At 45.3% G+C, this 56,477-nt stretch carries 56 protein-coding genes (2 of these 56 running past the window's edge); 26 read left to right on the forward strand and 30 right to left on the reverse strand.

The genetic code is table 11. The features are described from left to right. Positions 1 to 527, forward strand: the 3' portion of a protein-coding gene (locus L3V30_RS15180; protein ID WP_104971139.1) for a type II secretion system protein N. 235 nt of this gene lie to the left of the window's left edge; only the last 527 of its 762 coding nucleotides appear in the window; its start codon lies off the left edge, out of view; its stop codon occupies positions 525 to 527. Between the two features lie 301 nt (positions 528 to 828). Here the strand turns inward: L3V30_RS15180 and cysQ are convergent, their stop codons facing one another. The 4 genes from cysQ to L3V30_RS15200 all read right to left on the reverse strand — a co-directional run bounded on the left by cysQ (position 829) and on the right by L3V30_RS15200 (position 3,854). Next, positions 829 to 1,656, reverse strand: coding sequence for a 3'(2'),5'-bisphosphate nucleotidase CysQ (gene cysQ, locus L3V30_RS15185; RefSeq protein WP_237309222.1), 828 nt, complete (start codon positions 1,654 to 1,656; stop codon positions 829 to 831). Positions 1,657 to 1,700: 44 nt separating this feature from the next. Then, positions 1,701 to 2,270, reverse strand: a complete 570-nt coding sequence (gene nudE, locus L3V30_RS15190) for an ADP compounds hydrolase NudE (protein WP_005394971.1) — start codon at positions 2,268 to 2,270, stop codon at positions 1,701 to 1,703. Positions 2,271 to 2,446: 176 nt separating this feature from the next. After that, positions 2,447 to 3,031, reverse strand: coding sequence for a Fe-S biogenesis protein NfuA (gene nfuA / locus L3V30_RS15195; protein ID WP_005394968.1), 585 nt, complete (start codon positions 3,029 to 3,031; stop codon positions 2,447 to 2,449). 97 nt (positions 3,032 to 3,128) lie between these two features. Then, positions 3,129 to 3,854 carry a phosphoribosyltransferase family protein gene (locus tag L3V30_RS15200; protein WP_085343385.1) on the reverse strand — a complete coding sequence of 242 codons (726 nt, stop codon included), beginning with the start codon at positions 3,852 to 3,854 and terminating at the stop codon, positions 3,129 to 3,131. 84 nt (positions 3,855 to 3,938) lie between these two features. On the opposite strand from L3V30_RS15200, the gene bioH reads away from it, so the two are divergent. Together bioH and L3V30_RS15210 are read left to right on the forward strand one after the other, a co-directional pair. After that, positions 3,939 to 4,706, forward strand: coding sequence for a pimeloyl-ACP methyl ester esterase BioH (gene bioH, locus L3V30_RS15205; RefSeq protein WP_237309223.1), 768 nt, complete (start codon positions 3,939 to 3,941; stop codon positions 4,704 to 4,706). A gap of 124 nt (positions 4,707 to 4,830) precedes the next feature. Then, on the forward strand, positions 4,831 to 5,295 hold the full coding sequence (locus tag L3V30_RS15210; RefSeq protein ID WP_005379316.1) for a hypothetical protein: 465 nt from the start codon (positions 4,831 to 4,833) through the stop codon (positions 5,293 to 5,295). Between the two features lie 88 nt (positions 5,296 to 5,383). Here the strand turns inward: L3V30_RS15210 and L3V30_RS15215 are convergent, their stop codons facing one another. Continuing rightward, entirely contained in the window at positions 5,384 to 7,705 is a 2,322-nt protein-coding gene (locus L3V30_RS15215; RefSeq protein WP_005394964.1) for a Tex family protein, read from the reverse strand. Positions 7,706 to 7,934: 229 nt separating this feature from the next. Between L3V30_RS15215 and L3V30_RS15220 the strand changes: the two genes are divergently transcribed. The 5 genes from L3V30_RS15220 (at position 7,935) to envZ (ending at position 13,169) form a co-directional block, all read left to right on the forward strand. After that, the gene (locus tag L3V30_RS15220) at positions 7,935 to 9,815 is read left to right on the forward strand and encodes a RimK/LysX family protein (RefSeq protein ID WP_237309224.1); all 1,881 of its coding nucleotides are present in this window, start codon (positions 7,935 to 7,937) and stop codon (positions 9,813 to 9,815) included. 117 nt (positions 9,816 to 9,932) lie between these two features. Continuing rightward, positions 9,933 to 10,424: a transcription elongation factor GreB gene (gene greB / locus L3V30_RS15225; protein ID WP_005394962.1), complete on the forward strand. Its 492-nt coding sequence runs from the start codon at positions 9,933 to 9,935 to the stop codon at positions 10,422 to 10,424. A gap of 105 nt (positions 10,425 to 10,529) precedes the next feature. Further along, positions 10,530 to 10,925, forward strand: coding sequence for a DUF1090 domain-containing protein (locus tag L3V30_RS15230; RefSeq protein ID WP_237309225.1), 396 nt, complete (start codon positions 10,530 to 10,532; stop codon positions 10,923 to 10,925). A gap of 129 nt (positions 10,926 to 11,054) precedes the next feature. Further along, the gene (gene ompR, locus L3V30_RS15235) at positions 11,055 to 11,774 is read left to right on the forward strand and encodes a two-component system response regulator OmpR (RefSeq protein ID WP_005394960.1); all 720 of its coding nucleotides are present in this window, start codon (positions 11,055 to 11,057) and stop codon (positions 11,772 to 11,774) included. Positions 11,775 to 11,876: 102 nt separating this feature from the next. Beyond that, a complete protein-coding gene (gene envZ, locus L3V30_RS15240) occupies positions 11,877 to 13,169 on the forward strand; it encodes a two-component system sensor histidine kinase EnvZ (RefSeq protein WP_047009400.1) in 1,293 nt (430 codons plus the stop codon). A 73-nt stretch (positions 13,170 to 13,242) separates the two neighbouring features. On the opposite strand, the gene L3V30_RS15245 is transcribed toward envZ, so the two are convergent. The 13 genes from L3V30_RS15245 to L3V30_RS15305 all read right to left on the reverse strand — a co-directional run bounded on the left by L3V30_RS15245 (position 13,243) and on the right by L3V30_RS15305 (position 29,096). Then, the gene (locus tag L3V30_RS15245; protein ID WP_047009401.1) at positions 13,243 to 14,631 is read right to left on the reverse strand and encodes a uracil-xanthine permease family protein; all 1,389 of its coding nucleotides are present in this window, start codon (positions 14,629 to 14,631) and stop codon (positions 13,243 to 13,245) included. Between the two features lie 234 nt (positions 14,632 to 14,865). Continuing rightward, positions 14,866 to 16,947, reverse strand: coding sequence for an ATP-dependent DNA helicase RecG (gene recG / locus L3V30_RS15250; protein ID WP_237309226.1), 2,082 nt, complete (start codon positions 16,945 to 16,947; stop codon positions 14,866 to 14,868). Between the two features lie 253 nt (positions 16,948 to 17,200). Further along, a complete protein-coding gene (trmH, locus tag L3V30_RS15255; protein ID WP_237309227.1) occupies positions 17,201 to 17,884 on the reverse strand; it encodes a tRNA (guanosine(18)-2'-O)-methyltransferase TrmH in 684 nt (227 codons plus the stop codon). A gap of 52 nt (positions 17,885 to 17,936) precedes the next feature. Next, the gene (gene spoT / locus L3V30_RS15260; protein ID WP_005394948.1) at positions 17,937 to 20,057 is read right to left on the reverse strand and encodes a bifunctional GTP diphosphokinase/guanosine-3',5'-bis pyrophosphate 3'-pyrophosphohydrolase; all 2,121 of its coding nucleotides are present in this window, start codon (positions 20,055 to 20,057) and stop codon (positions 17,937 to 17,939) included. 39 nt (positions 20,058 to 20,096) lie between these two features. After that, complete coding sequence (gene rpoZ / locus L3V30_RS15265; protein ID WP_005379346.1) at positions 20,097 to 20,369, reverse strand: DNA-directed RNA polymerase subunit omega; 273 nt, start codon at positions 20,367 to 20,369, stop codon at positions 20,097 to 20,099. Positions 20,370 to 20,550: 181 nt separating this feature from the next. Beyond that, positions 20,551 to 21,174: a guanylate kinase gene (gmk, locus tag L3V30_RS15270; protein WP_005394946.1), complete on the reverse strand. Its 624-nt coding sequence runs from the start codon at positions 21,172 to 21,174 to the stop codon at positions 20,551 to 20,553. A 286-nt stretch (positions 21,175 to 21,460) separates the two neighbouring features. Further along, the gene (locus tag L3V30_RS15275) at positions 21,461 to 22,684 is read right to left on the reverse strand and encodes a hypothetical protein (RefSeq protein WP_047009404.1); all 1,224 of its coding nucleotides are present in this window, start codon (positions 22,682 to 22,684) and stop codon (positions 21,461 to 21,463) included. Positions 22,685 to 22,693: 9 nt separating this feature from the next. Continuing rightward, positions 22,694 to 23,326, reverse strand: a complete 633-nt coding sequence (locus L3V30_RS15280) for an energy transducer TonB (protein ID WP_006741809.1) — start codon at positions 23,324 to 23,326, stop codon at positions 22,694 to 22,696. A gap of 4 nt (positions 23,327 to 23,330) precedes the next feature. After that, positions 23,331 to 23,738 carry a biopolymer transporter ExbD gene (locus L3V30_RS15285; protein WP_005379359.1) on the reverse strand — a complete coding sequence of 136 codons (408 nt, stop codon included), beginning with the start codon at positions 23,736 to 23,738 and terminating at the stop codon, positions 23,331 to 23,333. Positions 23,739 to 23,763: 25 nt separating this feature from the next. Continuing rightward, positions 23,764 to 24,291 (reverse strand): MotA/TolQ/ExbB proton channel family protein, encoded by a 528-nt coding sequence (locus L3V30_RS15290; protein WP_005379363.1) that lies wholly within the window; start codon positions 24,289 to 24,291, stop codon positions 23,764 to 23,766. 9 nt (positions 24,292 to 24,300) lie between these two features. Next, positions 24,301 to 25,662, reverse strand: a complete 1,362-nt coding sequence (locus L3V30_RS15295) for a MotA/TolQ/ExbB proton channel family protein (RefSeq protein ID WP_005394940.1) — start codon at positions 25,660 to 25,662, stop codon at positions 24,301 to 24,303. A 3-nt stretch (positions 25,663 to 25,665) separates the two neighbouring features. After that, complete coding sequence (locus L3V30_RS15300) at positions 25,666 to 26,430, reverse strand: DUF3450 domain-containing protein (RefSeq protein WP_104971145.1); 765 nt, start codon at positions 26,428 to 26,430, stop codon at positions 25,666 to 25,668. A 65-nt stretch (positions 26,431 to 26,495) separates the two neighbouring features. Further along, on the reverse strand, positions 26,496 to 29,096 hold the full coding sequence (locus L3V30_RS15305) for a TonB-dependent receptor (RefSeq protein ID WP_048624621.1): 2,601 nt from the start codon (positions 29,094 to 29,096) through the stop codon (positions 26,496 to 26,498). Between the two features lie 820 nt (positions 29,097 to 29,916). Between L3V30_RS15305 and L3V30_RS15310 the strand changes: the two genes are divergently transcribed. The 6 genes from L3V30_RS15310 to L3V30_RS15335 all read left to right on the forward strand — a co-directional run bounded on the left by L3V30_RS15310 (position 29,917) and on the right by L3V30_RS15335 (position 36,186). Continuing rightward, positions 29,917 to 30,942, forward strand: coding sequence for an ABC transporter permease subunit (locus L3V30_RS15310; protein ID WP_005394935.1), 1,026 nt, complete (start codon positions 29,917 to 29,919; stop codon positions 30,940 to 30,942). Position 30,943: 1 nt separating this feature from the next. Next, positions 30,944 to 31,987 carry an ABC transporter permease subunit gene (locus tag L3V30_RS15315; protein ID WP_006741815.1) on the forward strand — a complete coding sequence of 348 codons (1,044 nt, stop codon included), beginning with the start codon at positions 30,944 to 30,946 and terminating at the stop codon, positions 31,985 to 31,987. A 38-nt stretch (positions 31,988 to 32,025) separates the two neighbouring features. Beyond that, complete coding sequence (locus L3V30_RS15320; RefSeq protein ID WP_164666580.1) at positions 32,026 to 33,852, forward strand: extracellular solute-binding protein; 1,827 nt, start codon at positions 32,026 to 32,028, stop codon at positions 33,850 to 33,852. 9 nt (positions 33,853 to 33,861) lie between these two features. Further along, positions 33,862 to 34,719, forward strand: coding sequence for an ABC transporter ATP-binding protein (locus L3V30_RS15325; protein WP_237309228.1), 858 nt, complete (start codon positions 33,862 to 33,864; stop codon positions 34,717 to 34,719). Positions 34,720 to 34,754: 35 nt separating this feature from the next. Further along, positions 34,755 to 35,594: an ABC transporter ATP-binding protein gene (locus L3V30_RS15330; RefSeq protein ID WP_005394930.1), complete on the forward strand. Its 840-nt coding sequence runs from the start codon at positions 34,755 to 34,757 to the stop codon at positions 35,592 to 35,594. Between the two features lie 166 nt (positions 35,595 to 35,760). Next, positions 35,761 to 36,186, forward strand: coding sequence for a phosphate-starvation-inducible PsiE family protein (locus tag L3V30_RS15335; RefSeq protein ID WP_012841209.1), 426 nt, complete (start codon positions 35,761 to 35,763; stop codon positions 36,184 to 36,186). Positions 36,187 to 36,241: 55 nt separating this feature from the next. Here the strand turns inward: L3V30_RS15335 and L3V30_RS15340 are convergent, their stop codons facing one another. Beyond that, on the reverse strand, positions 36,242 to 37,108 hold the full coding sequence (locus tag L3V30_RS15340) for a YicC/YloC family endoribonuclease (protein ID WP_005395766.1): 867 nt from the start codon (positions 37,106 to 37,108) through the stop codon (positions 36,242 to 36,244). A 184-nt stretch (positions 37,109 to 37,292) separates the two neighbouring features. On the opposite strand from L3V30_RS15340, the gene rph reads away from it, so the two are divergent. Beyond that, positions 37,293 to 38,009, forward strand: a complete 717-nt coding sequence (gene rph / locus L3V30_RS15345; protein WP_005395768.1) for a ribonuclease PH — start codon at positions 37,293 to 37,295, stop codon at positions 38,007 to 38,009. 99 nt (positions 38,010 to 38,108) lie between these two features. Further along, a complete protein-coding gene (pyrE, locus tag L3V30_RS15350; RefSeq protein ID WP_005395770.1) occupies positions 38,109 to 38,750 on the forward strand; it encodes an orotate phosphoribosyltransferase in 642 nt (213 codons plus the stop codon). Between the two features lie 85 nt (positions 38,751 to 38,835). On the opposite strand, the gene L3V30_RS15355 is transcribed toward pyrE, so the two are convergent. The 3 genes from L3V30_RS15355 to coaBC all read right to left on the reverse strand — a co-directional run bounded on the left by L3V30_RS15355 (position 38,836) and on the right by coaBC (position 41,754). Next, positions 38,836 to 39,786, reverse strand: a complete 951-nt coding sequence (locus L3V30_RS15355) for a Kdo(2)-lipid IV(A) acyltransferase (RefSeq protein ID WP_047009418.1) — start codon at positions 39,784 to 39,786, stop codon at positions 38,836 to 38,838. A gap of 6 nt (positions 39,787 to 39,792) precedes the next feature. Continuing rightward, positions 39,793 to 40,383: a nucleoid occlusion factor SlmA gene (gene slmA / locus L3V30_RS15360; RefSeq protein ID WP_005395778.1), complete on the reverse strand. Its 591-nt coding sequence runs from the start codon at positions 40,381 to 40,383 to the stop codon at positions 39,793 to 39,795. A gap of 171 nt (positions 40,384 to 40,554) precedes the next feature. Next, on the reverse strand, positions 40,555 to 41,754 hold the full coding sequence (gene coaBC / locus L3V30_RS15365; protein ID WP_164666575.1) for a bifunctional phosphopantothenoylcysteine decarboxylase/phosphopantothenate--cysteine ligase CoaBC: 1,200 nt from the start codon (positions 41,752 to 41,754) through the stop codon (positions 40,555 to 40,557). Between the two features lie 192 nt (positions 41,755 to 41,946). Between coaBC and L3V30_RS15370 the strand changes: the two genes are divergently transcribed. From L3V30_RS15370 to L3V30_RS15405, 8 genes are all read left to right on the forward strand, one after another. Further along, positions 41,947 to 43,620 carry a methyl-accepting chemotaxis protein gene (locus tag L3V30_RS15370; protein WP_237309229.1) on the forward strand — a complete coding sequence of 558 codons (1,674 nt, stop codon included), beginning with the start codon at positions 41,947 to 41,949 and terminating at the stop codon, positions 43,618 to 43,620. Between the two features lie 114 nt (positions 43,621 to 43,734). Then, a complete protein-coding gene (gene radC / locus L3V30_RS15375; protein ID WP_047009421.1) occupies positions 43,735 to 44,409 on the forward strand; it encodes a DNA repair protein RadC in 675 nt (224 codons plus the stop codon). Positions 44,410 to 44,711: 302 nt separating this feature from the next. Continuing rightward, complete coding sequence (rpmB, locus tag L3V30_RS15380) at positions 44,712 to 44,948, forward strand: 50S ribosomal protein L28 (RefSeq protein ID WP_005384783.1); 237 nt, start codon at positions 44,712 to 44,714, stop codon at positions 44,946 to 44,948. Positions 44,949 to 44,961: 13 nt separating this feature from the next. Continuing rightward, positions 44,962 to 45,132 carry a 50S ribosomal protein L33 gene (rpmG, locus tag L3V30_RS15385; protein WP_004410866.1) on the forward strand — a complete coding sequence of 57 codons (171 nt, stop codon included), beginning with the start codon at positions 44,962 to 44,964 and terminating at the stop codon, positions 45,130 to 45,132. 275 nt (positions 45,133 to 45,407) lie between these two features. Beyond that, positions 45,408 to 45,884, forward strand: a complete 477-nt coding sequence (locus L3V30_RS15390) for a hypothetical protein (RefSeq protein WP_031780495.1) — start codon at positions 45,408 to 45,410, stop codon at positions 45,882 to 45,884. 102 nt (positions 45,885 to 45,986) lie between these two features. After that, positions 45,987 to 46,796 (forward strand): bifunctional DNA-formamidopyrimidine glycosylase/DNA-(apurinic or apyrimidinic site) lyase, encoded by an 810-nt coding sequence (mutM, locus tag L3V30_RS15395; protein WP_005395786.1) that lies wholly within the window; start codon positions 45,987 to 45,989, stop codon positions 46,794 to 46,796. 86 nt (positions 46,797 to 46,882) lie between these two features. Beyond that, positions 46,883 to 47,365 carry a pantetheine-phosphate adenylyltransferase gene (gene coaD, locus L3V30_RS15400; protein ID WP_005395788.1) on the forward strand — a complete coding sequence of 161 codons (483 nt, stop codon included), beginning with the start codon at positions 46,883 to 46,885 and terminating at the stop codon, positions 47,363 to 47,365. Next, entirely contained in the window at positions 47,352 to 48,287 is a 936-nt protein-coding gene (locus L3V30_RS15405) for a glycosyl transferase family 90 (RefSeq protein ID WP_005395789.1), read from the forward strand. Before coaD ends, L3V30_RS15405 begins: the two co-directional genes overlap by 14 nt. A 30-nt stretch (positions 48,288 to 48,317) precedes the next feature. On the opposite strand, the gene L3V30_RS15410 is transcribed toward L3V30_RS15405, so the two are convergent. The 3 genes from L3V30_RS15410 to L3V30_RS15420 are packed head-to-tail and all read right to left on the reverse strand — an operon-like array spanning position 48,318 to position 50,961. Continuing rightward, positions 48,318 to 49,106 (reverse strand): glycosyltransferase family 2 protein, encoded by a 789-nt coding sequence (locus tag L3V30_RS15410; protein ID WP_005395791.1) that lies wholly within the window; start codon positions 49,104 to 49,106, stop codon positions 48,318 to 48,320. Then, a complete protein-coding gene (locus L3V30_RS15415; RefSeq protein ID WP_005395793.1) occupies positions 49,103 to 49,870 on the reverse strand; it encodes a glycosyltransferase family 2 protein in 768 nt (255 codons plus the stop codon). Before L3V30_RS15415 ends, L3V30_RS15410 begins: the two co-directional genes overlap by 4 nt. A 35-nt stretch (positions 49,871 to 49,905) precedes the next feature. Further along, a complete protein-coding gene (locus L3V30_RS15420) occupies positions 49,906 to 50,961 on the reverse strand; it encodes a glycosyltransferase family 9 protein (protein ID WP_017820712.1) in 1,056 nt (351 codons plus the stop codon). 107 nt (positions 50,962 to 51,068) lie between these two features. Between L3V30_RS15420 and L3V30_RS15425 the strand changes: the two genes are divergently transcribed. Together L3V30_RS15425 and L3V30_RS15430 are read left to right on the forward strand one after the other, a co-directional pair. Continuing rightward, entirely contained in the window at positions 51,069 to 51,476 is a 408-nt protein-coding gene (locus L3V30_RS15425) for a diacylglycerol kinase (RefSeq protein ID WP_005395798.1), read from the forward strand. An 11-nt stretch (positions 51,477 to 51,487) separates the two neighbouring features. After that, positions 51,488 to 52,207, forward strand: a complete 720-nt coding sequence (locus L3V30_RS15430) for a 3-deoxy-D-manno-octulosonic acid kinase (protein ID WP_005395800.1) — start codon at positions 51,488 to 51,490, stop codon at positions 52,205 to 52,207. 45 nt (positions 52,208 to 52,252) lie between these two features. On the opposite strand, the gene L3V30_RS15435 is transcribed toward L3V30_RS15430, so the two are convergent. The 5 genes in view from L3V30_RS15435 to waaF are tightly spaced (at most 27 nt apart) and all read right to left on the reverse strand, a layout consistent with a single transcriptional unit that may run on beyond the window. Then, positions 52,253 to 53,209: a polysaccharide pyruvyl transferase family protein gene (locus L3V30_RS15435; protein WP_005395801.1), complete on the reverse strand. Its 957-nt coding sequence runs from the start codon at positions 53,207 to 53,209 to the stop codon at positions 52,253 to 52,255. Positions 53,210 to 53,236: 27 nt separating this feature from the next. Then, on the reverse strand, positions 53,237 to 54,118 hold the full coding sequence (locus L3V30_RS15440) for a glycosyltransferase (RefSeq protein WP_005395803.1): 882 nt from the start codon (positions 54,116 to 54,118) through the stop codon (positions 53,237 to 53,239). Continuing rightward, entirely contained in the window at positions 54,115 to 54,840 is a 726-nt protein-coding gene (locus tag L3V30_RS15445) for a glycosyltransferase family 25 protein (protein WP_005395805.1), read from the reverse strand. Before L3V30_RS15445 ends, L3V30_RS15440 begins: the two co-directional genes overlap by 4 nt. Further along, positions 54,837 to 56,108: a lipid IV(A) 3-deoxy-D-manno-octulosonic acid transferase gene (waaA, locus tag L3V30_RS15450; protein ID WP_005395807.1), complete on the reverse strand. Its 1,272-nt coding sequence runs from the start codon at positions 56,106 to 56,108 to the stop codon at positions 54,837 to 54,839. Before waaA ends, L3V30_RS15445 begins: the two co-directional genes overlap by 4 nt. Then, positions 56,102 to 56,477: the 3' end of a lipopolysaccharide heptosyltransferase II gene (gene waaF, locus L3V30_RS15455; protein ID WP_005395808.1), read on the reverse strand. It continues 683 nt past the right edge of the window; 376 of the gene's 1,059 nt are visible here — the last part of the coding sequence; its start codon lies off the right edge, out of view; its stop codon occupies positions 56,102 to 56,104. The genes waaA and waaF overlap by 7 nt, the downstream gene beginning before the upstream one ends.

The raw sequence follows: 56,477 nt of genomic DNA on the forward strand, positions 1-56,477 counted from the left end.
CTGAGTTTGCCGTACGCTTTGGTCGTGGTAGTGAAATGGACGTTCGTGGTCGCGGTTTTGTTGGCTATAGCTTGAGTGATGGCCCTTATGCCAAAAACTTAGTTGCCTCGATCCCGGCAGTAAAAGTTGTTGAGCAAGCACGTCTCCCTGTTCCCGTCGGCGTTGATGGGCAACTTGAGTTAAATATTCGTCATGCGACTTATGCCGCGCCTTGGTGTAAGAATGGTGAAGGCACTTTAGTATGGAATGCCAGTGGTATTCAAAGCCCTGTTGGTAGTCTAGAACTCGGTCCTGTGATTGCCGATCTAAACTGTCAGGACAGTGTGTTGACGGCTGCAGGTGAGCAAAGCAGTAAACAAGTCTCAGCGGCGTTCTCGGCAGAGCTGATGCCTAATCAGCGATACTCAACCAAAGCCTGGTTTAAGCCAGGAGCTGAGTTCCCATCCAGCATGAGTGAGCAACTGAAATGGTTGGGCAAGCCGAACCCTCAAGGTCAATACGAGTTTAATTACCAAGGTCGCTTCTAACCTATCATGACAAAAACCAAAATTCTCAAAGAGCTGCGATTGTGCAGCTCTTTTTGCTTTTGGAACATAGTAGGCGAAACCCTCTATTCGCTGTACAAAGATCGTGGTGATAATAGGATGTAATTATAAGATTTTGATTTTAAAGGGATGTTTTTCTTGTGTTCAGCGCTTTAAGCGATTGGAACATAGTAGGCCAAATGCTCCTAACGCTGTACAAACAGGTCAAAAAGAAAAGGCCACGAACATATTCGTGGCCTTTCTATTGCTAGAATTTTGTGTTCTAAATTTTACCGATAGGGGCTTAATCTTTGCGTTGTAAAATCTCATTCCAAGGTAAATCCGCATCACCAAGCACAATAAAGTTTGGGTTTTCTAGTGTTTCCCGCTCGTTATATGACAGCGGCTCCAATTGCGTGCTGAGAATACGTCCGCCCGCTTCTTCAACAATGCATTGTGTCGCAGCGGTGTCCCACTCGCCAGTTGGGCCTAGTCTGAGATAGCAATCTACAGCGCCTTCTGCAACAAGACACGCTTTTAATGCCGCAGAGCCGAGCGGAATTAAATCGTAATTCCAAGCGCTGCTCATGCGGCTAGTGATGCGATTGATGTCTTGACGGCGGCTAATAGCAATCGCGATGCTTTGCCCTGGCTGCTCGTGTTTGTGCGTATGGATTTTTACGCTGTCCGACATGTCGGGAATTTTCCAGGCACCTTTGCCACTATAAGCGTAATAAGTCACGCCAGAGACAGGGCCATAAACGACCCCCATGGTTGGTTTATTGTTGTCGACCAGTGCAATAATAGTCGCAAAGTCGCCGCTGCGAGCGATGAATTCTTGAGTACCATCGAGAGGGTCGACTAACCAATACCGTTGCCACTGAGCCCGTTGCTCGAGGCTGATGTCTGCGTCTTCTTCTGACAATACGGGAATGTCGGGTGTGAGTTCACTCAAGCGTTCTGTGATGAGCTTGTGAGCCGCGATATCTGCGCTCGTTACCGGAGTCTCGTCACTTTTTGTGTAGGCCTCGTACTGTTTTTTTTCATATATTTCGAGGATCATTTGCCCGGCACTACGGGCAATTTCGATGACTTGAGGAAGCAGGTGAGATAGATCTTTTGTCATTGGCATAAGTGATAGTCCTTACTCACAGTATTATTCGGTTCTCATGACCGTTATTGGTTATGTTTGTGAGTGGTGTTTGGTAAGTGTTTCAGTGCCAACATTAGCGCGGTGATGCTTCGTGCTTCACAGAAATCCATGTGAGTTAATAACTCTTCGGCTTGCGCAAGTGGCCAACGCACAATTTCCAGTGGCTCAGGCTCATCGCCTTCTTGCTTCTCTGGATAAAGCGCCTGTCCTAAAAATAGAGTCATTTTGCTCGAAAAGTAAGACGGCGCGAGGATAACTTGTTTCAACGGAGTCAGCTGATTGCAGCCAAAGCCGATTTCTTCTTTTAACTCTCGATCCGCAGCTTGGTGTGGGGTTTCACCTGGATCAATCAACCCCTTCGGGAAGCCCAACTCGTAGCGTTCAGTCCCAGCGGCGTATTCACGTACCAGTAATAAATCGCCTTGCTCAGTCACAGGAACCACCATCACCGCATCGCGTCCACTTGGCTTCATGCGTTCATAAGTACGGTGTTCACCATTAGAAAAACGAAGGTCGAGCGCTTCCACGGCAAACAGTTTGGATTTTGCGACCGTTTGGCATGAGAGTATCTCTGGTGGGGTCCGTTTCGACATGGCGCTGGCTCCTTGGTGTCGTTGGCGTTTACGAGATGCGTAAGATTCTTAATATATGAGAACTCCGCCTGAGTTTCTAGCGGATTTTACGGGCAGAACTAAGCATCTCAAGGTTACCTCAGTATCGATACAAAAATGGGAGACCGAAGCCTCCCATTTTCTGACCGTATTTACTCTTAGTAGTAAGAGTGATCACCACGGTCATGTTCTGTTGCATCACGAACAGCGGTGAGTTCACCAACGAATTGGTTTAGCAGTTCTTTCTCGATGCCTTCTTTTAGTGTTACGTCAACCATAGAACAGCCATTACAGCCGCCACCAAATGCAACAATAGCAATGCCGTCTTCAGTGATTTCAACCAAGTTTACGTGACCACCGTGGCCAGCAAGCTGTGGGTTGACTTGAGTTTGGATAACGTATTCAACGCGCTCAACCAGTGGCGCGTCGTCCGCAACTTTACGCATTTTAGCGTTCGGAGCTTTTAGCGTTAGCTGAGAGCCCATTTTATCGGTAACAAAATCGATTTCAGCGTCTTCAAGGAATGGCAGACTTAGCTCATCCACGTAAGCTGAAAAACCGCTGTAAGGGATTTCAGTGTCGGTCGCTTCTACTGCTTCTGGTGGGCAGTAAGACACGCCACACTCAGCGTTTTGTGTACCTGGGTTCACAACGAAAATACGAATGTTAGTCCCTTCAGGCTGTTGACCTAAAAGGTTAGCGAAATGCGTTTGCGCAGTTTCTGTAATAGTAATATTTGACACGACGAATACCCGAGTAAATTTGTAGGTTACTGCTGCTATTCTACTCTTGTTGACGTATGGGTCTAGTCTTTTTGATGCTAAGGCATGGCGAAGCGATCTAGAGAGAACGAGGAGCAGGTGTTCTGCAGATGCAGTAAATATCGATGCTTTCTACGCCAACTTCAAGTAGTAAATGACATAATTGTCGGACGGTACTGCCTGTGGTGACCACATCATCGACGATGGCAACGTGGGAAGATGGCGGTCGCTTATTGAGAACAAATGCGCCTTTTAGGTTTTGTTCACGGCTCGCTTTAGTATTGCCGCGCTGTGATTGGGCGAGTCTGACCCGGCGAAAGACCTTCGCGTCGAAATTGGTTTTCAATTGCTGGGCGAGGTGTCGGGCTAAAACATCACTTTGATTAAATCCCCGGCGTAGGTAGCGCTGCCAGTGCAATGGTACACTGGTAATGATTGGAGCTGGTGTTGTAATGTGCTGCGCCAGTTGCTGGGTTAGTGCTTTTACATGCCAAGACTCTCCGTGATCTTTAAAGCGTTGTACTTCCCGTGAAAGGGGAAAGTCGTAATCGCCTAACGTATATAGTCTTTGCCATGGCGGTGGTTCTGAAAGGCATTCACCACAAATACTATCCGTACTCATTTCTTCTTTCTGTAACGTTAAACCGCAACGTTGGCATCGCTTGATTGGAGTTAGGTGTTGTAAACAGTGCTCACACCAACGCAGAGCATGCGTGTGGTTTGGTGTTTGAATCGGGAATCGACACAGACCGCATTGACTGCTCAACACGCGATGCATGATGTTTTGCCAGTGATGAGATAACATAGCGCTTATTCATGGTGATATTTTACTCAGCCTAACGCTTGGCTGATGGCGTAGGGAATAAAATTAGTGGGAGAGATTGAGAGCATGAGCACGAAATTACATTGGCAGTCGTTTGGTGAAGGACCAGATCTGGTGTTGTTACATGGTTGGGGTATGAATGGCGCGGTTTGGCAGCAAACCGTCGAATCACTTCAAACTGATTTCCGTGTTCATGTTGTTGACCTTCCGGGCTATGGACACAGTGCCGAGCATCATGGTGAAGATTTAGACCATATTGCTAACTTGGTCGCGCAAAGTGCGCCAAAGAAAGCGATTTGGCTTGGCTGGTCCCTCGGAGGCTTAGTGGCGACGCATGTCGCATTAAACATGCCCGAGCGTGTGACTAAGTTGATCACCGTCGCCAGTTCACCAAAATTTGCCGCAGAGAAGCCTTGGCGCGGTATTCAACCGAATGTACTGAGCGCGTTCACCTCTCAGTTGTTAGAAGATTTTTCACTGACCATTGAGCGCTTTATGGCGTTGCAAGCGATGGGCAGTCCATCTGCACGCAAAGATGTGAAACAACTCAAGCAAGCGGTACTGTCGCGCCCTCAGCCAAACCCTGAGTCGCTGTTGGTTGGGCTAAACATCCTTGCTGATGTGGACCTGCGCGATGCATTGACGTCTCTTTCTGTACCAATGCTGCGTCTTTATGGTCGTTTGGATGGATTGGTGCCGATTAAAGTGGCGAATGATTTAAGTGAACAGTTACCTCATACTCAGCAGTTTGTTTTCAATCAGTCCTCTCATGCGCCCTTTATGACCGAACATGAAGAGTTTTGTGCCCAAATTCGAGAGTTTGCTCACGATTAATCAAATACAAGCGGAAAAAGCTCAAGCTGTTTAAAAAATGGTCGATATAAAGGTTGGTGAGGTTTTATTAGCCAATAAAGCTAAGCCATATTGACGAGTTGGGCGACTCTGAGGAGGGTTCGCAATGATTGTGTCACCGACCAACGTAAGTGTGCCACTGATCGCCCCATCCGTGAATGTGCAGACGGAACAAGCAGCTCGCGACAATAAAGTCCGAGAGCCTGTGACGCCAACGGTCGCATTGGCCAAAACCAATGCAGAGCGAAAAGTAAAAGGCGATGACAAGCGCCGACGTCAGTCTTCTTGGGATCCTTCAGAGCATCCTGATTATGACATGGAAACAGAAGTCGACACGCGTTATCAAGAAGAGCCGGAAGATACACTAGAACGGCTTTTTAGTTTGCTTGCGCTCAAGTCGTACAGTGAAGACCAAGGTAAGGGCTACGCAATTCGTTTTCGCTTACCAAAGCGCATTTTGGATGCTGCGATCAATGAAGGATTAATGGAAAAGCGCAGGAAGGTGATCAAGTTTCATTATGGTCATGCAGTCGCTCCCCATACCCCGTCAGAAGTGATAGCAGTATTATGACGACTCAATATCCTACTCAAACAAAAACGCTCCAAGCAGATTGAACTGATTGGAGCGTTTTCTTTTTAGCAGTGAAACCTAGGTAAGGTTACTTTTTCGCTTTAGCAAACGCTGCCGCAAAAGCACCGCCCATTGCACTGTTCGATGAAGACTCATCGCGGCGAGGCTGACGACGTTGTGCTTGGTCATTACGACGCGGTGCGGCTGAAGAGCGTTGGCTGCGGTTATCTTGACCCGGTTCGTCTTTCAAACGCATCGATAGACCAATACGCTTACGCTGTACGTCCACTTCCATCACTTTTACTTTGACGATGTCACCTGCTTTCACGACTTCACGTGGATCAGAAACATAGCGGTCAGTCAGCGCAGAAATGTGGACCAGACCATCTTGGTGAACACCGATATCGACGAAGGCACCAAAGTTGGCTACGTTCGAGACCACGCCTTCGAGGATCATGCCCGGTTCTAGATCAGAAACTGAATTGACGCCTTCTGCAAACGTAGCGGTCTTGAATTCAGGACGTGGGTCACGACCCGGTTTATCCAGTTCTTTGATGATATCGGTAACCGTTGGGACACCAAAGTGTTCATCGGTATAATCCACAGCGTGTAAGCCTTTAAGGAATGCTGAGTCACCAATCAGTGCCTTGATGTCTTTGCTGTTTTTCTCAGCGATTGCTTTGACTACTGGGTACGCTTCCGGGTGGACCGCTGAAGCATCAAGTGGGTTCTTGCCGTCCATAATACGTAGGAAGCCAGCACACTGTTCGAACGCTTTAGGACCCAAGCGAGGTACTTTCTTTAACGTCGTACGTGCTTCGAAGCGGCCATTTTCGTCGCGGAAGTCGACAATGTTCTGCGCGATGGTGCTTGATAAGCCTGCTACGCGCGTTAATAGTGCGGCAGAAGCCGTGTTCACATCAACGCCAACCGCGTTTACACAGTCTTCCACAATCGCATCTAGGCGTTTTGCCAACATAGATTGGCTTACATCGTGCTGGTATTGACCCACACCGATCGATTTCGGATCGATTTTCACGAGCTCAGCCAATGGATCTTGCAAACGACGCGCAATCGACACTGCACCACGCAGTGATACATCCATATTCGGGAACTCTTTCGCTGCGAGTTCAGAGGCCGAGTACACCGATGCGCCTGCTTCGCTGACGATGATTTTCTGAACTTTTAGGTTGCCGCGTTTGATTACGTCTGCGACAAAGCTATCGGTTTCACGAGAAGCCGTGCCGTTACCAATCGCAATTAAATCCACGTTGTACTTACGCACTAACTGGTCAACGATTTGCGCTGATTTGTCGTATTGTTTTTGCGGAGGGTGAGGGTAGATGGTTTCCGTAGCCAGAACTTTACCCGTTGAATCGACAACCGCGATTTTTGAACCGGTACGCAGGCCAGGATCGAGACCAAGTGTTGCGCGAGGACCTGCCGGCGCCGCCATCAACAAATCTTTTAGGTTAGTCGCAAATACTTCAATCGCTTCAATTTCAGCACGCTCTTTCATTGCGCCCATTAGCTCGGTTTCCATGTGCATCGATACTTTGATGCGCCATGCCCAGCTGATCACTTGTTTGCGCCATGCATCTGCTGGTGCGCTACTTAACGTCACGCCATAATGGTCGGCAATGATGGTTTCACAGTAAGATTGGCGAGCACCTTCTTCCTGCTCTGGATCAGCGTTCATGGCTAAAGTCAGGAAGCCTTCATTGCGGCCGCGCAACATCGCAAGTGCACGGTGAGAAGGGACTTTGCTCAGCGGTTCGTTGTGATTGAAGTAATCTTTGAACTTCTCACCTTCTTGCTCTTTTCCTTCAACGACTCGTGAGACAAGTTCCGCATTACGATTTAAGTGGTTACGGATTTTTTCCAGTAAGTTTGCGTCTTCAGCAATGCGTTCCATGATGATCGCACGGGCACCGTCTAGGGCGGCTTTGGTATCTGTGATGCCTTTGTCGGCATCAAGATATTTACTTGCTTCGCTTTCTGGCTCGGTTTGCGGATGATTCCACAGCATGTCAGCTAGCGGTTCTAGGCCGGCTTCAATGGCGATTTGGCCTTTAGTGCGTCGTTTAGGTTTGTAAGGTAAGTAAAGGTCTTCAAGACGAGTCTTGCTATCGGCTTGAATAATTTCTTGCTCAAGCTCAGGCGTCAGTTTGCCTTGCTCTTGGATCGATTTGAGAATGGTTTGACGGCGGTCATCCATTTCACGAAGGTAAGACAGACGGCTGTCCAGAGTACGCAGTTGGGTATCATCAAGGCCACCCGTCACCTCTTTGCGGTAACGTGCAATAAAAGGGACGGTGTTACCGTCATCAATTAGGGTGACAGCGGCGTTGACTTGCTCAGGGCGAACATTCAGTTCTTGAGCAATCATACGACAGATAGCTTGGCTCATCCGTGTTTTCTCTTTCAATTCGGTTTGGGTTGTATAGAACATTGGGGTCGTTCGAAGAATTTGCAATGTTTTAAATTAACGAGACAAAAATTTACCGGGCGCTGGTGGACATCAGTCAGATTTGTGTCAAAACTGTAATTAAATTGAGAACTTATATCCGCAACTATCGACTAACCTATATCCACGGTTATTGATATAACTAAATGTACCTCGGCTTATACGGATAATCATGATGAAAAAAATGTCTTTGGCGTTAGCGCTTACGAGTGCCTTACTTGTCGCCCCGCTTAGTTGGGCACAATCCATATCAGCAACCACACAAGACCCTGTATATCAGCTTGATGATAAGTTGGTGCTTGGACGAGTGGAGAGCGTTTACTACAGTGATATTCCAGAGCTAAAAGCGGTACCATTTATTGGCAAGATTGATACTGGTGCTGACACCACGTCTATGCATGCGGAGAACATCCATGTCAGTAGCTCTCATCCTGACTACCAGAACTTGAAAGACAACGAGTTGTTGTGGGCGATTGTCGATGATTTAGGTGGGACGAAGGCGAAGTGGGATGCCGATACTTTTAAACCATATCAAGTGAAGGTGAGCTTTACGGTTCCTCATCCTTACACAGGAAAAGAAATACAGATTACCGATGATCTGGAGCGAGTGAGCGCCATTCGTAGTCGAACAAGCAAAAAACCTATTTTACGCCCGACGATAAAAATGCCGATGACGATTGCAGGCCGCACCGTCGATACAGAAGTGAACCTGACCAAGCGCACGCAATTCTCTTCTCCTATCTTGATTGGTAAAACCTATCTCGATAACAATGCGTGGGTATTCGCTGGCTACGACTATCTTCAAGAGCAACCAAGCGCAAAAATGATCGGCAAAAAAGAGACGGTTGAAGTTGAGGGAGTGCCATACAAGATCAGCATCTCAACCACCAGCCGCTACACCAACGTTCACGCACTGGATATCAAGGTTGATAAAAAGAACAATGCAGTTTCTTTCACGCTAGAAGGTGAAAACGGCAAGCGCCACCCAATGACGTTACCTTTGGTACGCATGCTGAAAACCACTAAGAGCGAGCGTCCGTTGGTCTACTTACCAGTGAAAATCGACGAAAACGAAACTCAACGTTGGTTAGTCTATTTGCGTGACCGCAGTAAGTTCAGTTCACAAATTCGCTTGGGTCAGGATGTCGCGAGCCAACACTTTGTGATTGATACCGACAGAGAAAACCTATTGGGCGGTGTTGAAAAAACGTTCAAGAGCGCACTCAAGTCAAAGCCCCTTGTGATTTCACCGGAAGAACAAGTCACCATTGATGGTTATACCGTTCCTGCTTACCCCACGTTTACGGTGAAAACGCCATTACTGCGTGTAAATGGCTTTGAAGTAACAGAAAAAGGTAAGGATGAATCCGTCACGTTTTATTTAATGAACGATGAGGGTAAAGAAGAAAAAATTACCAAGCCCGTGGTGAAAAAGCTCAAAGTGGGTAGCACTGTGCGTCCCGTTGTTGATGGCGATTTCCTTTTCGGTAGCAAAGAGACATCAATGGAATTTGCACTCGATGTGCTAGATGAAGACGAGACGCAACCATTTTTCGTTTTTGGTCATGACATCGCCAAAGGCGGTGTGCTGCTGAATACTCGCGCCGACCATTTACTAGATGCAAGGCCACTTTTCAAAGCTGGTCATATCGAAGTGGCTGAAGTGGAAGGGATGTCTTTCCCTGTTAAATTGGACACTGGTGCTGACGTGAGCTCGATTAATGCCAAGGACATCAAGCGCTTTCAAAAAGACGGTAAAGATATGGTGAGCTTTACTTATGAAAACGATCTAGGCATGACCAAGGCGTTTACCCGTGAGGTGGTGGATGTCATGCGTATAACGGCCAAAAAAGGAGAAAAGGCCAATGAACGGCCGGTAGTAGAAATGCACGTTAAACTTGGCGAGTTAGAGAAGAAGATCCGAGTCAATTTGCAAGACCGAGGTCGCTTCCATTACAGCATGATTTTAGGTAAAAACTTCCTAAAACATGGCGCGGTTGTTTCGAGTGATACGAATTACATCGTGACGCAAAAACCAGATTACGAAAAGTAGCACTCTGGCCGCCTTATTATCTTGATACCCAAAGCCCGAACGAAGCCAGTGCTTTGGGTATATCATCTCCTTAATGCTGCTCAAGAGCGGCATTTTTTAGTTGAGATAGGAGTTAACTTGAAAACTAAGCTGATTACCCGTGAAGGTTATAACAAACTCAAACAAGAGCATGATTACCTTTGGAATGAAAAGCGTCCTGAAATCACCAAAATCGTCACTTGGGCGGCGAGCCTGGGCGATCGCTCAGAAAATGCGGATTACACCTTCAATAAACGTCTGCTTCGTCAGATAGACCGTCGTGTTCGATTTCTTCGCAAGTTTCTGCCTGAAGTCACGATCGTTGACTATTCTCCGCAGCAAGAAGGCAAAGTCTTTTTTGGTGCTTGGGTTGAAATAGAAAATGAGGCTGGAGAGGTGAAGAAGTTCCGCATTGTTGGGCCTGAAGAGATTTATGGAGATGCGAAAGACTACATCTCTATCGATTCACCTATGGCGCGAGCGATGTTGAAAAAGCAAGTGGATGAAGAATTCACGGTGCGAACCCCAGAAGGTGAAAAAGAGTGGTTCATTAACTCGATTGAATACAACAAACCAGCCTTGGAAGACTGAGGCTTTATCACCGATTCAAGTCTCTTGAAGTTCACTGGAAGTGACTTGAGTCTCAACGTCAGCTTATTGAATACAAAGGCATGGTGCCTTTCTCGGAGAAGTAAAATGAACAAAGCAGTCATGTGTAGCGCTGCACTAACAATAGGATTCTCACTCTCAGTTTTTGCTCAAGATGAAGTGAAAGGCTGTGACGCCAAAGAGTTAGCGGTAGAACAGCAGCTTGAGTATGCGAAAGCACAAGGTAATGAACATCGAATTAAAGGCTTAGAACAGGCACTTACCGCTATCCAGAATGAATGTTCGGAAGGTGAACTGCGTCAAGAACTGCAAGCGGAAGTGGACGAAAAGGCGCGAGACGTTGAGGTGCGTGAGCAAGAACTAGCGGAAGCGCAGCGCTCAGGGAAAGCAGACAAAATCGAGAAAAAACGTCACAAATTGGCAGAAGCACAACAAGAGTTACTTGAGGCCAAACGTGAACTGGAATGGAATTATGGCCAATAGTAGGTGCTGAAAATACCTACTAGAGAGAAAATAAAGCGCTTAAGATAAAAAGAGTAACAATTTGCTTGAGCACGTTAGGAAAAACAGTGATACATTTTCGACAATAGATGCTTCTGAAAGGATGTTTCAATGCAAGAAAATCATAAAATTTTAGTGGTTGATGACGATGCTCGTTTACGTGCTCTATTGGAGCGTTACCTTTCTGAGCAAGGTTTTCAGGTCCGAAGTGTCGCCAATGGCGAACAGATGGATCGCCTACTAACGCGCGAAAACTTTCACTTAATGGTGCTGGACCTAATGTTGCCAGGTGAAGACGGTTTGTCGATTTGTCGTCGCCTACGCCATGCAAACAACATGCTGCCAATCTTAATGCTCACCGCGAAAGGTGATGAAGTGGACCGCATTGTGGGTCTGGAAGTGGGGGCGGATGATTATTTGCCAAAACCATTTAACCCACGTGAATTACTCGCTCGTATTAAAGCCGTACTACGCCGTCAAACCGTAGAGTTGCCGGGCGCGCCAAGCACCGAAGAAAAAGTAGTGGAGTTTGGTGAGTTCCGACTCAATCTAGGCACTCGCGAGATGTTCCGCGGTGACGAGGCAATGCCACTGACCTCAGGAGAGTTTGCTGTCCTGAAAGCGCTCGTGACGAATGCGCGAGAGCCGATGTCACGAGACAAATTGATGAACATGGCACGTGGCCGTGAATATTCTGCGATGGAACGTTCTATTGACGTGCAAATCTCACGTTTGCGTCGCATGTTAGAAGACGATCCAAGCAAGCCACGCTACATTCAAACCGTGTGGGGGTTAGGTTACGTTTTCGTCCCAGACGGCAAAGAGGTGTAATCTCCTCACTCCATAGCCAGCACTTGGCTATAGCAACTTCAGCCTTCAAGTCCTTCCCTTCGAAGGCTGAAATTTCGCGATTAGGACCACCAGGAACGTTCCATGCGCATCCGAAGTTCACTGACACAATCTATTCTGCTGTTCATCTCTTTGCTTCTCGCTAGCCAAGTTTTCTCTTACTACGCCGTTTTTAACTACGCGTTGATGCCGAGTTTGCAGCAGTTCAATAAAATTCTCGCCCATGAGCTCAATTTGGTGCTTGATGATGAAGGGCCATTAAAATCTGATGCACCGCTGAGACGTCAATTATTAGAAAGGCTGGGGGTGACGGTTCACAGCCTTGACAGCGATAAAGCGGTTGAATTTCATCACGCGATGTCGATTGATTTGATGTCTGAAGAAATGAGCCAAGAGCTAGGTTCGCCGACCGAAGTGCGCTTATTGCTTGGTGATGAAAGTTACATCTTGTGGATGCACATCGAAAAGTTGCCGAACTCCATCATTCGTATTCCTTTATCTGAGCTGCAAGAAGAAGATTTTGCACCGCTGTTTCGTAACAGCTTGATTATGGCGCTGCTGATCATTGCTGGTGGTTGGTTGTTTATTCGTTTACAAAACCGCCCACTTTTGGCTTTAGAGAGAGCCGCGAAGGACGTCGGTCGAGGTGAAATCCCGCCACCGCTGGCAGAAAAAGGCGCATCGGAAATTCGCTCTGTAACCCGAGCGTTTAATCAAATGTCCAAAGGCATTCAGGAGCTCGAAGAAGATCGCGCCCTATTAATGGCGGGGATTAGCCATGACTTGCGAACACCGCTGACGCGCATTCGCTTAGCGACAGAAATGATGTCTCCCGAGGACAGCTACCTTGCTGAAGGGATCATTAGCGATACGGAAGAGTGCAATGAGATCATTAGTCAGTTTATGGACTACCTCAAACCGGTGAACAAAGAATCGTTTGAACCTGTGGATATCAGTACGATTGCCAGTGATGTCGCCAGTTCGGAAGGTGGTTATGAGGCTGAAATTGAAACGGATCTTAATCCTAACCTGCCGCCAGCTAAAGGAAGCGCCATTGCGATTAAACGGGCGATCAGTAATTTAGTTGTCAATGCACTGCGTTACGGCAATGGCTGGGTCAAAATCAGTACTGGTGTGACGGCAGATAAGCAGCTAGTGTGGATATCGGTAGAAGACAACGGACCGGGTATCGAGCATTCTCAAATCGCAAAATTATTTGAACCCTTTACGCGTGGTGATACAGCTCGCGGCAGTGAAGGTACAGGGCTTGGGCTGGCGATAGTGAAGCGTATAATCAGCCAGCACTCAGGCTCTGTGGTGATGCGTAATCGCAGTGAAGGCGGTTTAATCGCTCAAATCAGCTTTCCTACCAAGTAAGTCGGTGACTGTACCATTTAAAACAAAAAGCCCAACCTAAACAGGTTGGGCTTTGCTTTTCTCTACAATCTTATTAAGACTCTTTTACTTCTTGAGGAAGTTCATCTTCGTCTTCCAGTTTCTCTGGCAGAAGTAGGTTTAAAATGATCGCTGTGATACCACCTGCAGCAACGCCAGTGGAGAAAATACTCTTAATAAATTCTGGCATGAATTGCAGAATCTCTGGTTTTTGCGCGATACCAAGCCCCATTGAGAAGGATAAGGCCATGATCAGAATTGCGCGGCGATCGAGCTCAACACGAGAGATAATACGTACACCAGCGGCAGCAATCGTACCAAACATGACAATCGTTGCGCCACCAAGTACTGGCTCAGGAATCAGCTGAACAAAGCTAGCGACACCAGGAAACAAGCCAAGAATCACTAACATGCCAGAAATAAAGTAACCCACGTAACGGCTCGCAACCCCTGTTAGCATGATGATGCCGTTATTCTGGCTAAAGGTGGAGTTCGGGAAACTGTTAAACACGGCTGCGATTGCAGAGTTTAAGCCGTCTGCTAACACACCACCCTTAATGCGTTTCATGTACACAGGGCCTTTGACTGGCTCGCCAGACACTTCGGATGTGGCGGTAATATCGCCGATGGCTTCTAGTGCGGTAATAAAGAAAATCAGCACCAGCGGAATGAACAGAGACCAGTCAAACGATAAGCCATATTGCATTGGTACCGGTAGTGCTACAAGCTCGGTTGTGCCTAGCTGAGAAGTATCTACCATCCCCATAAAATACGCCATGATGTAGCCTACTAGCATCGCAATCACAATCGAAGCCACACGGATATATGGGTTTTTCGAGCGATTTAATATCACAATCAAGCCAAGTACCGTTCCAGCGAGCGCTAGTTTGTCTAAGCTGCCGAATGTTCCTTCATTTAATGCCGCGTAGCCACCCCCCATTGATACCAAGCCGACTTGAATCAGTGTGAGACCGATAAGAGTGACGACAATGCCTGAAACGAGCGGAGTGATAATGCGACGGGCATGCTCTAATACGCGAGATAGGAAAATCTCCGCAAATGATGCCACTAAAATCGTACCAAAAATGGCTGCCATCATGGTGCTGATGTCTGCTCCACCTGCTTTCAGCGATAGGCCTGCACCAATAATAGGACCTAAAAAGTTAAAGCTGGTGCCTTGAACAGAGAGTAAACCAGAGCCAATTGGGCCAAAGGTGCGAATTTGAATAAACGAAGACACGCCTGACGCAAATAAAGACATGCTGATGATGGTATTCGTTTGGTCTGCTGGTACACCCAAAGACTGACAGATGATCAGTGACGGAGTGATAACCGCGACGAACATCGCCAATAAGTGCTGAAGTGCGGCAAAAATGGTTTGAGGCAAAGGTGGTCGATCATTGAGTTGATAGACCAGTTCCGAAGATCGGTTTGAAGTTGTCATTGTTTGTCTCGCTAGTCGCAATATATTCCCAGATCTCGCTGAATGGGAGAGCAGGGTGGAGTTGACGTCGTTACCTGTGATTGCTGTTAATCAGAGTCAACTCAGGTTGGTGGAGTGTGATGCAACACACTTAAAAAATTTGTGCGCGATTATAGAGAGATTTATCTAAAAAGCAAACGATTGCTTTGGTTTTTAGCGTATTAAAAAACGAGCCATTTGGCTCGCTTTCAATCATTACGCTTTGGAGTAAATATCCCGCTCACCCAACCAGCGATCGATAATCGCTGTTGCGTTAGTCGGGTAATTGTCATGAATATGACGCGCAAGACGCTGAACTTCGGGAATCAGGCGTTGATCTCGAACTAAGTCTGCAATTTTGAAATCAGCAAGACCAGTCTGCTTTGTACCCAAGAGTTCGCCCGGACCACGAATCTCTAAGTCTTTCTGTGCGATGACGAAGCCATCGTTACTTTCACGTAGTACTCCCAGACGTTTTTGCGCGGTTTTCGACAGTGGAGAGTGGTACAGCAGCACACAATGGCTAGCAACGGAACCTCGGCCCACGCGACCTCTCAACTGGTGTAATTGTGCCAAACCAAGACGTTCAGGGTTTTCTATGATCATCAAGCTAGAGTTTGGCACATCCACGCCAACTTCAATAACCGTCGTTGCGACCAGCAAATGCAGTTTATTGTCTTTGAAATCTTGCATCACCGCTTGTTTCTCTGCCGGCTTCATTCGGCCGTGTACTAGACCAATTTTTACGTCCGGTAGCTTACGTTGAAGCTCTTCAGCGGTATCTGCCGCGGCTTGCGCTTCTAATACTTCCGACTCATCAATCAGAGTACACACCCAATATGCCTGCTTACCTTCGTTTAAGCAGGCATTTCGGACACGCTCGACGATGTCGTCACGTTTTGTGTCAGGAATGGCGACGGTTTGAATCGGCGTTCGACCCGGAGGCAGTTCGTCAATCACGGAAGTTTCCAGGTCAGCGTATGCGGTCATCGCTAACGTGCGAGGAATAGGCGTTGCCGTCATGATCAACTGATGTGGGTAGGCGCCTTGTTTTGCGCCTTTTTCACGTAACTCTAATCGCTGATGGACACCGAAGCGGTGCTGTTCATCAATGATGACCAAAGCAAGGTGATGAAATTCGACGTGCTCTTGGAATAGCGCGTGAGTACCCACTACCATTTGCGCTTCACCACTGGCAATGCGAGCCAGCTCGGCTTCCTTTGCTTTACCTTTGAGTTTGCCCGCTAACCAACCGACTTGAATACCCATTGTTTCAAACCAGTTGGCGAAGTTGATCGCGTGTTGCTCAGCCAATAGTTCGGTTGGTGCCATGAGTGCCACCTGATAGCCGTGCTCAATGGCACGAACGGCGGCCAGAGCGGCAACCAACGTCTTCCCCGATCCCACATCACCTTGCACTAGGCGCATCATTGGGTGGGGTTTTTCTAAATCGGTTTCAATCTCTTGTACTACTCGGGTTTGAGCGTTCGTTGGAGAGAAAGGCAGTTGGGCTAAAAGCTGCGTTTTTAGTTTATTGCAAGGACCGAGACGTAACGCTGAATCCTTCTGGCCTTTGCTACGAACCGCCAGCATCGATAAGTTTTGTGCGAGCAACTCTTCCATGATCAAGCGGATTTGAGCAGGATGTTTGCCTTCGTCAAACTCATCTAAATTAATGGTTGGTGGTGGGCGATGAATGGTGTGCAGAGCTTGCGACATCGTGATTTGATGGTCATACAACCCAGCTGGAAGTAATTCCTGAACCGCGGTTTTATCAAGTAGGGCCAAAGCTTGTTCGGTAAGGTTGCGCAATGTGATTTGGCGTAAACCATCTGTAGTGGGATAAACAGGGGTTAAGTTCTGTTCTACATCGGGCTTTTGATCGCTGACGTAAAACTTGTAGTCAGGATGAACAATTTCCAAGCCCATTCCACCGCGCTTAATTTCACCGTAAGCATGTACTAACTTACCTTGTGTGAAATTGTTCTTCATGGCCGCGGTAAAGTTGAAAAAGCGCAGCGTGATAGTGCCATTACCGTCGCTGATTTTTACCGTTAGCATTTTGCGCTTACCGAAGATGGTGTCGACTGCCATGACCTTGCCTTGCACGGCCGCCCAAAGGCCGGCATGAAGTTTAGCAATAGGATAAATACGGGTACGATCTTCGTAGCGCAGTGGAAGATGAAACAGCAAATCTTGAACGCTATGTAAGCCAACTTTGGCGAGTTTTTCTGCGACTTTCGCGCCAACCCCAGAAAGGGAGGTTAATGGGACGGCAGATAACATTTGGGCGGACATAGAGGGCTCAAGAAAATGGTTAACATAGCAGTATGTTAACCATGGAGCTGTGTTTTTGTACAGGAAAAAATAGTCATGCTTTAGTTAGTGTCATGATTTGACTGATAACCTATCATTCCGAGGAGCTTTAGCGACATCAGGATTCTTTTTCCAACAAGTATGTCGCTGAAGTTAACACTACCAGCATCTGTATACTCCAGAATTAGATCTTGAATCACGCCCCTTCGCCGCTGTTCAGGATGACGAAAGTCTGTTACTTGCTTTGCATCTCTTGCCACCACGCGTCATCGGCGATGATTTGACCTTCTTCATCGAGTGGTGGGTAAACGAGCCCTTTTCGTTTCGCGACCTTTGCCAGCACTGGGTGACCACGTTCAAAGAGAATACGGTTGATTGTCTCTTTAGGCAGAGCGCTTTCTTCTCGGTCGTACATGCCTGCGGCTTCACGTTGACGTTGCGCTTCATACAAAATTACAGCACTGGCAACCGATACGTTTAGTGACTGCACCATGCCTATCATCGGGATAATTATGTCTTGATCGGCAAGTTGTTTGGCTTGATCTGAAGTGCCAACTTTTTCACTGCCTAAAATGATGGCAGTTGGTTTGGTGTAGTCGATTTCGCGAAAATCGACGGCGGTGTCTGAAAGATTAGTCACCAAAACCTGCATACCTTGCGCTTTGAGCTCGGTAATCGCAGTTTCAATTGAATCGTGAGTATCAACTTCAACCCAGTTACGCGCGCCAGCTGAGGTATGGCTCAGCGTACGCATTTTGTCAGGCCAAATGGCATGAACTTTGTGTAAACCTGTCGCGTCAGCGGTACGGATCACGGCAGAGACGTTGTTTGGCTTATGCACTTCTTCGAGACAAAGTGTCAGATCAGTTTGGCGAGTTTTTAGGACTTGGTGAATGCGGTTGTAACGTTCTAGGTTCATATTTATTGAGGTATAAAAAATCGCCACCTAACAGGGTAGGTGGCGATAGAGGTTAGTTCTTTCTGCGTCTGACTCGGGTTGCTTGAGGCATTGCCTTAATCTTACGCATGATACCAGCAAGGTGGACGCGATCTTTCGTCGTCAACAGCACAGTCACAGTGTACAAACGACCATCACGTTCTTCCGTTGAAAGACCATGAATGTTTGACCCTGTTTTCGAGATCACGTTGGTCAGTTCTGCAAGAGCACCTTGGTTGTTCAGCATGTCGACTTTAAGTTCAGCAATAAACTCTTTGTCGTAGTCGTCAGACCAAGCGACAGCCATATAACGGTCTGGCTCTTTCTGATAACCACGAACGTTCGGACATGTTTCTCGGTGAACAACCAAACCACGACCAGGCGATACGTGAGCAATAATGTGATCATCTGGGATAGGATGACAACAATTTGCAAACGTCAGCAATAAGCCCTCTGCGCCACGAATCGGAAGCTTCTTCTTCGAGTCCGTTGGGATTGAGCTTGTTGTCGTGAGCTCTTCGGTATCACCAAGGAGACGACGTGCAATCACAATACTCATCAACTCACCCAATCCAATAGCAGCCAATAAATCATCGATGCTTTCTAGGCGAAGATCATTCAAGACTTCTTGGATATTTTCTGGATAAATTGAATCAATCGAGTGGCGGCCAAGTGCGTGATTAAGTAGGCGACGACCTAAAGTAATCGACTCTTCACGACGCATCGTTTTCAGTACTTGTCGAATCTTAGTGCGGGCACGAGAAGTCACGACATAGTTTAGCCATGCCGCATTCGGACGCGCACCAGGGGCACTGATAATTTCCACCGTCTGACCGTTTTTCAATGCCTTACTCAATGGGTAAGGGTTACGATCAACACGAGCACCAACACAAGAGTTGCCTACATCGGTATGTACGGCATAGGCAAAGTCGACGGCCGTTGCGCCTAAAGGCAATTCAACGATACGACCTTTTGGTGTGAAGACGTAAATCTCATCTGGGAAAAGATCGGATTTTACGTTTTCAATGAATTCGAATGAGTTACCCGCGCTTTGTTGTAGCTCTAACAGGCTTTGCATCCAACGCTGAGCTTTCACTTGCGCAGTGGTGCCAGACTTGTCGCCTTTGTCTTTGTAAGACCAGTGTGCCGCGACACCTTTGTCCGCCATTTGATCCATATCTTCAGTACGGATCTGAACTTCAACAGGTACGCCATGTGGGCCAACCATGGAAGTGTGTAGCGATTGGTAGCCGTTCGCCTTTGGTACCGCGATGTAATCTTTCATGCGACCAGGACGTGGCTTATACAAGCTGTGTACTTGGCCTAAAACGCGATAACAAGTATCAGCGGTATCAACAACGACTCGGAACGCATAGATATCCATGATGGTGTGAAAGCGCTGTTCTTTGGTTTTCATCTTGTTATAGATAGAGAACAGGTTTTTCTCACGACCAACCACACGAGCATTCAAGCCGAAATCTTGCAGACGGCCTTCTATTTCGCTGTGAATGCGTTGGATCATCTCTTTACGATTGCCGCGTGCCGCTTTTACCACTTCTTTTAGTACGCGGTAGCGGTTGGGATATAGCGCTTCAAAGCCCAGCTCTTCGAGTTCGGTTTTGATATTGTGAATACCAAGACGATGAGCGAGTGGCGCGTAAATCTCTAACGTTTCACGAGCAATACGACGTTTTTTATCTGGTCGAAGCGCGCCAAGCGTACGCATGTTGTGCGTGCGGTCAGCCAGTTTGATCAGAATGACGCGGATATCTTGCACCATGGCCAGAACCATCTTACGAAAGTTCTCGGCCTGAGCCTCTTTCCTATCGCGGAATTTGAGTTTGTCCAGTTTAGATACACCATCAACCAATTCTGCGACAGTGTTGCCGAATTTCTCTTCGAGATCTTCTTTAGTTACATCACAGTCTTCAATGACGTCATGTAGCAAAGCAGCTTGGAGGGTTTCGATATCAAGGCGCATTTCGGCCAAGATACGAGCCACAGCGACAGGGTGGATGATGTATGGTTCACCGCTAGAGCGGGTTTGCCCTTCATGGGCATCTCTCGCTACCACATAAGATTGACGCAGAGCCTCAATCTGAGGCTCTGTTAGGTATTCTTGGGCAACGTCTTTGAGGCTATCGAATAGATACAAATTATAGGCCCGGGAGGTTGTTGAATTCTAAAGTCAGAATTAACGGTTGTGAGCGATGCTGCTTACTGCCGCTAGCTCTGCCGCTTCTTGCTCTTGCTGTTCTTGACGTTCACGAGCGTCTAGAACTTCTTTAGTAATTAAACCTTCTTCGATTTCGCGTAGAGCGATAACCGTTGGCTTATCGTTCTCTTCTGGCACTAGTGCATCTTTACCGCCAGTTTGCATTTGACGAGCGCGGCGAGCCGCAATCAGTACTAGGTCGAAACGGTTGCCAACTTTTTCAACAGCGTCTTGAACAGTTACGCGTGCCATGAGGACTCCAAATAGTTAACTAAAATTTTAGAATGACGAGAAAGTATACAACCTAACTACTTTATTTACTAGCAATTAGACAAGCCACCGTTTGTGGACTTTCTCAGGTAGTTTATTGTGTTTTTCGCACTGAGCAAAAAACGAGAAATTCTTTATGTTTTACAGCGTGACTTTTTTGAAGTTACTCTGCTAACAACGCGTCAAGCATACCTTTATATTTAGCAGCTTGCTTTTCTTCCTTCAATCTCTCTGCACGCAAGATGGCTTTAAAGTCCATCAAAGCGGTATCAAAATCGTCGTTTACGATCACGTAGTCGTATTCGCTGTAATGAGAGATTTCTGACTTGGCTTCAGCCATACGTTTTGCGATCACTTCATCGCTATCTTGACCACGAGTGTTCAAGCGACGCTCTAGTTCACCGTTTGATGGTGGCAGAATGAAGATGCTTTTGGCTTCTGGCATTTGCTCACGGATTTGGCGTGCGCCTTGCCAGTCGATATCTAGAAAAACGTCGATACCTTTATTTAGCGTTTCTTCAATCCACACACGAGAGGTGCCGTAATAATTACCAAACACTTCAGCGTATTCTAGGAAATCACCTTTAGCGATCAGGGCTTCAAACTCATCTTTCGCTACAAAATGGTAGTGGACACCATTTTCTTCACCAGGTCGCATGTTACGCGTGGTATGAGACACAGACACTTTCATTGCGTAGGTTGGATTGCGTTCCAACATCGCTGAGATCAAGCTAGATTTACCTGCGCCGCTAGGTGCAGATACGATATAGAGAGTACCTTTGCCCATTGTACTGTTCCACTTTTGATTGGATTGATTGAGTGCCGAAGGAAAGTCCGACACTCTTATAACGATAGCACTGGCAATGATAAATCAACCACCAAAGGGATGGATATTGGTGATAATCCCGCCAGAAAAATGGAGGCGAAGAGTATCATGATCTCTATTTTGTTACCAGTTGATCTTTTCGTCTTACTTAAATGTTGAAAAGAGCTCGCGTGCGCACAAAACAAACGAAAAAAGGGGAAGCTTTCACTTCCCCAGGCGTGCGACTGACTCACACTTAATCTTCAAATTATCCTTGGGATTCTAGGAAATTTATCCAAGGGCTAACGGTAGACCTAAATTTTGGCGATTGAGCCGCGCCTTTCATTGCCTGTAAGGCCTTTTGTGGCTGCTTAAGCTCGAAATAGGCCATTCCGCGAATGTATTCAAGTTCTGCCTTTTGCTCTTTAGAGGCATTCGATGCCGCGTTTTCTACAAAGCGAGTCGCTTCAGAATACTGCTTGTCTTGTACCATTAAGCGAGCAATCTGAATTTGCGTTTTAGCAGAAGGAGCGATGTTATATGACTTTTTATAAGCGAGAATCGATTTATCTAGCTCTTTAGCTTGCTGCCAGAAGCTGGCCAAGCGGTCATAGTTTTCCTTCGTCTTTTCAATGTTTCCAGATGCCATCTCCTTCTCAAGAGTTTTGGCCGCTTTATATGGAATACCTTGGTAAGCTAAGAAGTTTACAAAACGTAAGTACTCTTTCTCTCCTTCCAGTTTCCCCATTTTGTAAACCATTTCTAAGGTTGCTAAAGAGTTTTGCTCTTGACCCAACTCCATATAAACGCCAGAAAGTTGCATCCAGTAACGCTTTTTCTGAGGGTACTTTGAAGTAAGGGTTTTAAGCACACTGGCAACGCTTTTCAGCTGGCCTAACTCGTAGTGAGAGGCAACGAGAATTAAGTACCAAGACTCACTTGGGCTCTTGCTCATCGCAATTGCTTTTTTGGTTGGTGGGATTGCATTTCTGTAATCTTCCAACTGGACATAAGCGCTTGCTAACGTGATATAAGCATGAGCTTGAGGCTTCTCTTTGGTTGTTTCTGCAACTTTGAACCATTCTTTCATCGTTTTCACAGACAACGTGTACTTCTCTTCAGCTAGGTAAAGCTGAGCCAAGCTGTAGCGAACTTGTTGAGCGACTGGAACGGGAAGCGCATCGAGCTTTAATGCTTCGGCAAAGTATTTCGCGGCTTGCACATAATTGTCTTGTAGCGAATACAAAAAGCCCGTTTGCTGAAGTAAAACTGCTCGGTCGTATTTTTTCGAACTTGTGCTTTCTAAAGCGCTTGCTAATTTTTCTTTCGCTGCTGAATATTTTTCAGTTGCGATCAACTCTTGCACTTTGTTGACGGTTCGAAATGTCCGATCTGATAACTGAGGAGCTTCTTTTGCCATCGTAGGAGCGGCAAATGCCACTCCTGCGAAGAGAATTAAAGAAGCCACTTTGCTTTTCCATAAACTTTTCATCGTGACTCCTTAATTGGTTGAGAACTCTATTTCTTGCGATAGGCGCGAGCTAACAGGTTTTCCGTCAACCAATTTTGGTTTAAATGTCCATTTAGAGACTGTTTTTCTTGCCGCTCGACCGAGGCCTAAGCGTCGTGGTTGCTCTTTAAGAACTTTGATGTCCTCTACGGCACCACGTGCGTTTACAGTAAACTCTAATAAGACGACCCCTTTTTCTATTCCGGCTTTCGCAGCCTTCCTAGGCATTTGAGGTTGGAATGTTGCAAGAGGGGTCGGACCTCCGCTACCCGCTAATTGTGCACCTCCACCCTGGCTATAATGTCCAAGCACCGAACCACCTGTAACATTTACGGGTAGGTCAAGTTTTGGCATGTCCATTGGGGTCTGCTCCATCACCGGTTTTACTGTCGCTGTCACTTTCATTTCTGGTGGCGGCGGCGGACGCTTAGGTGGTGGTGGTTTTGGAAGTTCGCGTTTTTTCTCCTGTATTTTCTCTTCTGGTTTAATGCGAATAAACTCGACCATACGTAGGTCATCATTCGACACTAACTCGTGGCGCTCTTTGTTTACTAGCTTGTCCATCCCCCAGAACAACCCGAGGGAGACAATGAGCGCCAGTGCAATTGAGGCCAGATACCGCATAAGCTTAATCCTTATTGGTTGCGGCAATGGAGATGCTTTCTACACCTGCCATTTTGATCTGGTCCATAACCTTCACGACTACGCCAGCATTTGCTTCAGTGTCGGCTTGGATAACAACTGCGCCATCAGGACTTTCTGCACGAAGACGTTCAATGTTCGCGCGAACCGCGTCCACTTCGATGCGGCGTTTATCAACCCAAACATCACCCGCCGCACCAACTGCGACCATGATGTTACCTTTCTTAACGGTTTGCGCTGAGCTTGCCGTCGGACGGTTTACTTCCAGACCTGCTTCTTTTACGAACGATGTTGTTACGATAAAGAAGATCAACATGATAAATACGATGTCGAGCATCGGTGTCATATCGATAGCGGTTTCATCACTGCTATCACTGCTATAGCGTCTTTTCATGACCTATACCTCTAATTCCATTTACTCAGGCAATATGCTTTAGCTTATCTTCCAGCTTTTGCGTTGTGACTTTGGCTAAATGATCAAGACGTGAACTAAAGAACAGTCCTGATAGAGAAGCCACCATCCCGGCTAAAGTTGGGATTGTTGCCTTTGAGATCCCCGAGGCCATTGCTCGAGGGCTTCCTGTTCCTGTTACCGCCAAGATGTCGAATACTTGGATCATGCCGACAACGGTGCCGAGTAGACCCAGTAGGGGACAAAGTGCAATCAATACTTTCACGATTGGTAGTCCCTTTTTATTCTCTATGTCCTGACGAGAAACGATTTCTTGTCGGATCATCTTAGCGTTCCAACTTTGATGCTCTGAGCGCCCTTGCCATGAGCCAACGGCTTTTTTCATGGCTTTTGGAGCGACGGCAGCAAAATAGAACCAACGTTCTAACAATACTGCCCACAGCATAAAGCTGAGGATGAAGATGGCGACGAGTACATCGCCACCCATTCCCAAGAAGCGCCTAATTGATTCAAGTTCTCCAACTAACCACCACATAACGCCTCCTTAGCTTTCGGCTTTATGCAGTTTTTCCTGATAGCGAGCGATGAAGCCTGCACTCTGTTCTTCAAGAGTTTGAACCAAACGACGACCTTTACTGTGTACGATGGTGTAAAGGAACAGCAATGGAATTGCGACAACCAGACCTAGCATAGTGGTAACAAGAGCTTCAGAAATACCGCCAGCCATCAGTTTAGGGTCGCCGGTACCGAACAGAGTAATGGCTTGGAATGTGCCGATCATACCCATTACCGTACCCAGTAGACCAAGTAGAGGCGCTACAGAAGCAAATAGCTTGATTGAGCTGATGAAGCGCTCAATGCTTGGAGCATTACGTAGAATGATTTCGTCCAGCTTCGCTTCCAGATCTTCAAGGTTGTCACCTTTGTGCTCTTGGTAAGCTTGGATAACTTCACCCAATGGGTTGCCAGGAATCACGGTTTCTGATTTCGCTTGCTTACGCATTTTGCCGCCAATCACTTGAAGACGTAGGAAGCAAATTAGAGCAATGATAGCGCCAACTGCACCCATACCTAGAATGACGTAGCCTACGATGCCACCTTGATCAATACGTTCTTGAACGGTAGGACTTTGCACAAGTAGAGACAAAATGACACCACGGGATGGGTCAATAAACAGTGGTTCATAGCTGTTTGACGCTGATTCAAAGCCTGCAACATGACGTGTAATATTGGTGCGAGGCTGTCGAGAGAGTTCTTCGAACTTACCTGTTTGAGGTACATAAGTGACGTACTTACCATCGGCAATCGCGTTAAACTCACCGACAAGAGTGACATCGCGAACCGCTTCTTTACCTTCGCCATAAACAACCGTTGCTTGGGTTGTTGCAGTTTCGCCAGAAGCAACCACTTGTTGAAGAATGGTATGCCAGAAAGCTTCTAGCTCTTGTGTTGACGGCAGTTCTTTACTTTCAGCCAGTTTCGTTAGTAGTGCGTCACGCTCTGGGAACTGAACAGCGTTTTGAGAGGCTGCAAATAAGCCCTTAAACTCTCCCGCATACTGGCGGACCACACCAAACATTTCGCCCAAAGTACCAGAGCGAACACGTAGGGTTTCTGTTAGTTCAGTTAGCTGCTTATCGTTTTCATCAAAAGTTGCTTTAAGTTGATCGCCCAGAGCTTGCTGCGCAGCTAACTCTTCGCGAGCTTGTTGCAATAATGCCGCTTGCTTATCGCGATTGTTCTTGAACTCAGCTTCACGGGCTTTGTTCTCTTTCGACTCAACGATGCTTTCTGATTTTACGTTTTTAAGTAGTTCAGATAAGTTTTTAGGCGCTTCTGCTTGTACGCCAGAAACCATAAATAAGCTCGCTAGTAGGCCAGCGGCTAGAGTTTTGAATCCTTTCATCTCTTATTCCTCCCCAGCAAATACAGGCAGTTTGATTAGCGCTGGTGGCGCTTGCTTCTTCGCGATACGAAGGCCTTGCTGTACCGCGATGCGGTAGCTTTCTGGTAATGTTTCCCATTGACGTGTTTGTTGGTTCCACATACCTGTCTCACCACCGTCTGGAGATTGGAATAGAAGTGCTGTGCGACCAATACGTAGGAAATCGTAAGTCACGGTTTCACCATTTCGGTCTAGGCTAGCTTTGTAAGATTCGATTGAGCGAGAGAAGCCTTCTTCAATTTGGTACGCTTCCATCACTTTACGGAATTTCTCTGAAGTTGTTACGTCGGCGCGATCCATGAGACGACGCAGTTCTTGAACTCGCTTATTACGCTCTTTTTTCTGGAAAGGCAGATCGAGAGTCACAAATTCGTCGAGTGCATCGATCATTTTTAATGTAAGTGGCACCACTTCTGTTGCCGTTTGATCGATTTGAGCAATTTGGTTATTTAATGAGTCCAACTCGCCTTGCTGCGATTGAACCATACGGTTAATTTGCTCGTTGTAGACTTTCATACTGTCGATTTGACGAAGTAAGCCTTTGTATTCTGCCAACATGCCTTCAGTGCTTTCGGCATAGTTGTCGATTTTTTGTTGCGAAGCTTCTGAAGATTGATTTGCTTTTGCTTGTGTGGAAACGACAGCACCAGAGTTGGCCGCTACAGAGCTACTACTGATAGTAAGCAATGCTGCAGCTATGGCACTGAGACCAAATTCCTTGAATTTCATGGTTGCATCCTTGTCAGTGTTTTAGTCAGTCGAAAAGGGCGCGGAAAACCCGCGCCAAATATTTTTTAGAAGTCGTATGATGCCTCGATGTAAAGCTGACGGCCGATTGGATCGTCATATCCAGTTGCATAGAATGGAGAGGTATCATTTAGAGGATCGGCAGGCGGTACCTTGTCAAACATGTTGATAGCACCAAGAGTTACACGACCACTCTCGTTGAATTGGTAAGAAGCCGTTAGGTTCCATGTTGTCATGCTCGCGATTTCTGCTTTGTAACCAGCTTTCTTAGCAGAGTCACAGTCATCAAAGTAGTAACGGTTCGCATAGCTTGAACACATACGGTCACGGTATTTACCAAATAGGTTGATAGCGACATCTTCGTATGCCCAGCCAAGGTTTAACGTTGCGGTGTATTCAGGCATGAAATCTCTTTCATCCGTTACTGGCTCACTGTCGTTTTCTTGATATTCAGCAATCAAGATCTTAGTTACAGCTACGCGCGTATTGAATGAACCGAACTCATTAGTGTCGTAAGCATATTTCACAGCAAGGTCAACACCAGAACGCTCTTCATATGACTGGTTGACTGGGCCGTAAGATACGGACTTGATTGTACCATCTGTATTACGAACTACTTCTGTGCCTGGGTATTTACCTGGATCGTTAATTACGTCTTGGTAAGTTGGTGCTGTTACGACGTCTTCCATCTTGATGTGGTACCAGTCAACGGTTACGCCAAGGTCATCCACAGGTTCCCAAGCTAGACCCAAGTTAATGTTTGTACTTGTTTCTTCTTTCAGCTCAGAGTTAGGGCCGTTAAGCGTATCGAAGTATTGAGTATCACACTCTGGGTACTTATCTTTATCTTGTGGGCCGCTACCACCAGCGTTGGCACAAAGCACAGGGTCAAAACCAGAACCAAAGCCTCGAGTTTGATCACCAAATAGTCGTTTCAAGTCAGGAGCTCGGAAACCTAGACCGTAGCTACCACGAAGCAATAGAGTGTCAGTAGGACGGTATGCTAGTGCTACTTTAGGAGTGAAGGCTCCGCCTGTTGCCGAGTCGTCGAAGTAGTGGTCATAACGACCAGCGACAGTCATTTCCAAATCTTCAATGATAGGAATTAGGGCTTCGACACCAAGACCAATCTGATCACGGTCACCGCCACCTGATGTTCCGCCTAGACCAGAGAAACCACCAGCTGCTGTTGTCGCATCAATCGTTTCATTGTAGTCAGTACGGTTCCATTCACCATAAACAGCAAAGCCAGACATACCAGCAGGCAGTTCAACCAAATCACCAGCCAGTGAGCCGTTAACAGAGTAAAGCTTTGAGTAGGCTTCTTTGCTTGATGTGCCGCTGTATTTGTTTACGACGTCTTGAGAGATAGGCCCTAGAAGATCGACATCGCCATTTTGTACGGCTTGATCAAGAGTTAGGAAGATTGCTGGGTTGCTTGTTTCAACGCTTTGCTCAGAGTAACCAGCTGATAGGTCCCAATCATACGCATCAGCAAGCAGGCCGTTCAAGCCTAAGGTTAAGCCAAAAGAATCGGCTTCAGTGTTACTTTCGCGTGGGCCAAATTCGACCATACGGCGAGTGTATTCACCTTCACCGCGGAAGTGAGTGGCATCAACTTCTACGCTGTAAGGGTTAGGTTCGAATTCAGATTCTGTAGACTTGTAGCCAAAACGGGCTTCTGCCATGGCAGTGACATTGTCGTTAATGTCCATTTCACCACGTAAAAGCAGGTCTACTTGTTTATTTTCTGGTTTCAACGTTCGGTATGCAGAGCGGTTAACACCACACTTGCCATCCGCTCGTTCAATAGCGGCATCACCAACGACTTCTTTACATGAAGAACCAGCATCAGCTGGTGTTAGAAGTGTTCCGTTTGCGCCTTCAAAGTTTGCACCGTAGCTAGAGTAACCACTTAGCTGAGAACGGCTAGAACCGTCATCGCCAGCCCAATCATCTCGGTCAGATTGCTTAAGCATTTCGTTGCCCGCAAATTGGCCAACGAAGAGAATACGTTTATCGTCAAAATCTTTACCGGCAACAACGTCTAAACGGCCATTTTGGTAGCCACCATCTGTTGCGTCACCCGCACGTACTTTTACAGAAACGCCATCAAAGTCTTTCTTTAAAATGAAGTTTACGACACCGCCGATCGCGTCGGAGCCGTAGATAGCGGAACCTGAATCAGTCATTACTTCAACACGCTCGATAGCGGCAACAGGGATTTGACCAATGTCTTGGAAGTTAGATGTGCCATCTTGAGCCAGTGGGTATTGAGGAAGGCGACGACCATCGATAAGAATCAATGTGCGTGAAGCGCCAAGACCACGTAAGTTGACTGACTGTGCTGCAGGTGTGAATGAGAAAGAGTTCGTTTGAGCCATTACACCACCGGTGTTTTGAGTCAAACTGTTCAACACGTCTTGCGCGCTGTTAAAACCTTTAGATTCAATATCTTTACTATTAATAACAGTAACTGGTGAAGGACCTTCCATATCCGTCGTGGAGATACGCGAACCAGTAACTTTCATCTTTTGAAGTTTTTCAACTTGTTGCTCTTCTGCCAGTGCTGTTGCTGGGGCTACGACTGCTGCTGTCCCCAACGCAAGGCTTATCGCAACAGATAAAGCGGTTGTGTTTTTATACATCCTTGTTGCTCCGATTATTATTATTTCCTATGTCTGGCCGCATAGCGGCCAATTGTGACGTTAATATTTCGTTAACGTTCGGCCAATGTATAACCGAGATGAAAAAAGGAAGTCAAACCAGTGGTAAACGGGGATGCTTAAATGTAAAAAAGATGTAAATAACCAGGGTTGGTTTAAAACGCGGAATAAAAAACTAAATAGCCTTACCAAGGCGACATCAAATTTCAATAAAACACCGTATTTTGTGTTTCTTATAAACTTTAATGACTTATCTTGCCTATGGTTTTTTAGTGGGTAATTGAATCTGAAAAAAGATATTTTTCCAGTGAATTGTTCTGAGATGAGTTTTATATCGAATCCATACTTTGGTGACTCGAACTTATAGGGTGGTATCAAAATATGATACCCATTGCTGTAAAAGGGCTCACTCGTATTTTTAGGTCAAATATACATGTGGTGGATATGTCTATTTATTCCATGTATTTGCATTTTTATGTAGGGTTTTGGCTCTAAACAGCCTAGATTGATATTCTGTGTGAATTATTTTTGTGGTTTTTTATAATTTTTTACAAAAACATTTCTGTTTTTCGACTTCGGAGGAAGTTTGTCATGTTTTGGTTTCAAACACTTGAAGCTGATGTGGATTCAAGATAAATATGACGCTGAAATTATTGCAGTAGTAGAAAAGTCTGGTTCTTGAAACGCAGGGAGTGTGTTTCAACAGTTTTAGTTACTACGAGATAAATATGCACCACTTTGGGCGGGGAACTTCCTCTTTCACTCCGCCTGAACTGGACAGTAGACAAGGAGCAAGTTGTATATGCTGTCGTACTTTTTACGCCGTTTGGCGTTGGTGATACCAACGTTTCTCGGGATAACTATTCTTATCTTTGCTATCACTCGTTTCGTGCCGGGCGGACCTGTTGAACGCATGTTGTCACAAATGCAGTCTCAAGGGGATGGTGCCGCATCAATGACGTCTGCTGGTGGCAATACCGCCCTTTCTGATGATCAAATCGCTGAGCTAAATGCGTTTTACGGTCTGGATAAGCCAGTGACAGAAGCGTATGTGGAGTGGCTAAGTCGCTTGGTCGTGCTAGACCTTGGTGAGTCAACACGTTACTACGAGCCTGTCTCTGACATGATTGCAGAGCGTTTACCTGTGTCGTTATTTTATGGCGGCATGACCTTTTTTATCAGTTATTTTATCTCGATCCCTCTTGGTTATTACAAGGCGCTCAAGCACGGCTCTGTGTTTGATTCCGCTTCTTCAATACTCATCTTTGTGGGCTATGCCTTGCCTGGCTATGTGGTGGGTGTATTGCTCATCACGCTATTTAGTTATCACTTGGAATGGTTTCCGATGGGAGGCTTTGTCGGCGATGACTTCGACGATTACGAAACTTTCTTTGAACGCGCCAAGGACATCATGTGGCACGCGGTGTTGCCTTTAATCTGTTACCTCATTGGCGACTTTGCAACACTGACAATGACGATGAAAAACAACCTGATGGAAAACCTTTCTTCAGACTATATACGTACAGCTATCGCGAAGGGCTTACCTTTCAAAAAGGCGGTTCGTAAGCACGCGTTGCGTAACAGCTTAATCCCAATCGCGAGTCACTTTGGTAACTCTTTGTTGTTCTTCATGACTGGTGCCTTCCTGATTGAAGTTATCTTCAATATTGATGGCATTGGCTTATTGGGTTACGAATCAATCATGGAGCGTGACTACCCTGTTGTTATGGGTATTGTCGCCATTAATGCGCTGTTGCTGCTCATTGGTAACATTATTTCAGATATTTGTGTTGCTTTAGTCGACCCACGTGTGAAGTTTGGAGCGTAACATGATTAAAGTTAGTCCATTAACTCAAAAGAAAATTCGCCACTTTAAAGAGATCAAACGAGGCTATTGGTCGTTTGTCATTCTCTCAATCATGTTGATCCTGTCGCTCTTTGCTGAACTTCTGATTAATAGTAAAGCGCTAGTCGTCAAGTACGATGGTAGCTACTATTTTCCTGTTGTCAGTGATGTCCGTTTAGGCAGTGAATTTGGCCAAGAGTCATCCAGCGAAGCGGATTATCGCGTACTGCAAAAAGCGTTTGAGGCCGAAGGGGGCGACAACTTTGTTATTTTGCCGCTTGTGCCATGGAACCCATATGAACAAGATTTTAGTGGTGATTTCCCGCCAACAGCGCCTAGTGCCGAAAACAAGCATTATTTAGGTACAGATGTGATAGGTCGCGATATTTTGGCGCGACTTGTCTACGGATTCAGAACGGCAATGGGATTTGCGTTGCTCACCATGGCAATTTCCTACGCGATCGGTACCGCAGTTGGTTGTGCTATGGGTTTTTGGGGCGGTAAATTTGACTTGTTTGTACAGCGACTTATCGAAATCTGGTCAATGGTACCGTTTTTGTACGTCATTATGATTCTTGTCTCAATCGTTCAACCGACGTTCGCTCTCTTTGTCGCTATTAACGTGCTTTTCACCTGGATGGGCATGACATGGTACATGCGGACCATGACTTATAAAGAAGCGGCACGAGAATACGTAATGGCGGCACGTGCTTTAGGGGCATCGACGGGACGTATTTTGTTTAATCACATCCTACCGAATACGATGGTGATGATTGTGACATTGGCGCCGTTCACTATTGCAGCAAACATCACTGCGCTGACCGCTTTGGATTATCTAGGTTTAGGTCTGATGCCACCAACGCCAAGTTGGGGGGAACTGCTACAACAAGGTAAATCTAACCTAGACTCGCCATGGATTGTTGCCTCAGTGGTGACGTCAATTGTACTCGTGTTGGTAATGGTGACCTTTATTGGTGAAGCCATTCGAGCGGCCTTCGACCCGAAAAAATTCACACGCTATGTTTAAGCGAGCATTGTGAGCAAAACATAAAAAAGGGAAGTTTTATGAAGAAATTATTTTTAGCGTCCACGCTGAGCGCCCTGAGTTTTGGTGCAATGTCAGCAACGCTTCCGACGGACTTAAACTGGCAAACAAACTGGGATGAGCCTCAATATGGTTCGCCTGAAGCGAAACGTGGAGGGACCTATCGCACCTTCATGTCAAGTTTTCCACAGACGTTACGTAGTGTTGGCCCTGACGCCAATGCTGGGTTGCGTTCCTTTATCTTGGATGAAACCCCTGGATTGGTGGTTCGCCACCCAGACACTTTAGAGTTCATCCCTGAACTTGCTAATGAGTGGGCATTAGCTGGCGACAATAAAACCGTCTATTTCAAACTCAATCCAGAAGCCAAATGGTCGGACGGCAAGCCTGTGACTGCCGACGATTTTGTATTCATGCTTAAGTTTTATCGTTCTAAGGATATCCTAGAGCCTTGGTACAACGATTATTACAACAAAACCATTGCGGACGTTATTAAGTATGACGCCCATACGTTTGCTGTTAAGGCCGCGAAAGAGTTCAATCCGGAAGAATTATTGCTAAGAATGGGGGCTTTACGCCCACGTCCCGCACACTTTTATGCCAATCCTTCAAAGGACGAAAATGGTGATGGTATTCACGACAACTTTGTCCGTTACTACAACTTTAAGAGTGAACCAACGACCAGTGCGTACTACCTAGATGATATCAAAAAAGGTAGAAGTGTGACTTTCAAACATGTTGGTGAAGATTGGTGGGGTTACAGCAATAAGTACTACCAAAATCGCTACAATGTCGACAAGATTCGCATCACGGTGATCCGCGATAGCGATATTGCGATGAAGCATTTTGAAAAGGGTAAGTTGGATGCATTTGGTCTGGTTCTACCAAGCTTATGGCACGATAAATCGAATACGGAACCGTACCAAAAGGGTTACATTCAAAAGTTCTGGGGTTACAACCAATTTCCAGTCGGTGCGGGCGGCGTATGGATAAACACCGCGATGCCTTTGCTGGATGATTTAAACGTTCGCAAGGGCATTACCTACGCAATTGATTTTGATGGCATGATTGAGAATATCATGCGTGGTGACTACTCCCGTAAGCCAAACCCGACCGGTTATGGCCATGGTAAATATACCCTACCAGATGCGAAAGCACCGAAATTTGACCCAGCAAAAGCGGCCGAGGCATTCGAAGCCGCAGGCTTTAACAAAATTGGTTCCGATGGTATTCGTGTCAATGATAAAGGTGAGCGTTTAAGCTTCGAGCTGACCTACGGAACACCTGTTCATACTCCTCGTATTGCTTTTTTGCGTGAGCAAGCCAAGCTAGCAGGGTTGGATATTGAGCTCAAGTTGGTTGATGGCTCATCCATGTTCAAATACGTCCGTGAGAAAAAGCACGATTTGGCTTTCTTAGATATGGGTACGTCCGAGATCCCAACGTATTGGGAGTACTTCCATTCAGTCAATGCGAACAAGCCGCAAACTAACTCTTTCACAAACTACAGCACGCCAGAGCTGGATGAAAAGATCATCGAGTATCGTTTTAGCATGGATATGGATAAAAAGATCCAGCTAGGTCATGAGATTCAGCGTGACATCATTGATGCTCACGTTATCGTCCCAGGCTACATGGTTCCTTATGTCCGCTATGGTCATTGGCGCTGGTTAAAGTTTCCAGATAAGCCAATGAATCGCATGACAGAGGCGCTGTTCAGTGGTGCAATCATAGGCGATGGCACTTACTGGATTGATAGTGATATCAAGAAAGAAACGAAACAAGCGATGAAGTCAGGCAAAGCTTTTGAACCTGTTGTTGTCGTAGATGACACTTATAAGCTGTAAGGATTGGTTATGGAAAACGATGTAATCCTAAGTGTTAAAGATCTCGAAGTTGAATTCACCACCGATGATGGACCAGTGAAGGTGCTGCATGGTGTGAACTTTGATGTGAGAGCTGGACGTACACTCGGTCTGGTGGGAGAGTCAGGCAGTGGTAAGAGCGTAACCTCAATGTCGATCATGGGTCTTTTACCTAAGCCATATGGCAACATCATCAAAGGTGAAGTGAATTATCGCGGCACCAACCTAGTTGATTTGCCTGCGGAAGAGATGTATGCCATGCGTGGCGATCGCATTTCGATCATCTTCCAAGATCCGATGACGGCGCTCAATCCAGTACACACTATTGGTCGTCAAATATGTGAAGTGCTTGAACTCCATCGACCAGAGCTCGACAAAAAGGAGCGGGAGGCTTTCTCGATTGAGGTGCTGGCAAAAGTCAAAATCCCAATGCCAGAGAAGCGATTGAATGAGTATCCCCATAACCTATCTGGCGGTATGCGCCAGCGTGTCATGATCGCGATGGCGTTGGCCTGTAAGCCGGATATTCTGATTTGTGATGAACCGACTACGGCGTTGGATGTTACGGTTCAGGCGTCTATCCTTGAACTGATGAACGAGCTTCAGGAAGAAACGGGCATGGCGATGATCTTCATTACTCACGACCTCGGGGTTGTGGCAGAAGTGTGTGATGATGTTGCCGTGATGTATGGTGGGCGTATTGTCGAAAAAGCAGAAATTTTTGAGTTGTTTGATAACCCACAGCACCCATACACGGAGCGTTTGATGGGGTTGATGCCGAGTTTAGATAATGAGCCGAAGCAGATGATCGATATCAAGCCTATTGATGCCAGTATGTTTGTCAGTTAACTGGGCAAAGTGAACGAGTCATAAAAGAGGATGTTATGGCAAAAGAAGTATTAAGAATTGAAAATCTTAAGCAGCACTTTGTTTCTGGTAAAGGGCTGTTCAAGAAAGGCTACACCATCAAAGCGGTAGACGGGGTTTCACTGTCTGTTTCTGAAGGTGAAACACTGGGGCTAGTTGGCGAGTCAGGTTGTGGTAAAAGCACCCTTGGGCGCACGATCTTAAAGTTATACGAGCCAACGGAAGGTAAGATTTTCTTTGAAGGTAAAGACATCACTAAACTGTCTGTCAAAGAGATGCGTTCGCTGCGTAAAGACATGCAAATCGTCTTTCAAGACCCAATGGAATCACTCAATCAGCGTCATACCATCGGTATGATTCTAGAAGAACCGTTTGTTATTCATAAAATCGGTACACCAGCCGAGCGCAAACAGTGGGTAAAAGAGCTTTTAATCAAGGTGGGTTTGCCAGAAACGGCAGTCAACCGCTATCCACATGAGTTTTCAGGCGGCCAACGTCAGCGTATCGGTATTGCTCGCGCGATTGCATTGAAGCCTAAATTACTGATTTGTGATGAATCGGTATCTGCGTTAGATGTGTCGGTACAGGCACAAATTCTGAACCTATTACTACAACTGCAACAAGAGATGAACTTGGCGATCATCTTTATCTCTCACGATCTCTCTGTGGTGAAACACGTTTCAGACAAAGTTGCCGTGATGTATTTTGGTAAAGTGGTAGAAGCAGGCAGCGCGAAAGAAATTTATGCAAACCCGCAAAACGAGTACACCAAGAAACTCCTATCTGCGATTCCGATCACCCACCCTAAATATCGGAAGAAAAAGCGCCTGGCTGAAAAAAAGCAGCAAGTGGCGTAAGTGATGCCACAGGTCCTATAACACAAAAACGCTCCGCCAAATAAGCGGAGCATTTTTATAGGTCTATGTTAGGTCTTGGTGTTGATTGACGCCTGAGTATTATGATTGATTGAAGATCGTTGCATGCTAAACTCAAGGCCTATCTTCTTTGTCTGGATAATGGACCATGCCGTCGAATTTACCGAAATCCTTTAGTCGACCATTCCTGAAAATCTTCCATATTTTGGAGGCGGTATTACTAGTCTCTATTACCTTGGCGACGTTGTACGCCATGATGCAAGAGTTTGTACACGTATTTGTCGAGAAGCGTGTCTTGCTCACGGATATTCTTTTGATGTTTATCTATCTGGAAGTGCTCGCCATGGTTCAGCAGTTCGTGATGAACGGAAAAATTCCGGTACGCTATCCTATCTATATCGCGATGATGGCGATCGCCCGCTATATCACACTCGGAATGAAAGAGCTGGATGCGGTTTTGGTTGTGTGGTTATCTCTGGCAGCGTTTATCTTAGCTGCGGCAACGTTGCTCATCAGAGTCGGGCATCATTATTGGCCCTACGTTGATAACAGAACCTTGGAAAAAGATGAATAAAAGAAGCCCCGCACTAGCGGGGGCTTTTTTGTTTCAATACTCGATGACTTTTAGATCATTCAATGTTTTGGATCTGCTCACGCATCTGTTCAATCAGAACTTTCAGTTCAACGCCCGATGCTGTGATGTCTGTGCTGATGGATTTCGACGCTAGCGTGTTCGATTCACGGTTGAACTCTTGCATCATGAAGTCCAGACGACGACCCACTGCGCCACCTTTTTTCAGAATGTTTGTGGTTTCTTTTACGTGAGAGTCCAAGCGATCGAGCTCTTCAGCAACATCCGATTTTTGCGCTAGCAAAATCAACTCTTGCTCGATACGAGACGGATCCAGTTCCACTTTAGCGTCTTCGAATTTCGAGAATAGTCGCTCACGTTGCCATTCTAAAATTTCTGGCATGCGGGCACGCACTTTTACGACTTCTGCAGAGATGGCATCTAAACGCTGTTCAATCAGCGCTTTCATGTTCTCGCCTTCACGAGCACGCGCTTCAATAAACTCATCCATTGCGCCATCAAACGCTTCTAGTAGCACTTTATTTACCGCATCCATGTCTTGCTCTGGCGTTTCCATTACCCCCGGCCATTGCATGACTTGAAATGGGTTGATTCGGCTCAGTTCACCAGTCATGTGCATGACTTGTTCAGCGGCCTTAATTACCTGGCTAGCAAGCGCTTCGTTGATGCTAAGCTCACCTTTTGCGGCAGGGTTTGCTTCAAAACGCAGATTACATTCCACTTTGCCTCGCGCTAAGCGCTTACGAAAACGCTCGCGTAAAACGGGCTCTAATCCACGAAATTGTTCTGGCATGCGGAAGTATGTTTCTAAATAACGCTGGTTCACGCTGCGGATTTCCCATACCGCAGAACCCCAGTCGCCTTTTACTTCTTTGCGTGCATACGCTGTCATACTGTAAATCATCGAATTTTCCTGTCTTCATTTTTTGAAAATTACTTCAAGAGTGTATCACGCTGCGTCGATAGGTGCGCGGGATGTATGGATTGTTTATGTTGTGCCAGAGGCGTAACCTATGAATCCGGAATCGATTCCGTTATAATCTTCGCCCAACCAAATCGTCTTCTCCTCATATTTAAGGTAGATGCCCATGCGTCCAAACGATCGCAAGGCGGATCAAGTTCGCCCTATCAAAATTACTCGTAACTACACAGCTTACGCTGAAGGGTCAGTGCTAGTTGAGTTCGGTAACACCAAAGTGTTGTGTAATGCGACCGTCGAAGAATCTGTGCCACGTTGGCTAAAAGGTCAAGGTAAAGGCTGGGTTACAGCTGAATACGGCATGCTACCTCGAGCAACACATTCTCGTACTCGTCGTGAAGCGGCAAGTGGCAAACAAGGCGGCCGTACGATGGAAATTCAGCGTCTTATTGCACGAAGCCTACGTGCTGTTGTCGATCTAAAAGCCATGGGTGAGTTCATGATCACCGTTGACTGTGACGTTATCCAAGCTGACGGTGGTACGCGTACTGCATCTATCAGCGGCGCAAGTGTTGCAATGGCCGATGCGTTCCAACACCTAGTGGATAGCGGTAAGCTAAAAGCGAATCCAATGAAAGGCCACGTAGCGGCAGTTTCTGTCGGCTTGCTAGGCGATGAAGTATTGTGTGATCTTGAATACGTTGAAGATTCAGCGGCAGACACAGACATGAACGTGGTAATGACCGAAGAAGGCAAGATGATTGAAATTCAGGGCACCGCAGAAGGTGAACCGTTCAGTCATGAGCAACTGATGGCATTGCTCGAGTCGGCGAAAATCGGCATTACGGAAATTGTCGCAGCGCAGAAGGCGGCGTTAGAAAATTAATGATTTATTTAAATAGCTTCCCCGAAAGGAAGCTATTTTTTGCATATTACTAGGTCCTAGGATCTGATCCCCACACGAAAAGAAAATTGAGAGAAATCCATGAAAGCATACCAGCGTGAGTTTATTGAGTTTGCACTTGAGAAAGAAGTTCTTAAGTTTGGTGAGTTTACTTTGAAATCTGGCCGTAAAAGCCCGTACTTCTTTAACGCTGGTCTTTTCAATACTGGTCGTGATCTCGCACGTCTAGGCCGTTTTTACGCAGCCGCGCTCGCTGATTCTGGCATTGAATTCGATGTACTGTTTGGCCCTGCGTACAAAGGTATTCCTATTGCAACGACAACGGCAGTCGCGCTGGCGGATCACCACGATATCGACACGCCTTACTGCTTCAACCGTAAAGAAGCGAAAGATCACGGCGAAGGCGGTAACCTTGTAGGCTCTGCGTTAGAAGGTCGCATCATGCTGGTGGACGACGTGATTACGGCGGGTACGGCAATCCGTGAATCGATGGAAATCATTCAAGCAAATGGTGCAGACCTTGCGGGTGTGTTGGTTGCTATCGACCGCCAAGAGAAGGGCAAGGGCGAGCTTTCTGCGATTCAAGAAGTTGAACGTGACTTTGGTTGTGCCGTGATTTCAATTGTAAGTTTGGGTGATCTTGTGACTTACTTAGAAGAGAAAGGTGACGCTGCTGAGCACTTGGAAGCAGTTAAAGCCTATCGCTCGGAATACGGCATTTAATTTGTTATTTTTTCTGAAAAAGTAAAAAGGGCAGATGGATATCCATCTGCCCTTTTTTTGTTTTTGGATTTATCGCCTTGACCACTTACTTATAGCGAATGCCTTTCTCGACATGCTCATCTTGCATGGTTTTGTAGCGTTTATGGAGCCACATCCATTGCTCTGGAGCGCGTAGGATGACCTCTTCCACATACTTGTTCATATAAGCAGCAGCGGCGACTTCGTCTTTTTGTGGATAGTCGGCTTCAATGCACTTATCGGCGATGATGTCGTATTTTCCTTCGTCATTGCGAAACCCTGAGCCTGGGATGATCGCACATTTTGAGGTATACGCCAGAATGCTCGTGCCTGTTGTCGTACACGCATCGTCTACGGCAAAGAAGGGCACAAATACTGATTTTTTGCGACCGTAATCGTGATCCGGCAGATAGAACAGACGCTCACCACTGCGTAATACACGAATCATCTTTTTCACATCTTTACGATCAATCAGTTTATTGCCGTTATGTGTCCGTCCCCAATACTGGATAAAGTTATAAGCAGGATTATTATGCGGACGAAACGCGCCGTACCCGGCCACGCCTAACACGGCGAAAGCACGCGCAGTGATCTCTAGATTAAGAGCATGGACACAACAAAGTAGGACGCCTTTACCTTCTTTGGCTTTTTCACGCAGTGCGCCGAGATCTTTCTCGACGATAAGTTTTTTAAAGCGCCAAGTCGGCCAGAACCAAGTGATTCCGGTTTCTATGAGTGCCATACCGGTATTTTTGAAGTTCTCTTCAACAATATGTTGAATCTCTTCAGGTGTTTTGTCTGGAAAGGCCAATTCTAAGTTACGTTGAGCAACGTGGACACGCTTTTTACCGTAGCGCATGCCAAGTTTACCGAGTGAACGACCTAATGAAAGCAGCAGCCGATAAGGAAGAATATTGACGAGGATGGCCAACAGACCAAACCCAAGCCATACGCCCCAGTTACGAGGGTGAAGAAGTGAAAGAGAAAACTCGGGCTGCGTGTATTTGTCTTTACTCATAGTCTTTTACTTTATTTGTGCACTCAAAAGCGCCCAGTACTCGTCAAAGTTTGCAGTCGGCTGGTATTTAAAGTCGCTACGCACAAAGCGGTTTAGGCTACCCTCAACTTGTCCCAGAATTTGCGCGGCTAGGATGCGCTCTTCGACAGGGAAAGACTTCCCTTCACGAATCTTACGTTCACGCAGGATCTGGCGCAATTGTGTTTCTATGCGCTCAAAGAGTTGATTGATGCGTTCACGTAGGCGTTCATTTTCAAACATTAGAGCATGGCCCGACAAAATGCGTGTCAGACCAGGGTTACGTTCAGAGAACGCCAAAATAAGGTGCATCACCATACGAATACGCTCTAGTGTATCTTTTTCGTCGTCTAGAATACGGTTGATACGTGTCATCAAGGCTTCTTCAATGAACTCAATCAACCCTTCGAACATGCGCGCTTTACTTGGGAAATGACGATACAGCGCGGCTTCTGAAACGCCGACTTGCTTGGCCAGTTTTGCCGTAGTAATGCGTGAAGCGCCTTCTGTTGATTCAAGCATTTCTGCTAATGCTTGTAAGATCTCTTCACGACGGTTGGATTTTTTACTGCCGGCCATTAGTTACTTCCTTTCAAAATACAAAGTTGAGCGGAGGGGATTATAAGACGCTATTTCGCCTCAAACTAGACCACTAAGGGTGGAATGGGAGATTTAACACCCTTAGTTGTCATGTTTGTACCAAATTTATGCCAGCTTTTGTGAAAAGTTGGCAGGGTTTTCAAACGTTAGTTACATCAATTGATGCATTTTTTCGAGAATTTTAAAGCTCAATGCTTCTTTTGATTCTAAATCGAGCGCAAGTTCACCCTCAGGCCAGTACAGGGTAATCGCGTTGTCGTTGCTGTTAAATCCTTGCCCTGCAACCGAAACGTCGTTTGCACAGATCATATCGAGGTTTTTCTTTGTTAACTTGCCTCGAGCGTAGGTCTCTACGTCATTGGTTTCAGCCGCAAAGCCGACGGTAAACGGACGCTTCTCCGTCATTGCTGCTACAGATGCAACAATATCAGGATTTTTAACCATATTAATGACCATTTCGTCGTTGTCTTCTGTCTTTTTCAACTTTTGAGACGCGATCGTTTGTGGGCGGTAGTCCGCAACGGCAGCGCAGCTAATAAACGCATCATGCTTGTTTGCGTGTGCAATAACGGCTTCGTGCATCTCTTGTGCACTGGAAACATTAATGCGCTCAGCACCTACGGGCGTATTTAAACTGACAGGACCGCTCACGAGGGTGACTTTGGCTCCCATCTGCGCTGCGGCGCTCGCCAATGCATAGCCCATTTTCCCGGAGCTATGATTCGTAATGTAACGCACTGGGTCAATCGCTTCGCGAGTTGGGCCTGCGGTGATGAGTATCGACTTACCTTCTAGCAATTTTGGCTGAAAGAACTGTTCACATAGATGCACTAGCTGCATTGGTTCCAGCATTCGACCTGGGCCCACATCGCCACAGGCTTGCTCTCCTGCAGCGGGGCCCCAGATGTGCATACCGCGACGCGCTAACGTTGCGATGTTCTCTTGGGTTGCGATATTGCGATACATCTGTTGATTCATCGCAGGAGAAACTGCAACAGGAGAATCCGTCGCGAGCACAAGCGTGGTAAGCAAATCGTTCCCCATACCTGCAGACATGCGCGCGATTAAGTCCGCGGTCGCTGGCGCTAGTAGTACTAAATCTGCCCATTTGGCCAATTCAATATGGCCCATAGAGGCTTCTGCTGCTGGGTCTAATAAACTGTCTGAGACAGGACGGCCCGAAACGGCTTGCATGGTTAAAGGGGTAATGAACTCTTTTGCTGCTTTCGTCATTACCACTTGAACTTGCGCTCCTCTCTCTATGAGGCGACGGGTTAGCTCCGCACATTTATACGCAGCAATACCGCCACTGATGCCGAGTAGAATTTTCTTTCCTGCTAGTGTTTGCATGTGAGATCTCCAATTTGATGACCGGATTTTAACACAATTCAAAGTCTGACCGCCCGAGCATATATAACGAGAAGATAATTCACATCAAACTCCAGAGTATTAATCTGACCGAGGAAGGGAAATTCTCGCCTACCTCACAGACAAGTTGCGCGGAGTTTGCAAGTCTGAAAAGAAAAAGAGGTACTGGAAACCATGGTGTTGAAAAGTCGAAATAAATTGCTGCTGATAACCTTAATTCCGCTGTTGTTGATCACCACGTTGATCTCAGTGGTGTATTACATCAACAGCAGTAAAAGTTTGGAAGCGGAGCTGGCAAGAGACAGGCAAGAGCTCATCGAAACGAAAAAGAAAGAGTTACAAGCCTACATGATGATGGGTGTGACGGCGATAAAACCGTTATACGACACGGATGTAAATGGAAGTAATAAAGAGGCAGCAAAAGAAATTCTGAAATCCATGCGCTTTGAAAGCGATGGTTACTTTTTTGCCTACGACTCTCAAGGTGTGAATACGTTACATGCGATCAAACCTTCTTTAGAGGGTAAAAACCTTTACGACTTAAAAGATGAAAATGGGGTCGCAGTTATCGCGGGCTTGATTGATGCTTCTCAAAAAGGGGATGGGTTCCTCTATTTCTCGTGGCACAAACCGACCATTGACGCACAAGCGCCTAAGCTAGGCTATGCAGAATATCTATCGAAATGGGACTGGGTTTTAGGTACAGGTGTTTATATTGATGACATCGACCAGCAAGTTGCGATGCACAGAGAGTTAAAAACTCAAGAGCTAAAAGAGCATACGTTATCTGCTGTGTTGATTTCCGTTGTTGGATTGATCATCACCAGTATTCTCACCAGTATCGTGGTGTCGAAAGGCATTCAGCCATTACAACATGTCGCGGCGTCATTGAAAGATGTTGCCGCAGGCGGCGGTGACTTAACGGCTCGTTTAAAAGTCGAAAGTCAGGATGAAGTCGGTGAAGTGGCGGCTGCGTTTAATGAGTTTATGGATAAGCTGCACCCACTGATGCAAGACATTCATCGCTCTGCGACGACAGTACAGACCGTTTCTCAAAGCCTGAGTTCTCAGACCAGCCAAGCGAGCGGCCAAATGCAGGACCACTGTTTAGAGACGGACAAAGTCGTGACGGCGGTGACACAAATGAGCATGACAGCCAAAGAAGTAGCCAACAATACCAATGCGACTGCACAGGCGATTGAGGATGCCAACAGTCAAGTTACCGAAGCTCAGCGTGAAGTGGAACAAGCAATAGAAGGCATTACCGAACTCGTGACGGAGATAGATAGCACGTCAGATGCAATTTCTGAGTTGAGTTTACAGACCGAAAAAATAACCAAAGTGCTGGATGTGATTGGCGAGATAGCCGAGCAAACGAATTTGTTGGCCCTAAATGCGGCGATTGAAGCGGCTAGAGCGGGTGAGCAAGGCCGAGGTTTTGCCGTCGTTGCGGATGAAGTGCGCTCGTTAGCCAGTCGTACGCAAAATAGTACTCATGAAATTGGTGACATGCTTAAGCAACTGCAAAATGGTGTATCAAGAGCGGTCAGTACAATGTCGGTGAGCCAAAAACGAGGTGTAAAAACAGCGGAAGAATCGGCGCTCATTCAGCAATCTCTTTCTGGTGTTCATCATTCTATCGGTACGATTCGAGATATGGGTATTCAAACCGCGTCTGCCGCCGAAGAGCAAAGTGCAGTTGCAGAAGACATCAACCAAAACTTAGTGGCTATTCAACAGATCGTGAACAACATTAATGAGACGTTGCAGCATGCCGAGTCAATCAGCACGCAGCTATCACAGTCTGGAACAGAAATTCACGGCTTGGTTGGCAACTTTAAACTCTGATGAACTGTTAAGTTGCATTGAAAGCACTGATGGTACGAAGAAAGCGAAAGTCACACTCGACTTTCGCTTTTTGTTTTGTGGAATAGGGGCACTTTCCATATAAAGAGACATCAGATGATACTGAAAGCTATGCCAACTGAGTCCATGCCCAGGGAGAAGCTGCTGCAACGAGGACCGCAAGCATTAACCGATGCTGAGCTACTGGCTATTTTCTTGCGCACGGGCACCCACGGAATGAACGTAATTGAACTTGCAGACTTCCTTATTCAAGACTTTGGTTCGCTAAGACAACTATTTTCAGCATCAGAGCAAGAGTTTTGTCGTCATAAAGGGTTGGGACAAGCCAAGTATGTTCAGTTGCAAGCGGTACTAGAAATGACGCAACGCTACTTGGCGGAGACGCTAAAGCGTGGTGACGCCTTAACCAGCCCCGACCAAACTAAGTTATATCTGTCTTCTATTTTAAGGGATCGGCAAAGAGAGGCTTTTTATATTCTTTTTCTCGATAACCAGCACCGAGTGATAAAAGATGAAATTTTATTTGAAGGAACGTTGGATGCCGCGTCGGTGTATCCAAGAGAAGTCGTTAAGCGTGCTCTGCATCATAACGCGGCGGCTTTGATTTTGGCGCACAATCATCCTTCAGGTGTTGCTGAGCCGAGCCAAGCTGACAGAAGGATTACAAGGCGTCTCACCGACGCATTAGCATTGGTGGATATTCGTATTTTGGACCATTTCGTCATCGGAGATGGGGAAAGTGTCTCTTTTGCTGAAAGAGGCTGGATATAACTGTGCGTTTTTTAGGTTGTTAGTTGCTAAAAATCTGCTATCATCCACGCCACTAAATTTTTAACTGAATTCAGCTTGGACTGCTAAAAAAATCTGCTGTCTAAAAAAAGATCACGAAAACCTGTAAAAAGGATCTGTTCGGGTCTTGAGCAATGCATATCAAGTTAGTATAATGCGCGACCTTTGATAGCCTTGTATGGATTTTCCATAGCGGTTCTTAACCTCTAACTTCTTTTCGAGAGATAGAGAGGTTCGGCCACCAAGGTTGATATCGAGCTGAAACGATTTTGGAGAAGACATTCATGTCACGAGTATGCCAAGTAACTGGTAAGCGTCCAGTAACGGGTAACAACCGTTCACACGCACGAAATGCTACTAAGCGTCGTTTTCTGCCGAACCTACAAACTCATCGTTTCTGGGTAGAGAGCGAAAAACGTTTTGTTAAACTACGTCTATCTGCTAAAGGTATGCGCATCATCGACAAGAAAGGTATTGATACTGTTCTTGCAGACATGCGTGCACGTGGCGAAAACGTTTAAGAGGAAATAAGCAATGGCAAAGAAAGGCGTTCGTGAGAAAATCCGTCTAGTATCTTCTGCAGGTACAGGCCACTTCTACACAACTGATAAGAACAAGCGTAACATGCCAGGCAAATTTGAGATCAAAAAGTTTGATCCAGTAGTTCGCCAGCACGTTATGTACAAAGAAGCAAAAATCAAATAATTGGTTTCAGTCTCTTTGATGAATTGAAAAACCCAACTTTCGAGTTGGGTTTTTTATTACTTAAAGAAAAGTGCTGAAGAAAAGTGTTTAGTACGTCATCGGATTATAAAGTACTGCTAAAGTCATTTTATTGGTCCGACTCTATACTAGAATTTTTAATTTATCGCCCTATACCGCTTGGTCACCGCTTCTCTACATACTTGCACACCATTGTTCTAGTCAAGCTCAATACTCTTTGGTAGTTTACTCATAACTATAAGAGAGTAGAGATGGTTATGCGTGTGAGTCCGGCTCGTCGCCGCCGATGGAACAATATTCTTATTCTGGGCATTATCGCGTTTATAGTGATCTTAAATGCGCCGATGTGGATCAAAACTTACCTATTAACAGACCAAGCAGACCCTTACCCAAATGTACTTCGCTCCGACTATACGGTTGAGTCTTTGTACTATAGTGGCTGGGAGTTCGAACTGCATGATGGACGATGGCAATCTAACATCAAAGTCGATGCACCGATCAGTGAACTTGTATCACGCTGGCAGTCATTGGAAGGTACCGAGCTTACCTCGGAACAGTTCGATCATTTAAAACCTAACCTGACGGCACCTGAAACGGTAGAAGTCTGGTATCAAGATCTCGAAGAGCCGCAGCGGGTGACTTTCTTTCGTTTACCTGAGTTCTGGCTATTTAAAACCTGGCAAGACAAATGGGTCGCTATCTCCGTCGATGAAAACTACCTTATGCCAGAGTAGAGCCTTTTTGCGCCTATACCCCTAACAAGCTTTCCTATTTATCGTTTTTCTTTTCGATTATGCTAGCAGCGAGAACTATTAGCCGGTGAATTGGAGAATCTAATGCCTGAGTTGCCAGAAGTTGAAGTCAGTCGTATGGGGATTAGCCCCCACATGGTTGGACAAACGATCCAGTCGTTTACTTTTCGAACGCCTAAATTGCGCTGGGATATTCCTATAGAGCTTAAAAAATTGGAAGGGCAGGTGATCCGTGCGATTAGCCGTCGTGCGAAATACTTACTGATCGAGACAAACACAGGTACAGCCATTGTTCACTTGGGCATGTCTGGGTCTTTACGTGTCCTAGATGCCGACTTTCCGCCAGCAAAGCACGATCATGTGGATCTCAAACTAAGCAGTGGAAAAATACTGCGTTATAACGATCCGCGTCGTTTTGGGGCATGGTTATGGTGTGCTCCTGGCGAGTCACATGCTGTACTAGCAAACATGGGGCCTGAACCATTAACTAAAGAGTTCAATGCGGAATATGTAGCGGAGAAAGCTAAAAATAAGCGTGTTGCCGTCAAGCAGTTCATCATGGACAACAAAGTCGTGGTTGGTGTCGGGAACATCTACGCGAATGAGTCGTTGTTTAAATCTCGAATTCACCCTTCAAGGCCCGCAGGTAAGCTGACTTCTCAAGAGTGGGGGTTACTTGTTGAAAATATCAAAATGACACTTGAGATTGCCATTACGCAAGGTGGGACTACGCTGAAAGACTTTGCGCAAGCCGATGGAAAGCCGGGTTACTTCGCACAAGAGTTATTAGTTTACGGAAAAGCCGGAGAGCAATGCCCAGAATGCGGCGAACGACTTCAAGAGCTAAAAATAGGGCAGCGTAATACCTTCTTTTGTAGTGAGTGTCAGAAGTAAGTCGAGCTAATATCGAGCTTAAGTTGTTGTAATCTTGCGCTCGAGCCTCAATAATTCAATCAGTTTCGAATAACTTAGTAAATTATATGAAAGTCATTTATCCGGGCACTTTTGATCCAGTGACTAATGGTCACCTCAATCTAATAGAACGTACTCACGAAATGTTTGATGAGGTTGTGATTGGCGTAGCCGCAAGCCCATCGAAGAACACCATGTTTTCATTGGAAGAGCGCGTTGCACTGATGCAGGACGTTGTAGCGCATTTACCCGGGGTGACGGTTAAAGGGTTCTCTGGGTTATTAGTGGATTTCGCAAGAGATGAGCAAGCTAAGGTTCTTATTCGTGGTTTGCGAACAACGGTAGACTTTGAATACGAGTTTGGACTGACCAACATGTACCGAAAGCTATTACCAGGTATCGAAAGTGTATTTTTGACACCTGAAGAAGAGTTTGCGTTTCTATCGTCGACTATCGTGAGAGAAGTGGCCATTCATGGCGGAAGTATCGATCAGTTCGTTCCCAAGCCAGTAGCCATCGCGATTGGGGAAAAACTGAATGAAAGACAGTAAGTTCCCTTATTATTTCTCAAACGCTCTCTCGATACTTATCCCTCGTTTTGTATATCGAGCACAAGCAAAGCGTTTACTTTCGAATCTAACTGAAGCCGAGAAGCAACTCTGCCTTGAGCGGGTGAACTATTACAACAAGTGTGAAACGCCGTTTTCAGTCGATAGCCGAGAACAAAGTTACGCGACTGTCGATACATTCAAAAAAACGAAAGGTTGGACGTATTTTTTCGATCTTCGCCAAGTTGTACGCTATTTCCCTTCCAGTTTTGCGTTTAACTACATCAACGGTGATGTTACACACATTCCCAATGTACCGAGCTTTATAAAAAGCCGCCCTATTTTTGGTAACAACCAAAATTCAGTGGTATTGAAACTCAACCAAGTTCGTCATTTTAAATTTGTTGATGATCCTGTTCGCTATCAAGATAAAAAGGACATGGTCGCTTGGCGTGGTGTGGGTTTTCAGCCTCATCGTCAAAAGGTGATTCATGCGTTTTACAACCATCCGCAATGCAACATTGGCCAGACCCGCCCGGTAGAAGGGCTGCCTTGGGAAAAAGGCTTTATGAGCATTGAGGAGCAACTTCAATACAAGTTCTTGTTGTGTATAGAAGGCAATGATGTGGCCACCAACCTTAAGTGGGCTATGTCGTCTAACTCCTTGGTTATTATGTCAAAGCCAAAATATGAGACTTGGTTTATGGAAGGTAAGTTAGAGGCTGGTGTCCACTATGTTGAAGTGAAGGATGACTATTCGGATTTGCCCGAAAAGATGGACTATTATCTAGCGAATGAGCAAGAAGCATTAGCGATCATTGAAAATGCGCACCAGTGGGTTGAGCAGTTCATAGATAAACGTAAAGAGCGTTTGATCTCATTGATGGTTGCCGATAAGTACTTCGCTTTATCTCAGCAACAATAAAAAAGGGGCGAAACGCCCCTTTTTATAATCTTAAGCTTCTAGAAATTGATCAACACCATTCTCACAGCGTTTAAGCTTGTTTTTAATGGTGTTCTCTAAAATCTCGTCATTTTGTCCGAGTGACGCACGAGAGTTTTCTACGTGGTACAAGTGGTAGCCTACACCTGCGAATTTTAGGTAAAGACGTGACTTACCCGCATTCAACATGCGATGAACAAACTCGCTGTCTTCGCGTCCCCATCCAACAAAATCTTGGTTGAAGCCATTCACCTCGATGACATCTTGTCGCCAAAACGCCATGTTGCAACCGCGAGTGGCTTTATCGTTATTGCGCTCGTAAGAGAACCATTTCGATAGCAAAGCGTTGGTGATGCAGTTTTTACGATTGCGAATGCCTTTGCTGAAGATAGAAGGTACTAAGCCGTTTTCCATGATGGCCTTGCTGCAGTTTTCATCCGTTAACACACGTCCACCCTGCACAAACCAATTTGGCTTTGCGACTTGCTTATGTGATTCAATAAACGTTTGAGACAATACCATGTCGCCATCAATCATGATGAGGTAGTCACCTGATGCTTTTGCGATAGCACGGTTGCGGCTCATTGAAAGTTGAAAGCCATTATCTTCGTGCCAGCTATGAATAAGTGGTACGGGAAAGCCGTCACGCATTTGGTCAACCATTGCTTTGGTATCGTCTCGAGAACCGTCATCTGCAACGATGACTTCATCAGGCAAAACGGTTTGACGTTTCACGCTTTCTAACACCGCTTTTAATGCTTCTTTCCAGTTGTAAGTGGTGATAATTAAAGTCGTTTTCATGATTTTTTTGCCTGTTCACGTAAGTAGAGATCGATATATTTTACAAAAGTAGAGTGCATGCTTAGCCAAGCTAGAATGAAACCATGTTTGCCATCAAGGAAGCCTCGTTTGAGAACATACATCTTCAAAAAGCTAGCAAGAGCGTGAACGATAGCGGTCGTTAAACCCGCTTTCTTTTTACCTTCACGTTCATCCGTCCAGGCCTTGAGGTAGCCAGTGGTTTTATTGATGTAATGATGAAGGTGCTCGTAAGTGTAGTGATGCAGTCGACCATCCAGTTTTTCAGTTTGATAGTTTTTCTCATCAACTTTTTCATGAACGAGCGAATCATTATATTGTGTATATTCGGTGCGATATAAGCGCACAATCCAGTCTGGAGACCAACCAGAATGGTAGATGAACTTACCAAACGCTGAGCTTAGTCGATTAAGTTTGTATAAAACGTTCGGCTTATTGGCTGATACCGCGTGTAAGATACTTTCTTTTAGCTCTGGAGTGACTTGTTCGTCCGCATCAAGCCACAAAACGTAGTCTGCCGTAACGTATTGCTGCGCCAGTTGGCGCTGTTTACCGAATCCTGGCCAATCTAGGTTGGTGTAAAACTTATCTGTGTATTGTCGGGCGATTTCTTCAGTGCGATCAGTGCTGCCCGAGTCTAGAAGGACAATCTCATCGACCCAATCTTTTACTGTGTCTAGACAAGCTTGTAAGTGCTTCTCTTCATTTTTTACAATTAAGGCAACGGCTAAGGTTGGTTTGGACAAGGTCATTTCCTTCTTAACAAATCAAGACAGTAAGTTTACTGGTATTGAGGATACAAATCTTCTAAGACTTGATCGAACATGCTCATTACTTGAGTGCTGGTAATGCGGTTCATTGCCGTTTCATCTTTAGCGCGAGTTCGCCAGCTTAACTCGTGACTGTTTTTACCTGTTTCCGCAAAGATCGTTTCTTCATACACCGAGACAACGTATTTTAGATAACGGTAAGGTCCCACTCGCAGCGGATTATGGTGTGCATAGAGCCCGATGATTGGCGTTTTCATGGCATTCGCCATGTGTGCTGGTCCGGTATCGGGGGCGATGACCATTTCAACCTTATCTATTAACGCAAGCATTTGCAGAATTGAACTTTGTCCAACTAAATTTAGACACGGTTCTTCCAAGCGAGATTGAATGGCCTCTGCCAAGTCCAATTCTACCTGAGCAGGGCTGCCTGCCAGAATCACGTTCCAGCCTTTTGCTCTGGCGTGATGAATCACATCCACATAACCTTCCGCGTTCCAGTTTTTATAAGCTTTGCTCGCACCAGGCACAATCAGCAGGTTAGGTTTACTACGAGAAATATGAGACTCTGCCCAAGCTTGGTCGTGGTCTGAATAAGAAAGTACCCAGTCTAGTCCTGCCTTTGGTACCCCAATTTGATGGGCAAAGGCCATTAAGCCATCTGCGACATGCAGAGATTGCGGGGAAGGCACTTTGACATTGGTAAATAGTGTTTGAAAGTCCTGGCTTCTATCAGAAGAGAAACCAAGTTTGTATTTTGCTTTAATGCCCAACGTTGCGACACTCGCTCGAATCGCGTACTGCATATGCAATAGCGCATCAAACTCTCTGCCTTTCAGCTGTCGCCAAAGTGATTTGTAGCCATCAAGTCCCGCTTTTTTATCAAAAACAATCACTTCTACACCATCGATGGCGGCTAATAACTGGGCTTCAAGTTTACCCGTTATCCAAGTAATCTGGGTCGAAGGCCAGTGTTTCTGAATAGCTTGAATGCTGGCGATAGTATTGCAAACGTCTCCGATAGCGGACAAACGCAAGACGCATAGTGACGATGGGGCAGAAGTGAACATAATTATTGTCTGATTCGATGAATAGAGGCAGGTAAATTATGCAGACATCCCCAATAAATGTAAAATACACGGCTCGAATATAGCTAAGTACTGATAAGTGTTCTGCAATGTCAAAGACAACACCACATCAATCGCAAGAATCTGGCAAGCCGGGTAATACCGGACTAAAGCGCATCGTTAAAGCGACGGGTTATTCGATCCAAGGATTAAAAGCGGCTTTTAAGCATGAAGCTGCCATTCGACAAGAGTTGGCTCTGTTGAGTATCGCCGTGATTTTGGCTTGGCTAGTGGATGTCGGCATGGTTGAGCGTATCTTAATGATCGGGGTCGTGGTATTAGTCTTGATTGTAGAGCTTGTAAACTCAGCGATTGAGGCGGTAGTGGATCGTATCGGTATTGAACGGCATGAACTCAGTGGTCGAGCTAAAGATATAGGCTCTGCTGCCGTTATGGTTGCTTTGGCGTTTGCTGCATTTACTTGGTTGTATATATTAGCCAGCCGGTATTTAGGCTAGAGGGTGAGCGTATGATTCAACAGTATAAAAACAACAACCAAGTGATCTGGTTTGATGACGAGATCATTACAGACCCTAGCCAACCGATATTTGATGAGGAATACTGGCAGTCCTCCGACAAGGTGGTTGGCAGTGCGACGGGGCGAGGCACGACATGGTTTATCCAACTAGAGAACATGCAAGCGGCACTACGTCATTACCGTCGTGGCGGTTTGTTTGGGAAGTTAGTTAACGATCATTATTGGTTCTCTGGCTGGGATAACACCCGTTGTGCGCAAGAGTTTCAGCTTTTGTTGGCGCTAATTGAGGCTGGGGTGCACGTTCCTCGTCCTATTGCAGCAAGAGCCGTAAAGTCAGGATTCTTCTATCAAGCTGATTTATTAAGTGAGCGAATCCCAAACGCCAGAGATCTGGTTAGTATCTTGCAAGAACAGTCTTTATCGGTAGAAATGTATCAGAAAATAGGGCAAGAAATTGCCAAGATGCATCAGGTTGGCGTTAACCATACCGATTTGAATATCCACAATATCTTGATCGACGACAAAGATAAGGTATGGATTATCGATTTTGATAAGTGTCGTTTTGAAACTTCTGGTGACTGGAAGCATCAAAATCTAAATAGACTTCTGCGTTCATTTAATAAAGAACTTTCTCGTAAGAGTATTAATTGGAACGAGAAGGGTTTTAAATTTTTGAAAGAACACTATGATATATATTCTGATAAAAATTAAATGTAGGAGTATAGTTGATCAAGTAATTAACTATACTCCTTAATTCTATTTACTATTAGAACAAACAGTTATATTAGGGAGGCCAAAAAGCCACTTATTGTAATAAGAGGTGTTTTTACCATAGGAATTATCAAAGAGATGTATATTCTTTCCTAATAAGCATGAAAAAATCAGTCCGTGTAGTCTATCAGTATGAACTTCATTATGCATATGAAAGTAATTCTCTGAACGAAAGACTATCTCTTTTGATAGTCTATACCAAAGGTCATTAGCTTTCTTTTGTTTAAATTTCCACTTTTCTAGCGATGAATACTTTTTCTTGATAGTAATATCTGAAATTGAAATAAGATCATCCCAGTCAAACCCTTTTTTTTGTAGTCTCAAGTCATTATTTTGTGACTCAATATCCTTTCTAATCAGATTTAAAATTCGTCGTTGTTGAGGAAGTTCATCACAAAGTTCTTCTTTTTCGATCATCGGATGAAGACTATGAGCCATATCAGGAAGCAAGTGATAGTTATTTGTGAATTTTTTCGATATTTCGTAACTTCTTTCATCGCGAGTAATAAAGTGGAAATCTTTATGTTTAGAAAAAATTTTGGCGCTAGACTCCTCATTTGATATATCTTCAAAAAATATTGTTTGTGGAAGACATATAATTCTTTTAGTAGGGAATTTAGATATGATATTTTCTCTTAGATTTTGGTGAACTTTATAAAGATCTCCAAAGTTACCGCCACCGTGTAAAACTATGACATCAGCTTCTTTAATCTTCTTAAAATCTAAATTTTCACAACCACTACGATATATAACGTTAATATCATGTTCTTTAAAAAATTCTTCCGTTCCAAGATATATAAGAAGATCTCCAACATTAAAATGTATCGGTATGTCTATATAAGCAATGGACTTTCCGTTTATCAGAGATGCAATAAGGTTATGCTGAGATTTTGCGCTATCCATAATCTCAAGCCACTTGTTTTCTCTTCTACTTCTACTCATAGCTCCTCCGGCTATATGAAACGATAATTAACCACTAAATACTTTGTATATTTTCATTTTTATTCTGAATAAAAATGAATCACTAATGTTGTACATTGACTTTATATGTTTTTCATATTTTTCATATGGTATTGATTCATTTTTTAGCTTTCTTAAATATTTAATGGCTGTTTTGTAAAAACTATACTTGAGTTTGTTATTGCCTTTCATCGTAGAATATGCAGAGTCAATGATTTTCACAAAATTATTTTGGTAATTAACATCATTAACTTTACTATTCATGATAGAATTTTTTCTAATCCTATAAAATATGATATTGTCACAGATAGAGTAGATTCTTAATTTTTTAGTAAATACCTGCCAATAAAACTCTTCATCTTCATGAATTAATCCGGGTACGAACCATATGTTGTCAAGCACTTCTTTTCGATACAATTTATTCCAAACTACGAACTCTAGGGAGAAAAATTTTTTGTCTAAATCTAATTTTCCTGTAATTCTTCTCTTTCTATAGTCTTCATATCTTTTATCTTCTTGATAAAACTTAGTTACTCTTCCTGAAACAATATCGTATCCAGTAGAATGCAACAATAATTTTTCAATTGCATCTTTTTCTAACCAGTCGTCTGAGTCTAGAAAAAACAAAAAATCTCCACGAGAGTTTTTTATCCCTGTATTCCTCGCTGCTGATAGCCCTTGGTTAGTTTGCTCTATGACTTTTATTCGAGGATCCTCATCTCGATATTGCTTAGCAATGTTTATGCTATTATCTTGAGAACCATCAATGATAGCAATTATTTCTATATTTCTATATGTTTGTTGTACAACGGAATCTAGACATTCAGGTAAATACTCTTCTACATTATATATAGGAACTATAATACTGACTAATGGATTGTTATTACTCATTTTTTATTCTCAAGGTTATATAGAAAATCAGAAAGTTGCTCGTATAACCTAAATATTTCTATATAGAGCTTATTCCATGCGGTGATACCAGATTTATCTTTTCGAGAACTGCCAATTGTTGATGGAATATCGGCTCTTTTGACAATATCTGGCCTTAAAACATACGTGGATACACCATGTTTATACGGTTTTTCCATGTAGTCATCTACAGGTTCTATAAACTGAGTTGCGTTTTTTATGAATTTGGAAGCTGCATGTGGAGTTAGAATATATCCCATAATACCGCATGTGCGTTTGTTGAAGCGTACAATATTAAGTTTGTTATTAACTGAAGATATAACTTTAAATGATTTAGGCTTGGTTGCAGCAAGTTTTAGAAAGTCGTATTGTTCCGCTAATGTGTCGAAATGTGAAAACACGTCAAAAAACTCAGGTAATAAGTCGCAGTTATCTTCTAGAACCAGTATTGGTTCGTTTACCTCCAAGCACTTTTCCCAGGCTAGGTGGTGACTAGAGAAGCAAGCAATTTCGTTCTCAACTAGCTTATAGCCAAATCGTTTTCGAGTAAGGTCATCATTGCTACGTTCAGAGTATAGAAAGTCTGGCGCAGAGGAATCTATCGCTTCTATAAATTCGAATGGTATGTTGGCTTTGTTGAGTGCATTTTCCATGCGAACTCTTCTATCAACTGAGCGTTTCAAGTTAATAACAAAAACTTTCATTTTATACTCTCAATACATCTAATTGTCTTAGTTAGCGCACCAACATTATCTTTGACAAAGTTAAGGAGGTTTTCTTGAACTACACTTTTTGCTAACGCATCTTGAAACATAGCTTCAACCTTTAGACTCATCTCGTTAGGTGACTCAATCAGTTTGATAACTTTCTTATGAAGCATTTTCGCAACCAGATCTTGGAAGTTGTAATAGCTTGGTCCCGTGATTACAGGTACTCCCAGTGCTGCGGGCTCTAAAACATTGTGCCCACCAACCTTATCTCCAACTAGGCTACCCCCCATAAAGCAGATGTCCGCTGCACCCATCAAAGTTAGCATCTCACCCATTGTATCGCCGAGATAGACTTGAGTATTTGTCTCTACTGCATGCATTGAAGTACGGCGAACAGTGCTAAAGCCTTGCTGTTGGCAAAGCGTGAATACATCATCAAATCGTTCTGGATGGCGAGGAACCAAAACGAGTAAAGCATTTGGATGAGACTTTAAAACTTGTTTATGTGCATCTAATACCTGTTCGTCCTCGCCTTTGTGGGTGCTAGCGGCAATCCAAATCGGACGATCGTCTCCAAGCTGGGCTCGAAGCTGCTGTCCTTGCTGTTTCACTTGCTCTGATATTTGAATATCGAACTTAATAGAACCGGTAACGGATAGTTTCTTTTTCTCGACGCCTAGGCGTTCAAAGCGCTCTGCATCTGAAGCTGTTTGGCAGAGTACTTGAGTTAGGCATGGATGAAGTTGGTTAAAAAGCCGCTGTATTTTGGCGTAGTTCTTACACGATTTTTCAGATAGGCGCGCATTCACGACAGTTATAGGGATACCCGCTTTGTGAACATTGTGAAGCGTGTTTGGCCACAGTTCAGTCTCAATGATCAACATCTGTTTTGGTTGCACTGCTTTAAGAAAACCTTTGATAGCGAACCCAAAGTCAATTGGCATATAGCGGTGTTCAACTAAATCACCCAACTTAGCAATCTGTTCAGCTCCGGTACTTGTTGTTGTAGTAACTAGAATAGATTGTTCGGGGTTTTGTTCCTTAAGGGCTTTGATTAAAGGTGTTGCTGCTATGCTTTCACCAACAGATACGGCATGTATCCAAATAGGTTTGTCGTTGCTTTTTAGCTTGGGAGTTATGCCAAAGTGCTCTTTCCAGCGAGAGCCGAACTTAGGCTTGTTTGGTTTGCTCTTGTACAAACCAAATAAAAGCAGCGGTGACGCGAGAGCGAGCAGTAAGGTATAAATAATATGAACTAACATGAGCTTATCGTAATGGCGTCAAGTTTTTGGATACTATCTAGCACTTGCTTAGGCGAAAGTTCTGTCAAGCACTTAAGGTGTTTGTATTGACATTCACGCTGGAAACAAGGGCGACAATCAATATCGGTATGAACAATCTCCACTTTTTCTGCGAGTGGGGGGGTGTACTTCGGTGAAGTTGAGCCATACACGGCAACAACATTACAACCAACCGCAGCAGCCACATGCATTAAGCCAGAGTCATTCGCGACAACAGTCTTGCATGCAGCAAGTAGATCGACCGCTTCAATTAAGCTGGTTTGGCCAGCTAGAACATGAATGTTCTCATGGAATTGCGTCGGGACAAGTGCGCGGATATTGTTACAAGTC

It is taken from the genome of Vibrio sp. A1-1 (assembly GCF_021728175.1).
GTDB lineage: Bacteria > Pseudomonadota > Gammaproteobacteria > Enterobacterales > Vibrionaceae > Vibrio > Vibrio diabolicus.

What these genes read in the sequence shown, in the direction of transcription:
- cysQ (WP_237309222.1), bottom strand. Translation starts at nt 1,656, where the DNA reads ATGCCAATGACAAAAGATCTATCTCACCTGCTTCCTCAAGTCATCGAA.
- nudE (WP_005394971.1), bottom strand. Translation starts at nt 2,270, where the DNA reads ATGTCGAAACGGACCCCACCAGAGATACTCTCATGCCAAACGGTCGCA.
- L3V30_RS15200 (WP_085343385.1), bottom strand. Translation starts at nt 3,854, where the DNA reads ATGTTATCTCATCACTGGCAAAACATCATGCATCGCGTGTTGAGCAGT.
- bioH (WP_237309223.1), top strand. Translation starts at nt 3,939, where the DNA reads ATGAGCACGAAATTACATTGGCAGTCGTTTGGTGAAGGACCAGATCTG.
- L3V30_RS15210 (WP_005379316.1), top strand. Translation starts at nt 4,831, where the DNA reads ATGATTGTGTCACCGACCAACGTAAGTGTGCCACTGATCGCCCCATCC.
- L3V30_RS15215 (WP_005394964.1), bottom strand. Translation starts at nt 7,705, where the DNA reads ATGAGCCAAGCTATCTGTCGTATGATTGCTCAAGAACTGAATGTTCGC.
- L3V30_RS15220 (WP_237309224.1), top strand. Translation starts at nt 7,935, where the DNA reads ATGATGAAAAAAATGTCTTTGGCGTTAGCGCTTACGAGTGCCTTACTT.
- L3V30_RS15230 (WP_237309225.1), top strand. Translation starts at nt 10,530, where the DNA reads ATGAACAAAGCAGTCATGTGTAGCGCTGCACTAACAATAGGATTCTCA.
- ompR (WP_005394960.1), top strand. Translation starts at nt 11,055, where the DNA reads ATGCAAGAAAATCATAAAATTTTAGTGGTTGATGACGATGCTCGTTTA.
- envZ (WP_047009400.1), top strand. Translation starts at nt 11,877, where the DNA reads ATGCGCATCCGAAGTTCACTGACACAATCTATTCTGCTGTTCATCTCT.
- L3V30_RS15245 (WP_047009401.1), bottom strand. Translation starts at nt 14,631, where the DNA reads ATGACAACTTCAAACCGATCTTCGGAACTGGTCTATCAACTCAATGAT.
- recG (WP_237309226.1), bottom strand. Translation starts at nt 16,947, where the DNA reads ATGTCCGCCCAAATGTTATCTGCCGTCCCATTAACCTCCCTTTCTGGG.
- trmH (WP_237309227.1), bottom strand. Translation starts at nt 17,884, where the DNA reads ATGAACCTAGAACGTTACAACCGCATTCACCAAGTCCTAAAAACTCGC.
- rpoZ (WP_005379346.1), bottom strand. Translation starts at nt 20,369, where the DNA reads ATGGCACGCGTAACTGTTCAAGACGCTGTTGAAAAAGTTGGCAACCGT.
- gmk (WP_005394946.1), bottom strand. Translation starts at nt 21,174, where the DNA reads ATGGGCAAAGGTACTCTCTATATCGTATCTGCACCTAGCGGCGCAGGT.
- L3V30_RS15275 (WP_047009404.1), bottom strand. Translation starts at nt 22,684, where the DNA reads ATGAAAAGTTTATGGAAAAGCAAAGTGGCTTCTTTAATTCTCTTCGCA.
- L3V30_RS15280 (WP_006741809.1), bottom strand. Translation starts at nt 23,326, where the DNA reads ATGCGGTATCTGGCCTCAATTGCACTGGCGCTCATTGTCTCCCTCGGG.
- L3V30_RS15285 (WP_005379359.1), bottom strand. Translation starts at nt 23,738, where the DNA reads ATGAAAAGACGCTATAGCAGTGATAGCAGTGATGAAACCGCTATCGAT.
- L3V30_RS15290 (WP_005379363.1), bottom strand. Translation starts at nt 24,291, where the DNA reads ATGTGGTGGTTAGTTGGAGAACTTGAATCAATTAGGCGCTTCTTGGGA.
- L3V30_RS15295 (WP_005394940.1), bottom strand. Translation starts at nt 25,662, where the DNA reads ATGAAAGGATTCAAAACTCTAGCCGCTGGCCTACTAGCGAGCTTATTT.
- L3V30_RS15300 (WP_104971145.1), bottom strand. Translation starts at nt 26,430, where the DNA reads ATGAAATTCAAGGAATTTGGTCTCAGTGCCATAGCTGCAGCATTGCTT.
- L3V30_RS15305 (WP_048624621.1), bottom strand. Translation starts at nt 29,096, where the DNA reads ATGTATAAAAACACAACCGCTTTATCTGTTGCGATAAGCCTTGCGTTG.
- L3V30_RS15310 (WP_005394935.1), top strand. Translation starts at nt 29,917, where the DNA reads ATGCTGTCGTACTTTTTACGCCGTTTGGCGTTGGTGATACCAACGTTT.
- L3V30_RS15315 (WP_006741815.1), top strand. Translation starts at nt 30,944, where the DNA reads ATGATTAAAGTTAGTCCATTAACTCAAAAGAAAATTCGCCACTTTAAA.
- L3V30_RS15320 (WP_164666580.1), top strand. Translation starts at nt 32,026, where the DNA reads ATGAAGAAATTATTTTTAGCGTCCACGCTGAGCGCCCTGAGTTTTGGT.
- L3V30_RS15325 (WP_237309228.1), top strand. Translation starts at nt 33,862, where the DNA reads ATGGAAAACGATGTAATCCTAAGTGTTAAAGATCTCGAAGTTGAATTC.
- L3V30_RS15330 (WP_005394930.1), top strand. Translation starts at nt 34,755, where the DNA reads ATGGCAAAAGAAGTATTAAGAATTGAAAATCTTAAGCAGCACTTTGTT.
- L3V30_RS15335 (WP_012841209.1), top strand. Translation starts at nt 35,761, where the DNA reads ATGCCGTCGAATTTACCGAAATCCTTTAGTCGACCATTCCTGAAAATC.
- L3V30_RS15340 (WP_005395766.1), bottom strand. Translation starts at nt 37,108, where the DNA reads ATGATTTACAGTATGACAGCGTATGCACGCAAAGAAGTAAAAGGCGAC.
- rph (WP_005395768.1), top strand. Translation starts at nt 37,293, where the DNA reads ATGCGTCCAAACGATCGCAAGGCGGATCAAGTTCGCCCTATCAAAATT.
- pyrE (WP_005395770.1), top strand. Translation starts at nt 38,109, where the DNA reads ATGAAAGCATACCAGCGTGAGTTTATTGAGTTTGCACTTGAGAAAGAA.
- L3V30_RS15355 (WP_047009418.1), bottom strand. Translation starts at nt 39,786, where the DNA reads ATGAGTAAAGACAAATACACGCAGCCCGAGTTTTCTCTTTCACTTCTT.
- slmA (WP_005395778.1), bottom strand. Translation starts at nt 40,383, where the DNA reads ATGGCCGGCAGTAAAAAATCCAACCGTCGTGAAGAGATCTTACAAGCA.
- coaBC (WP_164666575.1), bottom strand. Translation starts at nt 41,754, where the DNA reads ATGCAAACACTAGCAGGAAAGAAAATTCTACTCGGCATCAGTGGCGGT.
- L3V30_RS15370 (WP_237309229.1), top strand. Translation starts at nt 41,947, where the DNA reads ATGGTGTTGAAAAGTCGAAATAAATTGCTGCTGATAACCTTAATTCCG.
- radC (WP_047009421.1), top strand. Translation starts at nt 43,735, where the DNA reads ATGATACTGAAAGCTATGCCAACTGAGTCCATGCCCAGGGAGAAGCTG.
- rpmB (WP_005384783.1), top strand. Translation starts at nt 44,712, where the DNA reads ATGTCACGAGTATGCCAAGTAACTGGTAAGCGTCCAGTAACGGGTAAC.
- rpmG (WP_004410866.1), top strand. Translation starts at nt 44,962, where the DNA reads ATGGCAAAGAAAGGCGTTCGTGAGAAAATCCGTCTAGTATCTTCTGCA.
- L3V30_RS15390 (WP_031780495.1), top strand. Translation starts at nt 45,408, where the DNA reads ATGCGTGTGAGTCCGGCTCGTCGCCGCCGATGGAACAATATTCTTATT.
- mutM (WP_005395786.1), top strand. Translation starts at nt 45,987, where the DNA reads ATGCCTGAGTTGCCAGAAGTTGAAGTCAGTCGTATGGGGATTAGCCCC.
- coaD (WP_005395788.1), top strand. Translation starts at nt 46,883, where the DNA reads ATGAAAGTCATTTATCCGGGCACTTTTGATCCAGTGACTAATGGTCAC.
- L3V30_RS15405 (WP_005395789.1), top strand. Translation starts at nt 47,352, where the DNA reads ATGAAAGACAGTAAGTTCCCTTATTATTTCTCAAACGCTCTCTCGATA.
- L3V30_RS15410 (WP_005395791.1), bottom strand. Translation starts at nt 49,106, where the DNA reads ATGAAAACGACTTTAATTATCACCACTTACAACTGGAAAGAAGCATTA.
- L3V30_RS15420 (WP_017820712.1), bottom strand. Translation starts at nt 50,961, where the DNA reads ATGTTCACTTCTGCCCCATCGTCACTATGCGTCTTGCGTTTGTCCGCT.
- L3V30_RS15425 (WP_005395798.1), top strand. Translation starts at nt 51,069, where the DNA reads ATGTCAAAGACAACACCACATCAATCGCAAGAATCTGGCAAGCCGGGT.
- L3V30_RS15430 (WP_005395800.1), top strand. Translation starts at nt 51,488, where the DNA reads ATGATTCAACAGTATAAAAACAACAACCAAGTGATCTGGTTTGATGAC.
- L3V30_RS15435 (WP_005395801.1), bottom strand. Translation starts at nt 53,209, where the DNA reads ATGAGTAGAAGTAGAAGAGAAAACAAGTGGCTTGAGATTATGGATAGC.
- L3V30_RS15440 (WP_005395803.1), bottom strand. Translation starts at nt 54,118, where the DNA reads ATGAGTAATAACAATCCATTAGTCAGTATTATAGTTCCTATATATAAT.
- L3V30_RS15445 (WP_005395805.1), bottom strand. Translation starts at nt 54,840, where the DNA reads ATGAAAGTTTTTGTTATTAACTTGAAACGCTCAGTTGATAGAAGAGTT.
- waaA (WP_005395807.1), bottom strand. Translation starts at nt 56,108, where the DNA reads ATGTTAGTTCATATTATTTATACCTTACTGCTCGCTCTCGCGTCACCG.